At 70.4% G+C, this 51,510-nt stretch carries 45 protein-coding genes, 1 tRNA gene and 2 pseudogenes; 9 read left to right on the top strand and 39 right to left on the bottom strand.

Translation table 11 applies throughout. The features are described from left to right. From C3488_RS41760 to C3488_RS24020, 14 genes are all read right to left on the bottom strand, one after another. Positions 1-180, bottom strand: a 180-nt coding sequence (locus C3488_RS41760) for a Pro-rich N-terminal domain-containing protein (protein ID WP_258053620.1), incomplete at its 3' end; no start/stop codon positions are given. A gap of 228 nt (positions 181-408) precedes the next feature. Next, the gene (gene aroB / locus C3488_RS24085) at positions 409-1,500 is read right to left on the bottom strand and encodes a 3-dehydroquinate synthase (RefSeq protein ID WP_103842683.1); all 1,092 of its coding nucleotides are present in this window, start codon (positions 1,498-1,500) and stop codon (positions 409-411) included. Further along, entirely contained in the window at positions 1,497-2,015 is a 519-nt protein-coding gene (locus C3488_RS24080) for a shikimate kinase (protein ID WP_103842681.1), read from the bottom strand. Before C3488_RS24080 ends, aroB begins: the two co-directional genes overlap by 4 nt. Further along, positions 2,012-3,196, bottom strand: coding sequence for a chorismate synthase (aroC, locus tag C3488_RS24075; protein WP_103842679.1), 1,185 nt, complete (start codon positions 3,194-3,196; stop codon positions 2,012-2,014). The genes C3488_RS24080 and aroC overlap by 4 nt, the downstream gene beginning before the upstream one ends. A gap of 214 nt (positions 3,197-3,410) precedes the next feature. Further along, on the bottom strand, positions 3,411-3,866 hold the full coding sequence (locus C3488_RS24070) for an acetyltransferase (RefSeq protein ID WP_103842677.1): 456 nt from the start codon (positions 3,864-3,866) through the stop codon (positions 3,411-3,413). Between the two features lie 164 nt (positions 3,867-4,030). Further along, on the bottom strand, positions 4,031-4,870 hold the full coding sequence (locus C3488_RS24065) for a shikimate dehydrogenase (RefSeq protein ID WP_103842675.1): 840 nt from the start codon (positions 4,868-4,870) through the stop codon (positions 4,031-4,033). Continuing rightward, positions 4,851-6,602 (bottom strand): endolytic transglycosylase MltG, encoded by a 1,752-nt coding sequence (mltG, locus tag C3488_RS24060; protein ID WP_103842673.1) that lies wholly within the window; start codon positions 6,600-6,602, stop codon positions 4,851-4,853. Before mltG ends, C3488_RS24065 begins: the two co-directional genes overlap by 20 nt. A gap of 123 nt (positions 6,603-6,725) precedes the next feature. After that, a complete protein-coding gene (gene ruvX, locus C3488_RS24050) occupies positions 6,726-7,190 on the bottom strand; it encodes a Holliday junction resolvase RuvX (protein WP_103842687.1) in 465 nt (154 codons plus the stop codon). A 27-nt stretch (positions 7,191-7,217) separates the two neighbouring features. Next, a complete protein-coding gene (gene alaS / locus C3488_RS24045; RefSeq protein ID WP_103842671.1) occupies positions 7,218-9,890 on the bottom strand; it encodes an alanine--tRNA ligase in 2,673 nt (890 codons plus the stop codon). Continuing rightward, positions 9,890-10,240, bottom strand: coding sequence for a hypothetical protein (locus C3488_RS24040; protein ID WP_103842669.1), 351 nt, complete (start codon positions 10,238-10,240; stop codon positions 9,890-9,892). Before C3488_RS24040 ends, alaS begins: the two co-directional genes overlap by 1 nt. 3 nt (positions 10,241-10,243) lie before the next feature. Further along, complete coding sequence (locus C3488_RS24035; protein WP_103842667.1) at positions 10,244-10,714, bottom strand: DUF948 domain-containing protein; 471 nt, start codon at positions 10,712-10,714, stop codon at positions 10,244-10,246. A gap of 178 nt (positions 10,715-10,892) precedes the next feature. Continuing rightward, positions 10,893-11,507 (bottom strand): 30S ribosomal protein S4, encoded by a 615-nt coding sequence (gene rpsD, locus C3488_RS24030; RefSeq protein ID WP_103842665.1) that lies wholly within the window; start codon positions 11,505-11,507, stop codon positions 10,893-10,895. A 305-nt stretch (positions 11,508-11,812) separates the two neighbouring features. After that, on the bottom strand, positions 11,813-13,168 hold the full coding sequence (locus tag C3488_RS24025; RefSeq protein WP_103842663.1) for a replication-associated recombination protein A: 1,356 nt from the start codon (positions 13,166-13,168) through the stop codon (positions 11,813-11,815). Between the two features lie 46 nt (positions 13,169-13,214). Continuing rightward, positions 13,215-13,871: a vitamin K epoxide reductase family protein gene (locus C3488_RS24020; RefSeq protein WP_103842685.1), complete on the bottom strand. Its 657-nt coding sequence runs from the start codon at positions 13,869-13,871 to the stop codon at positions 13,215-13,217. 141 nt (positions 13,872-14,012) lie between these two features. Between C3488_RS24020 and C3488_RS24015 the strand changes: the two genes are divergently transcribed. From C3488_RS24015 to C3488_RS24000, 4 genes are read left to right on the top strand one after another with little or no spacing between them, the layout of a single operon-like run. Beyond that, positions 14,013-14,879 carry an ABC transporter ATP-binding protein gene (locus C3488_RS24015; protein ID WP_103842661.1) on the top strand — a complete coding sequence of 289 codons (867 nt, stop codon included), beginning with the start codon at positions 14,013-14,015 and terminating at the stop codon, positions 14,877-14,879. Beyond that, positions 14,876-15,721, top strand: coding sequence for an ABC transporter permease (locus tag C3488_RS24010; protein ID WP_103842659.1), 846 nt, complete (start codon positions 14,876-14,878; stop codon positions 15,719-15,721). Before C3488_RS24015 ends, C3488_RS24010 begins: the two co-directional genes overlap by 4 nt. Further along, positions 15,718-16,929, top strand: a complete 1,212-nt coding sequence (locus C3488_RS24005; RefSeq protein WP_103842657.1) for a sensor histidine kinase — start codon at positions 15,718-15,720, stop codon at positions 16,927-16,929. The genes C3488_RS24010 and C3488_RS24005 overlap by 4 nt, the downstream gene beginning before the upstream one ends. Next, positions 16,926-17,546 carry a response regulator transcription factor gene (locus tag C3488_RS24000; protein WP_103842655.1) on the top strand — a complete coding sequence of 207 codons (621 nt, stop codon included), beginning with the start codon at positions 16,926-16,928 and terminating at the stop codon, positions 17,544-17,546. Before C3488_RS24005 ends, C3488_RS24000 begins: the two co-directional genes overlap by 4 nt. Positions 17,547-17,788: 242 nt before the next feature. On the opposite strand, the gene hisS is transcribed toward C3488_RS24000, so the two are convergent. Continuing rightward, a complete protein-coding gene (gene hisS / locus C3488_RS23995) occupies positions 17,789-19,051 on the bottom strand; it encodes a histidine--tRNA ligase (protein WP_103842653.1) in 1,263 nt (420 codons plus the stop codon). Between the two features lie 13 nt (positions 19,052-19,064). Continuing rightward, a complete protein-coding gene (locus C3488_RS23990; protein ID WP_103842651.1) occupies positions 19,065-19,772 on the bottom strand; it encodes an MBL fold metallo-hydrolase in 708 nt (235 codons plus the stop codon). A 167-nt stretch (positions 19,773-19,939) separates the two neighbouring features. Here C3488_RS23990 and C3488_RS23985 point away from each other — a divergent pair, with 167 nt between their 5' ends. Together C3488_RS23985 and C3488_RS23980 are read left to right on the top strand one after the other, a co-directional pair. Continuing rightward, a complete protein-coding gene (locus C3488_RS23985; RefSeq protein WP_103842649.1) occupies positions 19,940-20,761 on the top strand; it encodes a peptidylprolyl isomerase in 822 nt (273 codons plus the stop codon). Between the two features lie 135 nt (positions 20,762-20,896). Continuing rightward, positions 20,897-22,126 carry a DUF349 domain-containing protein gene (locus C3488_RS23980; protein WP_103842647.1) on the top strand — a complete coding sequence of 410 codons (1,230 nt, stop codon included), beginning with the start codon at positions 20,897-20,899 and terminating at the stop codon, positions 22,124-22,126. A gap of 65 nt (positions 22,127-22,191) precedes the next feature. Here C3488_RS23980 and C3488_RS23975 read toward each other — a convergent pair whose 3' ends face one another. The 15 genes and pseudogenes from C3488_RS23975 to pgsA all read right to left on the bottom strand — a co-directional run bounded on the left by C3488_RS23975 (position 22,192) and on the right by pgsA (position 37,679). Further along, complete coding sequence (locus C3488_RS23975; protein WP_103842645.1) at positions 22,192-24,708, bottom strand: bifunctional (p)ppGpp synthetase/guanosine-3',5'-bis(diphosphate) 3'-pyrophosphohydrolase; 2,517 nt, start codon at positions 24,706-24,708, stop codon at positions 22,192-22,194. A 205-nt stretch (positions 24,709-24,913) separates the two neighbouring features. Next, entirely contained in the window at positions 24,914-25,462 is a 549-nt protein-coding gene (locus C3488_RS23970) for an adenine phosphoribosyltransferase (protein ID WP_103842643.1), read from the bottom strand. Further along, positions 25,459-26,571, bottom strand: a complete 1,113-nt coding sequence (gene secF / locus C3488_RS23965; RefSeq protein ID WP_103842641.1) for a protein translocase subunit SecF — start codon at positions 26,569-26,571, stop codon at positions 25,459-25,461. The genes C3488_RS23970 and secF overlap by 4 nt, the downstream gene beginning before the upstream one ends. A 3-nt stretch (positions 26,572-26,574) precedes the next feature. Then, positions 26,575-28,362, bottom strand: coding sequence for a protein translocase subunit SecD (gene secD / locus C3488_RS23960; protein ID WP_103842639.1), 1,788 nt, complete (start codon positions 28,360-28,362; stop codon positions 26,575-26,577). Between the two features lie 136 nt (positions 28,363-28,498). Beyond that, positions 28,499-28,978 carry a preprotein translocase subunit YajC gene (gene yajC, locus C3488_RS23955; RefSeq protein WP_103842637.1) on the bottom strand — a complete coding sequence of 160 codons (480 nt, stop codon included), beginning with the start codon at positions 28,976-28,978 and terminating at the stop codon, positions 28,499-28,501. A 165-nt stretch (positions 28,979-29,143) separates the two neighbouring features. Further along, the gene (gene ruvB, locus C3488_RS23950) at positions 29,144-30,214 is read right to left on the bottom strand and encodes a Holliday junction branch migration DNA helicase RuvB (RefSeq protein ID WP_103842635.1); all 1,071 of its coding nucleotides are present in this window, start codon (positions 30,212-30,214) and stop codon (positions 29,144-29,146) included. A gap of 16 nt (positions 30,215-30,230) precedes the next feature. Further along, entirely contained in the window at positions 30,231-30,836 is a 606-nt protein-coding gene (gene ruvA / locus C3488_RS23945) for a Holliday junction branch migration protein RuvA (RefSeq protein ID WP_103842633.1), read from the bottom strand. Continuing rightward, on the bottom strand, positions 30,833-31,375 hold the full coding sequence (gene ruvC / locus C3488_RS23940) for a crossover junction endodeoxyribonuclease RuvC (protein ID WP_103842631.1): 543 nt from the start codon (positions 31,373-31,375) through the stop codon (positions 30,833-30,835). Before ruvC ends, ruvA begins: the two co-directional genes overlap by 4 nt. A 206-nt stretch (positions 31,376-31,581) precedes the next feature. Further along, positions 31,582-32,334 carry a YebC/PmpR family DNA-binding transcriptional regulator gene (locus C3488_RS23935; protein WP_103842629.1) on the bottom strand — a complete coding sequence of 251 codons (753 nt, stop codon included), beginning with the start codon at positions 32,332-32,334 and terminating at the stop codon, positions 31,582-31,584. 77 nt (positions 32,335-32,411) lie between these two features. Then, positions 32,412-33,020: a pyridoxal 5'-phosphate synthase glutaminase subunit PdxT gene (pdxT, locus tag C3488_RS23930; RefSeq protein ID WP_103842627.1), complete on the bottom strand. Its 609-nt coding sequence runs from the start codon at positions 33,018-33,020 to the stop codon at positions 32,412-32,414. 36 nt (positions 33,021-33,056) lie between these two features. Next, on the bottom strand, positions 33,057-33,968 hold the full coding sequence (gene pdxS, locus C3488_RS23925) for a pyridoxal 5'-phosphate synthase lyase subunit PdxS (protein WP_103842625.1): 912 nt from the start codon (positions 33,966-33,968) through the stop codon (positions 33,057-33,059). Positions 33,969-34,201: 233 nt separating this feature from the next. Continuing rightward, positions 34,202-34,747, bottom strand: coding sequence for a hypothetical protein (locus C3488_RS23920; protein ID WP_103842623.1), 546 nt, complete (start codon positions 34,745-34,747; stop codon positions 34,202-34,204). Positions 34,748-34,827: 80 nt separating this feature from the next. Next, positions 34,828-35,988 carry a glycosyltransferase family 4 protein gene (locus tag C3488_RS23915; RefSeq protein ID WP_103842621.1) on the bottom strand — a complete coding sequence of 387 codons (1,161 nt, stop codon included), beginning with the start codon at positions 35,986-35,988 and terminating at the stop codon, positions 34,828-34,830. Further along, positions 35,985-36,908, bottom strand: coding sequence for a phosphatidylinositol mannoside acyltransferase (locus C3488_RS23910; protein WP_103842619.1), 924 nt, complete (start codon positions 36,906-36,908; stop codon positions 35,985-35,987). Before C3488_RS23910 ends, C3488_RS23915 begins: the two co-directional genes overlap by 4 nt. Before the next feature lie 28 nt (positions 36,909-36,936). Continuing rightward, positions 36,937-37,679 (bottom strand): annotated as a pseudogene (gene pgsA / locus C3488_RS23905) (phosphatidylinositol phosphate synthase). Between the two features lie 251 nt (positions 37,680-37,930). On the opposite strand from pgsA, the gene C3488_RS23900 reads away from it, so the two are divergent. Next, on the top strand, positions 37,931-40,129 hold the full coding sequence (locus C3488_RS23900; RefSeq protein ID WP_103842615.1) for an elongation factor G-like protein EF-G2: 2,199 nt from the start codon (positions 37,931-37,933) through the stop codon (positions 40,127-40,129). Positions 40,130-40,322: 193 nt separating this feature from the next. Continuing rightward, complete coding sequence (locus C3488_RS23895) at positions 40,323-41,981, top strand: hypothetical protein (protein WP_103842613.1); 1,659 nt, start codon at positions 40,323-40,325, stop codon at positions 41,979-41,981. Positions 41,982-42,134: 153 nt separating this feature from the next. Here the strand turns inward: C3488_RS23895 and C3488_RS23890 are convergent, their stop codons facing one another. The 4 genes from C3488_RS23890 to C3488_RS23875 form a co-directional block, all read right to left on the bottom strand. Next, the gene (locus tag C3488_RS23890; RefSeq protein ID WP_103842611.1) at positions 42,135-42,701 is read right to left on the bottom strand and encodes an HIT domain-containing protein; all 567 of its coding nucleotides are present in this window, start codon (positions 42,699-42,701) and stop codon (positions 42,135-42,137) included. A 91-nt stretch (positions 42,702-42,792) separates the two neighbouring features. Continuing rightward, on the bottom strand, positions 42,793-44,769 hold the full coding sequence (gene thrS / locus C3488_RS23885; RefSeq protein ID WP_103842609.1) for a threonine--tRNA ligase: 1,977 nt from the start codon (positions 44,767-44,769) through the stop codon (positions 42,793-42,795). A gap of 115 nt (positions 44,770-44,884) precedes the next feature. After that, positions 44,885-46,111: a hypothetical protein gene (locus C3488_RS23880; protein ID WP_103842607.1), complete on the bottom strand. Its 1,227-nt coding sequence runs from the start codon at positions 46,109-46,111 to the stop codon at positions 44,885-44,887. Further along, positions 46,108-46,674 carry a DUF4365 domain-containing protein gene (locus tag C3488_RS23875; RefSeq protein ID WP_103842605.1) on the bottom strand — a complete coding sequence of 189 codons (567 nt, stop codon included), beginning with the start codon at positions 46,672-46,674 and terminating at the stop codon, positions 46,108-46,110. The genes C3488_RS23880 and C3488_RS23875 overlap by 4 nt, the downstream gene beginning before the upstream one ends. Before the next feature lie 169 nt (positions 46,675-46,843). Between C3488_RS23875 and C3488_RS23870 the strand changes: the two genes are divergently transcribed. Continuing rightward, positions 46,844-47,569 (top strand): 3'-5' exonuclease, encoded by a 726-nt coding sequence (locus tag C3488_RS23870; protein ID WP_103842603.1) that lies wholly within the window; start codon positions 46,844-46,846, stop codon positions 47,567-47,569. Positions 47,570-47,616: 47 nt separating this feature from the next. Here C3488_RS23870 and C3488_RS23865 read toward each other — a convergent pair. From C3488_RS23865 to C3488_RS23850, 4 genes and pseudogenes are all read right to left on the bottom strand, one after another. After that, positions 47,617-47,688 (bottom strand) — tRNA-Val (locus C3488_RS23865). Positions 47,689-47,727: 39 nt separating this feature from the next. Next, positions 47,728-48,174, bottom strand: a complete 447-nt coding sequence (locus tag C3488_RS23860; protein WP_103842601.1) for an SRPBCC family protein — start codon at positions 48,172-48,174, stop codon at positions 47,728-47,730. 127 nt (positions 48,175-48,301) lie between these two features. Then, positions 48,302-51,040 (bottom strand): Tat pathway signal sequence domain protein, encoded by a 2,739-nt coding sequence (locus C3488_RS23855; RefSeq protein ID WP_103842599.1) that lies wholly within the window; start codon positions 51,038-51,040, stop codon positions 48,302-48,304. Positions 51,041-51,146: 106 nt separating this feature from the next. Next, positions 51,147-51,510 (bottom strand): annotated as a pseudogene (locus tag C3488_RS23850) (hypothetical protein); the annotation flags it as partial.

Genomic DNA, 51,510 nt, shown 5'->3' with positions numbered 1-51,510 from the left:
GGGAGGTGCTCCCGGGGGTACCGGTGGCTCCGCGAAGCCGGGCGTGGGCGTGGTCCGCGGTGCGGGGCCCGGGTGGGCGCCCGGCTGTCCCGGGTGGTGTGCGGCCGGTGACCAGGTGGTCGCCGGGCCGTGCCCCGGCTGGTGGGGCGGCGGCAGCGGAGCTCCCACTGCGTGCTGCATCCGGTGGCCACTCCGTCTCGTGTTGGGGCTCGCAGGCGTTCGACACTGGCAGCGGGGGTGCCCCGCTCCCTACCGAACGGTACCGTCCCCGGCCGCCGTTGTGTGAACGGCCGGGAGCGGCCCGAAGTGCCCATCCCCGCACGCGAGTCGGGGCAACGGGTCCCGAGGGGAACGAGTCGCCCGCCGCCCCCGACCGGACGAGCTACCACCCGACTTCGCCGTACCCGGCTACTGCCCGACCTCGCCGTACGCGGCGAGCAGAACGGCCGGGTCGGGGCCTTCCAGCACGGTGGGCTTGGCCAGGCCGTCCAGCACGATGAAGCGCAACAGGTCGCCGCGGGACTTCTTGTCGACCTTCATCGTCTCCAGCAGCTTGGGCCACTGGTCGTAGCGGTAGTGCAGCGGCAGCCCCACCGCCTCGAGGATCGTGCGGTGCCGGTCGGCGGTCGCGTCGTCCAACCGGCCCGCCAGACGCCCGAGTTCGGCCGCGAAGTGCATGCCGACGGCGACGGCGGCGCCGTGACGCCACTTGTACCGCTCGTTCTTCTCGATGGCGTGGCCGAGCGTGTGCCCGTAGTTGAGGATCTCCCTCAGGCCCGACTCCTTCAGGTCGGAGGAGACGACCTCCGCCTTGACCCTGATGGACCGCTCGATCAGCTCCGCGGTGTGCGGGCCGGCGGGGGTGCGGGCGGCCTGCGGGTCCGCCTCGATCAGCTCCAGGATCACCGGGTCGGCGATGAAACCGGCCTTGATGACCTCGGCGAGCCCGGAGACGTAGTCGTTGACCGGCAGGGAGTCCAGCGCCGCGAGGTCGCACAGCACGCCGGCGGGCGGGTGGAAGGCGCCGACCAGGTTCTTGCCCTCGGCGGTGTTGATGCCGGTCTTCCCGCCGACCGCCGCATCCACCATCGCCAGTACCGTGGTCGGGATCGCGATCCAGCGCACACCGCGCAGCCAGGTCGCGGCCACGAACCCGGCCAGGTCGGTGGTCGCTCCGCCGCCGACCCCGACGATGACGTCGGTGCGGGTGAAACCGGACTGGCCCAGGGCCTTCCAGCAGTAGGCGGCGACCTCTGCGGTCTTCGCCTCCTCCGCGTTGGGCACCTGGACGGCCACGGTCTCATAGCCCTGCTCGGCCAGGTCGGCGCGCAGCGCCTCGCCCGTCTCGGCCAGCGCCTCGGGGTGGATCACCGCGACCCGCTTGGCCTTGTGCCCGATCAACCCGGCGAGTTCGCCCAGGAGTTGGCGTCCGACCAGGACCTCGTAGGGGTCGGTGCCCGCGGTACCGGCGACCTGGATCCGCGTCACTGCCTCGCTCATGCTTCTTTCCACTCCAGTGCGTCAAGGACCGCTTGGGCGACCTCTTCGGGGCTGCGGCCGTCGGTGGCCACGACGGCCGTCGCGACCTCCTCGTACAGGTGACGGCGGGCCTCCATCAGCTCCCGCCACTGCCGGCGCGGGTTGACCGCCAGCAGCGGACGGGCCGTGTTCAGCCCGGTGCGCTTGACCGCCTCCTCGACGTCCATCGAGAGGTAGACGACACGGTGCGAGGCGAGCAGCGCGCGGATCTCGTCGTCGAGGATCGCTCCGCCACCCAGGGCGAGGACGCCGTCGTGCTCGGACAGGGCCTTGTGGACCGCCGCCTTCTCCAGAGCGCGGAAGGCCGGCTCACCCTCGTCCACGAAGATGTCGGCGATGGACCGTCCCTGCTCGGCCACGATGTCCTGGTCCGTGTCCCGGTAACCGACACCCAGCCGCTCGGCCAGCAACTGCCCCACCGTCGACTTGCCGACCCCCATCGGGCCGACCAGCACGACCACGGGCATCGCGCTCACCGGATCGCCAGGCTGTCGAGGTAGCCCCGTACGTTGCGGCGGGTCTCGGTCACGCTGTCACCGCCGAACTTCTCCGCCACCGCGTCCGCCAGGACCAGGGCGACCATCGCCTCGGCGACGATCCCGGCCGCCGGCACCGCGCACACGTCCGAGCGCTGGTGGTGGGCCTGCGCCGGCTCACCGGTTGCGACGTCCACCGTCTGCAGCGCCCGCGGCACCGTCGCGATCGGCTTCATCGCGGCGCGGACCCGCAGCAGCTCACCCGTGGACAGACCACCCTCGGTCCCGCCGGAGCGGCCAGTGGCCCGCTTGATGCCCTCGGGGGTGGTGACGATCTCGTCGTGCGCCTTCGAGCCAGGCACGCGCGCCAGCTCGAACCCGTCACCGACCTCGACGCCCTTGATCGCCTGGATGCCCATCAGCGCGGCCGCGAGGCGCGCGTCCAGCCGCCGGTCCCAGTGCACGTGAGACCCGAGCCCCACCGGGACGCCGTACGCGAGCACCTCGACCACGCCACCCAGCGTGTCGCCGTCCTTGTGCGCCTGGTCGATCTCCGCGACCATCGCCTTCGACGTGTCCGCGTCCAGGCACCGCACCGGATCCGCGTCCAGCCTCTCGACGTCGGCGGGGGTCGGGTAGACGCCGTAGGGGGCCTTGGCGGAGGCCAGCTCCACCACATGGGAGACGATCTCGATCCCGGCCGTCTCCTTCAGGTACGACCGCGCCACCGCACCCAGCGCCACACGCGCCGCCGTCTCCCGCGCCGAGGCCCGCTCCAGCACCGGGCGCGCCTCGTCGAACCCGTACTTCTGCATCCCCGCCAGGTCCGCGTGCCCCGGACGCGGCCGGGTCAGCGGCGCATTGCGGGCCAGCCCCTCAAGCACCTCGGGGTCGACCGGGTCGGCCGACATGACCTGTTCCCACTTGGGCCACTCCGTGTTGCCGACCATGATCGCCACCGGGGAGCCCAGGGTGAGACCGTGCCGGACACCGCCCAGGAACGTGACCTCGTCGCGCTCGAATTTCATCCGCGCGCCGCGTCCATAGCCCAGCCGCCGCCTCGCCAGGTGGTCCGCCACCGTCTCGGTGGTGATCGGCACGCCGGCGGGAAGGCCCTCCAGCGTCGCGACAAGTGCGGGACCGTGGGACTCCCCCGCGGTCAGCCAGCGCAACCTGCTCAACGATGCTCCTCATGCTCGCGCCTGGAACTGCGTTCTGCGACGGCGCGACCGGGTGCGCGGCCCTGGCCCGCCACTCCCGATCCTCCCATGTCCCGGCCCTGGACCCGGCCGGCGGTCCAGCTATCGGACGCGCACACCGCCAGGTGTCGCCGCTCGTCGGCCGAGTGCGGAACTCCCGGCGGCCGCACCCGGCAGCCGGGAACCCACCGGCGCGTCAGCCACAGTGACCGAAGCCGCTCGTGTAGCTGTCCCAGAAGATCCCGTTGTCGACGTACTCGATGCCGCCCGTGTACTTCACACACTTGTTCGCCGCGTACGCATAGACAGGGCCGGCGTAGTAGCTGTACACCGCCTTGTCCCGCTTCCAGCTTCCACCTTCGACGAGAATTCCGGCCTCAGTCGTGGCCCCATAGCCGACATATCCATTGATATGCATGGTCACGACGCAGTTGTAGCCGCTGGAAGCGTTGTAGAGGAGAGACACTCGCGCCGCGGGCTTGTCCGTGCTCTTGTCATAACCGACCGTGTGGGACTCCAGGACGTAGTAGCCCGAGCCGCACGCAGCCTCGGGTGTCGACGCGGCCGCTGCGGCCGGCGTGGCCCCGGCCAGCCCGACGATGCCCGCTATTCCCAGTGCAGATCCGACCGACAGGACGCGCTTTCCTATCACAATTCCTCTTCCGTGATCGCTACGAGACACCGCACGTTACCCGTCCCTCACGTCAAGATCACCCGGAATGGAGAATTCCGGATCAGCCGTTCATGGGCAACGCCAAGCCGATGTCCGGGCACCATCACTCGAAAGAAATCGATGCGCCCCGCCGACCCGGACGATCACGCGCGCGTAAGACCCCGTTCACCCGCCGCCCGCATCGCCGCGAGCGGCGCCGGCGCATGCCCGGTCATCTGCTCGACCTGGAGCACCGCCTGGTGCACCAGCAGGTCGAGGCCGCCGACGACCGCTCCCCCGTACGCCGACCAGCGGGCCGCGAGGTTCGTGGGCCACGGCTCGTACAGGACGTCGAAGAGCGTGGCCGGCCGCTCGGGGACGGCGGACGCGAGGGCATCCGTGGTGCCTGCGGGGGTCGTGGCGATCACCAGTGGCGCGCGCAGAGCCTGTGCGGCGTCGTCCCAGTCCTCGGTGCGCACCTCGACATCCAGCCGCTTACCCCACTCCCTCATCTCTGCCGCACGCGCCGCGCTGCGGACGTAGACGACGACCTCGCCCTCGCAGATCCGCGACAGCGCGGCCAGCGCGGACGAGGCGGTGGCTCCCGCACCGAGGATGGCCGCGGATTCGACACGGTCGATCCCGTGCTCGCTGAGCGCCTCGACCATGCCCGGGACATCGGTGTTGTCACCGAGGCGCCGCCCGTCCTCGGTGAACACGACCGTGTTGACCGCCTCGACGGAGGCCGCGGTGTCGCTGATCTCGTCAAGCAGCGGGATCACCGCGCGCTTGAGCGGCATGGTCAGCGAGAGCCCGGCCCACTCCGGCCCGAGCTTCTCGATGAATCCGGGCAGCGCCGCCTCGTCGACCTCGAACCGGTCGTACGTCCAGTCGGCCAGACCCAATTCCTCGTAAGCGGCGCGGTGCAGCACCGGAGAGAGGGAGTGGGCGATCGGCGAGCCGAGGACTGCGGCGCGCCGTGCCTCACCTTCCCGCACTGTCATTGAATTCGTCCCTGAGCTTCAGAAATTCCGCGTGAGTCTTCGCGAATTCCGTCTTTTCCATGCCGTCGGTCGCCACGAAATAGATCCAGCCATCACTGGTGGGGTTGAGCGCCGCCTCCAGCGCACTGTCGCCCGGATTGTCGATCGGCCCCGGCGGGAGACCCTTATGGGTGTAGGTGTTGTACGGGTCCTGATTGCTGTTGATCTCGGACGCGCTGATGCGGATCTTACTCTGACCCTTCAGGTAGTTGAAGGTCGAGTCGAACTGGAGCAGCTGGTTCGTCTCCGTGTTGGTCGGCTTGAGGCGGTTGTAGATCACCTCCGCCATCTTCCGGTAGTCGTCGTGCGTCTTTCCCTCCGCCTGGACGAGGCTCGCGACCGTCAGGAGCTGCAGCGGAGTCTGCAGGTCGAGGCCCTTGGCCTTGGCCTGGAGGCCGAACTCGGCGTACTTCTCCTTTGCCATGTCGACCATCTGTTTCAGGACGTCCTCGGGCTTCATGCCCTTGGCGACCGGATAGGCGGAGGGATAGAGGAAGCCCTCCAGCGGGTCCTTGATCTCCTTGCTGCTGTTGGCCCAGTCGGGCAGACCGAAGGTCGACCACTCCTTCTTGGCGACGTCCCGGGTGGTTCCCGGCTTGAGCTGCAGCCGCTGGTCGATCGCCGCGTAGATCTTGGTGTTGCGCCACCCCTCGGCGATGATCAGGTTGTTCTTGCTCTTCGGGCTGAGCATCAGCTGCACGGCGGCGGCCGCGGACATGTGCTTGTTCAGCGTGTACGTGCCCGCCTGGATGCTCTTGCCGTCGGGGTTCTGCTCCTGTGCCGCGACGAACGCGTCGACGCTCTTGACGACACCGGCCTGTTTCAGCACCCGGCCGATGGTGTAACCGCCGGCGCCCTTCGGAATGGTGACCGTGACCTGTTCGCCGTCGCCCTCACCCACGTAGTCGGGCGCCGCGCCGAAACGATTTTGGTAGAACTGGTATCCGAAATATCCGACTGTGCCGATACCGCCGCCGAAGACCAGTACGACCACCAGGCAGGCGCATCCGTTGCGGCGCTTCTTGCCCTTGACGGTCTTGCCGCCCCGGCCCCGCCGGTCACCGCGGCCCCGCCGACCGTCCGGCTCGTCGGCGTCTTCCTCGTCGTCGCCGTCCGCGAAAACGGCGTGCTCTCCCTCCTGGGGGTCGGGGTCCCAGTCGGTCTTCGGTTCCGGCTCGGCGTGCCGCCGGTTCGGCGGCTCCGGCGGCGGATACGCGTCGGGCGTCTGGTAGAAGTCGGGCTGCTCGCCGCCGTACGCACCGGGCTGGGCGCCGTAGGGGTCGGCCGGGTCGGGGGCGTACGGCACATGGGCCTGCCCGCCGCCGTCCCATCCGCCATTGCCGTAGTCCTGCTGCCCCTGACCGGGGTACCGCTGCTCGTACTCTCCCTGCCGGCCCGGGTACTGCTGCTCGTACTGCGCCTGCGCGTCGTAGGACTGTCCGTCCGGATACTGTCCCGGCTGCTGGTACTGCTGGTCCGCGTACTGCTGGTAGCCCTGGTGCCCCTGGTCGTGCGTGCCCTGGCGGCCGCCTCCCCAGTCGCCGTAGTGCTGCTGCGGCTGCTCCGGGTGGTGCTGGCCGCCGTGCGGGGACTGGGCGGCGTGGCCCTCGTGTCCTGCCCATCCGTCGTCCCCGTACAACGGGTCCTCCGGATGCCACGGTGTGGAGCCTGGGCCCCGGCCATACTCAGTCATCGATCCCCTAGAGCCGCGAGGCTTCAGGTTGCGCGGCGCTGTGACCCGGCTCCCGTCCCGCCTCTCTCTGTGCGGTGGCTGTTCGAACACCATCGCATCGCGCGGAACGTTACCGTATCGCGATCAGATGACCACTTCGACGCCTTCGCCAGGAGATTTCCCTGACACCCGTTCGGATTCCAGCGCCTGCTGCAGGATGATGACGGCGGCCGCCTGGTCGATCACCGAGCGGCCCTTCTTCGATTTCACGCCGGAGGCCCGCAGCCCCTGACCGGCCGTCACCGTGGTCATGCGCTCGTCCACCAGCCTGACCGGAACCGGTGCGATCATGCGCGCCAACTCCTGCGCGAAACCACGGACCTTGACCGCCGCCGGGCCCTCGCCCCCCTTGAGGGAGCGAGGGAGTCCGACGACGACCTCGATCGGCTCGTACTCCTCGACGAGCTGCTTCAGTCGCCGCTGGGCGGCCGGGACGTCCCGCCCCGGTACCGTTTCCACCGGGGTGGCGAGGATCCCGTCGGGGTCGCAGGAGGCGACCCCGATCCGGGCGTCGCCGACGTCGATCGCGAGTCGGCGTCCTCTTCTCATCGTCACGACCGTTTCTTGACCGATTCTTTACTTGGCGGTCTCGGCGACCAGACGCTCCACGGCGTCGACGGCCTCGCCGACCGCGGCCGGGTTCTGACCGCCGCCCTGGGCGACGTCCGGCTTGCCGCCACCGCCGCCGCCGAGGGTCTTGGCGGCGGTGCGGACCAGGTCACCGGCCTTCAGGCCGCGCTCGCGGGCGGCCTCGTTGGTGGCGATGACCGTCAGCGGCTTGCCGCCCGTGACGGTGAACAGGGCGACCACGGCGGCCCGGCCGCCCTGGATGCGGCCACGCACGTCGAGGACCAGCTTGCGCAGGTCGTCGGGCGTGGTGCCGTCCGGGACCTGACCGGTGACGACGGCGACGCCGTGGACGTCCTTGGCGGACTCGGCGAGCCCGGCGGCGGCCTGGAGCACCTTCTCGGCGCGGAACTTCTCGATCTCCTTCTCGGCGTCCTTCAGCCGGGCGAGCATGCCGGAGATCTTCTCGGGCAGCTCCTCCGGGCGGCCCTTGAGCAGCTCGGTGAGCTGGTTGACGACCGTGTGTTCGCGGGCGAGGAAGTTGTAGGCGTCCACACCGACCAGGGCCTCGATACGGCGCACACCGGAGCCGATGGAGGACTCGCCGAGCAGCTTCACCAGACCCAGCTGGGCGGTGTTGTGCACGTGGGTCCCGCCGCACAGCTCCTTGGAGAAGTCGCCGATGGTCACGACGCGGACGCGCTCGCCGTACTTCTCGCCGAACTCGGCGATGGCGCCCTGCTTCTTGGCGTCGTCGATGCCCATGATCTCGGCGTGCACGTCGAGGTCGCGGGCCAGCACCTCGTTGATCTTCTGCTCGACATCGGTCATCACGGCCGTCGGTACGGCCGCCGGGGAGCCGAAGTCGAAGCGGAAGCGGCCCGGCTGGTTCTCGGAACCGGCCTGGGCGGCCGTCGGGCCGAGGGCGTCGCGCAGGGCCTGGTGGGTGAGGTGGGTGGCCGAGTGGGCGCGGGCGATGGCCTTGCGGCGACGGGCGTCGATGGTGGCGTGGGCCTTGGCCCCGACGGTCACCTCACCGACCTGGACGACGCCCTTGTGGACGTAGACGCCCGGGACCGGCTTCTGGCAGTCGCGGACCTCGATGACGGCACCGGAGTCGGCCTTGATGCGGCCGGTGTCACCGATCTGGCCACCGCCCTCGGCGTAGAACGGGGTGCGGTCGAGGACGATCTCGACCTCGTCGCCCTCGGTGGCGGCCGGGGAGGACACGCCGTCGACCAGGATGCCGACGATCGTGGACTCGCCCTCGGTGTCGGTGTATCCGATGAAGTCGGTCGCACCGGCGGTGTCGGCGATCTCGCGGTAGGCCCCGAGGTCGGCGTGACCGGTCTTCTTGGCCTGGGCGTCGGCCTTGGCGCGCTCCCGCTGCTCCTTCATCAGGCGGCGGAAGCCGTCCTCGTCCACGGACAGGCCCTGCTCGGCGGCCATCTCCAGGGTGAGGTCGATCGGGAAGCCCCAGGTGTCGTGGAGCAGGAAGGCCTTGTCGCCGGGCAGGACTGCGGAACCGGCGGCCTTGGTCTCGGCGACGGCGGTGTCCAGGACGTTCGTGCCGGCGTTGAGCGTCTTGAGGAAGCGGGACTCCTCGGCGAGGGCGACCTTCTCGATGCGCTCGCGGTCGGTGACGAGCTCGGGGTACTGCTTGCCCATCATCTCGATCACGGTGTCGAGGAGCTCCTTGACGACCGGACCGGTGGCGCCGAGCAGGCGCATGTTGCGGATGGCGCGGCGCATGATGCGGCGCAGGACATAGCCGCGGCCCTCGTTGCCGGGGGTGACGCCGTCGCCGATGAGCATGGTGGCGGTGCGCATGTGGTCGGTGACCACACGCAGCGAGACGTCCGAGTCGTGGGCGTCGCCGTAGCGGACGCCCGTCAGCTCGGTGGCCTTGTCGATCACGGCCATGGAGGTGTCGATCTCGTACATGTTCTGCACGCCCTGCAGAATCATGGCGAGCCGCTCGAGGCCGAGGCCGGTGTCGATGTTCTTGCTCGGCAGGTCCCCGAGGATCTCGAAGTTGTCCTTGCCGGTGCCCTCGCCGCGCTCGTACTGCATGAAGACGAGGTTCCAGATCTCCACGTACCGCTCGTCGTTGACGGCGGGACCGCCCTCGACGCCGAACTCGGGGCCGCGGTCGTAGTTGATCTCGGAGCAGGGACCGCAGGGGCCGGGGACGCCCATGGACCAGAAGTTGTCCTTCATGCCGAGGCGCTGGATGCGCTCGGCGGGGACGCCGACGACGTCACGCCAGATCTGCTCGGCCTCGTCGTCGTCCTTGTAGACGGTGATCCACAGCCGGTCGGGCTCGAGGCCGTAACCGCCCTTGTCCTGGGGTGTGGTGAGCAGCTCCCAGGCGAGCTTGATGGCGCCTTCCTTGAAGTAGTCGCCGAAGGAGAAGTTGCCGCACATCTGGAAGAACGTGCCGTGCCGCGTGGTCTTGCCGACCTCTTCGATGTCGGGCGTGCGCACGCACTTCTGCACGCTGGTGGCGCGCGGGTAGGGCGGCTTGACCTCGCCCAGGAAGTAGGGCTTGAAGGGCACCATGCCGGCCGGGACGAGCAGCAGAGTCGGGTCGTCCGCGATGAGCGACGCCGAAGGGACGACGGTGTGACCGCGCTCCTCGAAGAAGCTCAACCAGCGGCGGCGGATCTCAGCCGACTCCATCAGTGGTCCTCATTCCGGTTGTACGAGTACGTCGTGGTCTCGACGTACTTCGGGCTGTTGCGGTTCTCGATGGCGGCGTACCGCCGGGGTCCGGGGAGTTCGGGCTCGACGGCGGCGTTCAGACCGAGCGCGTCGCCGAGTTCGGCCTCCCGCCGGTTCATGTTGTCGCGGACGTCGAGGGCGAATTCCACCGCGCGGTCCTTGAGCCGGTGGCCGGCCTCGATCGCCTTGTTCGCCGCTGTCGCGGCCAGGCTCTCGGGGCTCAGCTGCTTCAGCTTGCGATTGACCTTGGTGGTGGCCCACACACCGGCGGCGACGCCTGTGGTGAACCAGAACGTACGGCGGAACATTCGCTAGTCCTTCTTCCGCTTCGCCCGTCGCGGGGACGGGACGGTGCGGCCCACGATCACGGTACGTCGGGGGGCCTTGGCGGGCACGTTCTCCCGGCGGCCGGCGATCGCCCGGCGTACGCCGTAGCCGAAGGCCGCGACCTTGACCAGGGGGCCGCCGAAGGTCGAGGCGACGGTCGTCGACAGCGCGGACGCGTTGGAGGTGACCTCCTGGACGTCCGACGCGATGGCGTCGACGCGGTCGATCTGGGTCTGCGCGGAGCGCACCGCGGCGGAGGCGTCGGCCAGCAGCGGGACGGCCTGGTCGGTCACGTCCGCCACCAGCTTGGTGGTCGCCTTGAGCGTCTGGGCCAGCCTCGCCAGCGCCACGGCGAGGAAGGAGACCAGGATCGCCCAGAAGACGGCCACCAGGATCCCGGCCACTTCTCCACCGGACACTGTTGTGCACCCGCTCCCTGGAACGTGCCTGAACATCGAAAAGTCGGTTCCCCGAGCCTATCGCGCCCGGGCGGCCGCTCCGTACCGGATTAGGGCTGCGGCCGACGGGCTCGAGGGGAGCCGATGTGCGAAAGCCCGCCGTCCGCCCGCCCTCAAGGGGCGGGAAGACGACGGGCTCTGCCGGGGTGGGAGTGCTACGTCCGCCGGAAAGTGATCAGCGGGCGTAGTACTCGACGACGAGCTGCTCGTCGCAGATCACCGGGATCTCCTTGCGGTTCGGCTCGCGGTCCAGGCGGAACGCCAGGGCCTTGAGGTTCACCTGGAGGTAGCGCGGGGTCTCGCCGTCGGGGGCGAAGCCACCCTCGCGGGCGACCTGGAAGAGCGCCTTCTCGCGGCTGCGCTCGCGGACCATCACGACGTCGTCGGGACGCACGCGGTACGACGGCTTGTCGACCTTGTGGCCGTTGACCTCGATGTGGCCGTGGACGACCATCTGGCGGGCCTGGTAGATGGTGCGGGCGATGCCCGAACGCAGGACCAGGGCGTCGAGACGGCGCTCGAGCTCGATGATCAGGGCCTCACCGGTCTTGCCCTGGACCTTGGAGGCACGCTCGTAGGCGCGGACGAGCTGGCGCTCGGACACGTCGTACTGCGCGCGCAGACGCTGCTTCTCCAGCAGACGGACCTTGTAGTCCGAGTTCTGCTTGCGGCCGCGACCGTGCTCACCCGGCGGGTAGGGGCGGGCCTCGAAGTACTTGACGGCCTTCGGGGTCAGCGCGATACCGAGGGCACGCGACTTCTTGACCTTGGGGCGGGACTGGTTCGCCACTGTCTTTGTCTCTTTCCTAGTTTTCCGGCCTGTCAGGGTTGAGGGAGGTCGCATCCGCAGCCGGGGAATCCCGCCGGGTCCGCATGGGACCTGCCGGGCAGCCGCTCCCCTGGTCTGGGCACATACGTGCAGCACGCGAGTGGCCCACCTACCTCTCCCAGGGCTTTGGGCGGTGGTGGGCTGCCCGCGACACCGTTCGACGGTGCGCGACGCTCCTGGAGTCCGTCCCCAAGGACTGGATCTCCGGCTGGGTGTCCCGCTCTGACTGCGCGGAACTCAGCACTTCGGGTCAGTCTACAGGCCGCCTAGGACTGCCTGCGACCGAGGTGCTTACGCGTCCACTCCACGGCGTCCGCGTACCGCGCCTCGGCGCCGTGGCGGGTCGGCGTGTAGTACTCGCGGTCCTTGAGGGCGTCCGGGGCGTACTGCTGGGCGGCGATGCCCTCCGGCAGATCGTGCGGGTAGACGTACCCCTGGGCGTGGCCGAGCTTGGCCGCGCCCTTGTAGTGGCCGTCGCGCAGATGCGGGGGCACGGGTCCGGCCAGCCCCTTGCGGACGTCCTCCAGGGCCGCGCCTATCGCCATGGTCGCCGCGTTGGACTTCGGAGCCAGGGCGAGGGCGATGGTGGCGTGGCTGAGGGTCAGCGCGGCCTCCGGGAAGCCGATCATGGCGACGGCCTGGGCGGCGGCGACGGCGATCGGCAGCGCGTTCGGATCGGCGAGGCCGATGTCCTCACTGGCCGAGATCATCAGGCGGCGGGCGATGAAGCGGGGATCCTCCCCGGCCTCGATCATCCGGGCCAGGTAGTGCAGGGCCGCGTCGACGTCGGAGCCGCGGATGGACTTGATGAGGGCGCTGGCCACGTCGTAGTGCTGGTCGCCGTCGCGGTCGTACTTGACGGCGGCCCGGTCGACGGTCTCCTCCAGCGTCGTGAGGCCGATCTCCGTCTCACCCTTGTCCAGGGCGGCTCCGGCGGCGGCCTCCAGGGCGGTCAGGGCGCGCCGGGCGTCGCCGCCGGCGATCCGCAGCAGGTGGTCCTCTGCGTCCTCGGGGAGCGTGACGGCGTCCTTGAGGCCGCGCTCGTCGGTCAGGGCCCGGCGGATCAGTCCGCGGACGTCGTCGTCCGTGAGCGGTTCGAGGGTGAGCAGGAGCGAGCGGGACAGCAACGGGGAGATCACCGAGAAGTACGGGTTCTCGGTGGTCGCCGCGATCAGGGTCACCCAGCGGTTCTCGACGGCGGGGAGGAGGGAGTCCTGCTGGGCCTTGCTGAAGCGGTGGATCTCGTCCAGGAACAGGACGGTCTCCTTGCCGAAGCCTCCGCTCGCCCGACGGGCGCCGTCGATGACCGCGCGGACCTCCTTCACGCCCGCGGTGATCGCCGACAGCTCCACGAACCGCTTGTTGGTGGCCTTGGAGACGACATACGCCAGTGTCGTCTTGCCGGTCCCGGGCGGGCCCCACAGGATCACCGAGGAGGGGCCGGCGGGGCCGCCGTTGCCCTCACCGACCAGTCTGCGCAGCGGGGATCCGGGCTTGAGCAGGTGCTGCTGGCCCACCACCTCGTCGAGGGTGCGCGGGCGCATGCGGACGGCCAGGGGACTGGCGCTCGGGTCCTTCTCCTGGCGTTCTTCTGCTGCGGCGGTGAACAGGTCGGGCTCCACGAGGAAAACCCTAAGTCACCGCACTGACAACGCTCCCGGAGCGGGCTCACGCCCAGAGCTGGCTGCCCCACCGGGTCAGGATCAGCATGGCGATGACACCGCAGTGCGTGACCGGCAGCACCCAGGTGAACTCGCCGAGGAAGTTCTTCACCGGGCGCGGGGCGGGCAGGAAGTCGTTGCGGACGTTGAACGAGGTGACGTACCAGAACATGGTGATCGTGGCGACCCAGGCCAGCGAGCACCACAGGCACAGCGCGTTGATCCGGTACAGCGACTCGAACTGCAGCCAGGTGACGAAGCCCACGCCGAACAGCGTGCCGAAGTTGAAGGTCAGCCAGTACCAGCGGGGGAAGCGGGCACGGGCGAGCAGGCTCATGCCGACGCAGATGACGATGCCGTAGCAGACGAGGCCGAGCATCGGGTTGGGGAAGCCGAAGGCGGCGGCCTGCTTGCTCTCCATCACGCTGCCGCAGGACACGATCGGGTTGATGCTGCAGCTGGGGGTGAACGTCTTGCCGCTCACCTTGCCCTCGAGGATCTTGAACTTGTCGATCGTGATGACCCACGCGGCGAGCAGACCGGCCGCACCGGTGATCACCAGCAGCAGGCCGAACGCGCGGCTGCCGCCCACTGTGCCGGGCGTGTGCGTGCTTGCCGGCTCGGTGGATCCGGTGGGGACGTCCTTGACTGTCGTCTTGCTCATCACGCCGCTTCCGATGCTCGAGAGGTGGACCTGCGGGTTGGGCTCATTGTGCCGCACGCGCGCGTGTGTCCACCGTTCGATGGACATAAGGAAGTACGCGCGGTCGTCCCGGAGCGTTCGGTTCCGGCCGAGGCTCGTCGTATGACCACACAGGCGAACGGACTCGCGGTGGACGTACGGGGGCTGCGCAAGCAGTACGGGGACGTGACCGCGGTCGACGGAATCGATCTGGGAATCCGGCGCGGCGAGGTTTTCGGCCTGCTCGGGCCCAACGGCGCGGGCAAGACCACCACCGTGGAGATCCTCCAGGGCAACCGCGACCGGGACTCGGGTGAGGTGTCCGTCCTCGGGGTGGACCCGGCGGGGGGCACGCGCGCGTGGCGCTCGAAAGTGGGAATCGTCTGGCAGGACGAATCGGCGCCCGCGGAGTTGACGGTCCGCGAGACGGTGCGGCACTTCGCGCGCTACTACCCGCGTCCGCGCGACCCGGAGCAGGTCATCGCCCTGGTGGGCCTCGAGGCGAAGGCGAACAGCCGGATCAAGGCGCTCTCCGGCGGCCAGCGCCGTCGCCTCGACGTGGCCCTCGGTGTGATCGGTGACCCCGAGCTGCTGCTCCTGGACGAGCCGACGACCGGTTTCGACCCGGCGGCCCGGCGCCAGTTCTGGGAGCTGATCCGTCTGCTCGCCGACGAGGGCACGACGATCCTGCTCACCACGCACTACCTGGAGGAGGCGGAGGCCCTGGCGCACCGGCTGGCGGTCGTCGCCCGGGGCCGGGTGGTCGCCGAGGGCACCCCGACCGCGCTGCGGGACCGATTCGGCAGCGAGGCCGTCGTCGAGTGGACCGAGGCGGACGGCAGCCGGCGCCACGAGCACACCGGCACACCGACCCGGACGGTCGCCGAGCTGGCCCGGCGCTTCGACGGAGAGATCCCGGGTCTGCGGGTCGGCCGTCCCACCCTGGAGGACGTGTATCTGCGCCTGACCGGACAGGAGGACGCGCGATGACCACGACGGCCCTGCGGCCCCGGGCCCAGGCCGTTGCCGAACGGCTGCCCGGGGCCTGGACGCTCGGCCTGCACCGGGGTGTGCTGGAGATCAGGCAGTTCTTCCGGCAGCGCGACCAGGTGGTGTTCACCTTCGCGTTCCCGGTCGTCTTCCTGTTCCTGTTCGCGTCGATCTTCCACGACGCCGTGGGCGTCAAGGGGGTCACCGCATCGCAGCTGTACGTGCCCGCGATGATGGCCTCGGGGATCATGTCGACCAGCTTCCAGTCCCTGGGGATCTCGATCGCGGTCGAGCGCGACGAGAAGGTGCTGCGCAGACTGCGCGGCACGCCGATGCCGCCGGCTGCCTACTTCCTGGGGAAGATCTGGCTGGTGCTGTTCACCGGCGTCCTGGAGACGGCGATCCTGCTGCTGGTCGGCACCACGCTGTACGGCGTGGACCTGCCGTCGGACGCCGGGAGGTGGCTCGACTTCGGCTGGATCTTCGTGCTCGGGCTGACGGCGTGCGCGCTGCTCGGCATCGCTGTCAGCTCGGTGCCCAAGTCGGGCAAGAGCGCCAGCTCGGTGGTCGTTCTCCCGTTCCTGGTGCTGCAGTTCGTCTCCGGTGTGTACATCTCCGTCGCCACCATCCCGCGCTGGATGCTGAACATCGGTGCCCTGTTCCCGCTGAAGTGGCTGTGCCAGGGGTTGCGGGGGGTGTTCCTGCCCGATTCGGCGCGGGTCCTGGAAGAGGCGGGGAGCTGGGAGTTCGGGCGGATCGCCCTGGTGCTCGGGGCCTGGTGCGTCGGAGGATTGGCGCTGTGTCTGCTGACCTTCCGGTGGAAGAGCCGGCGCGACGGATGACGGAACCGCGCCAGGCGCTGGACGCGCACGCGTGGGACCGTTCGATCGGGCTGTGGGACGCGTACTTCGCGGTCGCCTGGGTGGCCACCCTGGCGTTCGTGGGTGCCGCCGACCGGCCGGGGTGGCCCGCGCGTGCCGTGGCGGCCGGGCTGCTGGTGGCACTCGTGCCCTGGTACGTGGTGCTGGGGCGCGGGCTGCTCCGGGAGGATCCGCCCGATGAGCGCCGGGCCCTTGTGTACCTCGGCGGGGCGATGGCGCTGTTCCTGCCGTCGGCGATCCTGGCCGACGGAATGCGGCTGGTGTCGTTCGCGCTGATCCCGCAGTGCTTCATGACGCTGCGGACGCGCTGGGCGCTGACCGCGGTGACGGTGATCAATCTGGTGCCGCTGGTGGGCTGGGCGTTGCTGTGGCACCCCCGTGGCAGGGACCTCTTCTCCAGTTCCCTCTTCACCGCGGTCACCCTGGTGTTCTCGGTGGTCATCGGTGGCTGGATCATCCGCATCATCGAGCAGAGCTGGGGGCGGGCCGAGCTGATCGCGGAGCTGGAGGCCAGTCGGCACGAGATCTCGCGGCTCTCGGCGGCGCACGGGGCGCTCGCCGAGCGGGAGCGGCTCTCCCGGGAGATCCACGACACGCTCGCGCAGGGCTTCACCAGCCTGCTGATGCTGGTGCAGGCGGTGGAGGCCGAGCTGGAGCACGACGTACCGCAGGCCCGGCGTCATCTGGCGCTGATGGCCGAGACGGCCCGGCAGAACCTGGCGGAGGCGCGGGCGCTGGTGGCCGGGGGCGCGCCGGCCGACCTGGAGGGGGCCTCGCTGCCGGACGCGTTGCGGCGGCTGGCGGCACGGCACGACGCGGAGGTGGAGGTCGCGGGGCCGGTGCGGGCGCTGCCGGCCGGGCCGGAGGTGGTGGTGCTGCGGTCGTGCCAGGAGGCGCTGGCCAACGCCCGTAAGCATGCGGGCGGTTCCGCCTCGGTGGCGATAGCGCTGACGTACTCCGACGAGACGCTGACGGTGTCCGTCCGGGACGACGGCTGCGGTTTCGACCCGGAAGCGCCCACCGGGGGCTACGGTCTGAGCGGGCTGCGTGCGCGGGCCGCCGAGGCGGGTGGCACGGCGGAGGTCCGCAGCGCGCCTGGCGAGGGCACCGTCGTGACCGTGCGGCTGCCTGTCCTGCCCGTTCTGCCTGTTCTCGGGGGTGCTTCATGATCCGGATCGTCCTCGCCGACGACCATCCCGTCGTACGGGAGGGGCTGCGCGCGATGCTCAGCGCCGAGCCCGATCTGGAGGTCGTCGCGGACGCGTCGAGCGGACCGCAGGCGGAGGCGCTGGCGGCGGAACTCCGTCCGGACATCGTGCTGATGGACCTGCGGATGCCGGGTGAGGGGGCTGGACTCGATCGAGCGGATGACGGAGCCGGGTTGCCCTGCCGGGTGATCGTGCTGACGACGTACGAGACGGACCGGGACATCCTGCGGGCGGTGGAGGCGGGAGCGGCGGGTTACCTGCTGAAGGACCTGCCGCGGGGTGAGCTGGCGGAGGCGGTCCGTGCGGCGGCGCGCGGCGAGACGGTTCTGGCGCCGTCGGTCGCGGCCCGCCTGGTGGACCGGCTTCGGGCCCGGCCGGAACGGCCGCGGCTGTCGGAACGGGAGACGGCGGTGTTGCGGCTGGTGGCGGAGGGGTGCACGAATGCGGAGATCGGACGGCGATTGTTCATCGGTGAGTCGACCGTGAAGACGCACCTGCTGCGGGTGTTCGGGAAGCTGGGGGTGGATGATCGGACGGCGGCGGTCACGAGTGCGATGCGGTACGGCTTGCTCGACTGAGGGGTTCCGCCCCCGGCGCCCCCACCCGTCCCGTCCTCCGGGGCTCCGCCCCGTCGACGCCACAGGGGCTCCGCCCCGGCCCCGGCACGGACCGCGTTCCCTGCGCCGGTCGCCATGATCAGCCCGTCCGGCGTTCGAGGACGAGGCCGCAAGGCCGAAAGGGGGCTGGGGGCGGTAGCCCCCAGGGACGGGAAGGGTAGGGGGGCGGGGCGAGACCCGCGCGGCCTCCGCCCCCGGCGGGGTCAGCCCAGGCGGGACTCCAGTTCCGCCACGATCTCGTTGACGCCGACCGCCACCTGCTCCCCGGACTCCATGTCCTTCAGCTGCACCACGCCCTCCGCGAGATCACGCTCACCGGCGACGATCGTGAAGCGGGCACCACTGCGGTTGGCGTTCTTCATCGCGCCCTTCAGCCCCTTGCCGCCGTACGCGAAGTCCGCCGCGACACCGAGCTTGCGCAGCTCCGTGACCTTGGCGAACAGCACGCGGCGGGCCTCCTCGCCCAGCGGGACCGCGAACACGCTGGTGCTGGCCGGGAGTTGCAGCTCGATCCCCTCGGCCTCCAGCGCCAGTACCGTACGGTCGACGCCCAGCGCCCAGCCCACCGACGGCAGCGCGGGGCCGCCGATCATCTCGGAAAGGCCGTCGTAGCGGCCGCCGCCGCCCACCGCGGACTGCGAGCCCAGGCCGTCGTGGACGAACTCGAACGTCGTCCGCGTGTAATAGTCCAGGCCGCGCACCAGCTTGGGGTCGTCCTCGAAGGCGACGCCCGCCGCGGTGATCAGCTCGCGTACCTCCTCGTGGTACGCCTTGCAGGCGTCGCAGAGGTAGTCACGCAGCAGCGGCGCGCCGTCCAGCTGCTTCTGGACCGACTCCCGCTTGTCGTCCAGCACGCGCAGCGGGTTGATGTCGATGCGGTGCCGCGTGTCCTCGTCCAGGTCCAGGCCGCGCAGGAAGTCCTGGAGCGCGGAGCGGTACACCGGGCGGCACTCCTTGTCGCCCAGCGAGTTGAGCAGGATGCGGAAGTTCCGCAGGCCCAGGGAGCGGTACGCCTGGTCCGCCAGGATGATCAGTTCGGCGTCGAGGGCCGGGTCCTCGGCGCCGATCGCCTCCGCGCCGACCTGCGAGAAGTGGCGGTAGCGGCCCTTCTGCGGGCGCTCGTAGCGGTAGTACGAGCCCGAGTACCAGAGCTTGACCGGCAGGTTGCCCGCCTTGTGCAGGTTGGCCTCGAGGGCGGCGCGCAGCACGGACGCCGTGCCCTCGGGGCGCAGGGCCAGCTTGTCGCCGCCCTTCGTCTCGAAGGCGTACATCTCCTTCGTCACGATGTCCGTGGACTCGCCCACGCCGCGCGCGAACAGTTCCACGTTCTCGAAGCCCGGCGTCTCGATGTAGCCGTAGCCGGAGTTGCGCAGCGGCGCCGCGATCGCCTCGCGGACGGCCAGGTACTTGGCCGAGTCCGGCGGGATCAGGTCGTACGTGCCCTTGGGGGCCTTGAAGGTGCTCACGGAAGGTCTCTCGTCACATTCCTCGTCGGGGAGCCTCCTGGGCTCCCTGGCCGGCGGCCACCTGCCGCAGATAGGGGTTGGTGGCACGTTCGCGGCCGATGGTCGTCTGGGGGCCGTGGCCGGACAGCACCACGGTCGAGTCGTCGAGCGGCAGGCACACGCGGGCCAGCGAGTCGAGCATCTCGGCCATGTCACCGCCGGGCAGGTCGGTGCGTCCGATGGAGCCGGCGAACAGCAGGTCGCCCGAGAAGAGGATCGGCGGGATGTCCGCCGCCTCGGGCAGGCCGAAGGTCACCGACCCCTTGGTATGGCCGGGCGCGTGCGCGACGGACAGCTCCAGACCGGCCAGCCGCAGGGTCGTGCCGTCGGTCAGCTCCTTGACGTCGTCCGGCTCCCCCACGGTCAGCTCGCCCATCAGAGGCATACCGATGGAACGCCCGAGGGCCTTCTCCGGGTCGCTCATCATGTACCGGTCGTCGGGGTGGATCCACGCCGGCACGTCGTGCGCGCCGCACACCGGGACGACCGAGGCCACGTGATCGATGTGGCCGTGGGTGAGGACGACCGCGACGGGCTTGAGCCGATGCTTCTCGAGCGCGTCCTCGACTCCCCGGGCGGCCTGGTGGCCGGGGTCGATGATCACGCACTCCTCACCCGCGGCGGGGGCGACCAGGTAACAGTTGGTCCCCCAGGCCCCGGCGGGGAACCCGGCAATCAGCACGATCGTCCTTCGTTGTGTCGTACGGGCGTCACTGGCTGTGGGTCAGAGCCTACCGGCGCTGCCGATTCCTCAGCGAACCCATATACGGTACGGGGCACACGCATGCGGTCGGCACACCAGACGCACGCGTACCGGTCGGCGGACGAGACGCATGAGGAGAAAACCCCGTGGTCAGCCAGGAACAGCGGCGGCGACAGCTCGCCCGGGAGAAGTTCTTGCGGCAGCAGCAGCGGCGTACGGAGGCGCGGCGCAAGGCACGGATGCGCAATTCCGTGATCGCGTCGGTCCTCGGCGTGTTGCTTGTGGGCAGCGTGGTGTCGTACACGGCCGGGGTCTTCAAGAACGACGGCAAGAAGGCCAACGCGGGCGCCGAGGTGTCCCCGAGCGCCGCCCCGACCAGCAAGGCGCCGGACCCCTGTGCGAAGCCCGCCCCGGGCAAGGTCAAGTCGCTGAGCTGGAAGAAGGAGCCGGCGATGACCATCGACACGTCGGCGGAGTACACGATGAAGCTGGCGACCACGTGCGGTGACATCGGCGTCGCGATGAAGACGGCCGCGGCCCCGCACACGGTGAACTCGTTCAACTTCCTCGCCGCGCAGGGCTTCTTCGACCACACCAAGTGCCACCGGCTCACCACCAACGGCATCTACGTGCTGCAGTGCGGCGACCCCAAGGGCACCGGCATGGGCGGCCCCGGTTACACGCTCCCGGACGAGAACCTGAAGGACAAGAGCCTGAAGGGGAACGTGTATCCGGCGGGCACCGTCGCCATGGCGAACACCGGGCAGAAGCACACCGGCGGCAGCCAGTTCTTCCTCGTCTACCAGGACAGTCAGTTGCCGCCCAGCTACACCCCGTTCGGCACCATCGACGCCGCCGGCATGAAGGTGCTGAAGAAAATCGCCGCCGCCGGCGAGAGCACCGGCCAGGGCGACGGGGCGCCGAACGCGACCGTCGTGATCAACAAGGCGACGGTGACGAAATCCTGAACGTCAACAGCTGAATTTCGGTCGCGCGGGATGCGGACAGCCGCCCCGCCGGTCGCCTATGTTGGCCGTGACGAAACTGTGGACGATGCCCGGGGGCGCTGAGGCTCCTCGCAGGCATCATGTGGAGGAGGCGCTGTGAGCAGCGACCCGTGGGGCCGCGTCGACGAGACGGGGACCGTGTACGTGCGGACGGCCGATGGCGAGAAGGTCGTCGGTTCCTGGCAGGCCGGCTCCCCCGAGGAGGCGCTGGCCTACTTCGAGCGCAAGTACGAGGGCCTGGTGGTCGAGATCGGCCTCCTCGAGAAGCGAGTGCAGACCACCGACCTGTCGGCGAAGGACGCCATGGCCGCCATCGACCACCTGCGCGAGCAGGTGGACGCCCATCACGCGGTCGGCGACCTGGACGCGCTGCGCGCCCGCCTGGACAAGCTCGTGGAGATCGTCGAGGCGCGCCGTGAGGAGCGCAAGGCACAGCGGGCCCGGCAGTCCGACGAGGCCCGCCACGCCAAGGAGGCGCTGGTCGCGGAGGCGGAGCAGCTGGCGCAGTCCGACCAGTGGCGGGCGGCCGGTGAGCGGCTGCGGTCGCTGGTGGACACCTGGAAGGGGCTGCCGCGGCTCGACCGGAAGTCGGACGACGAGCTGTGGCACCGCTTCTCGCACGCGCGGTCGGCGTTCTCCAAGCGTCGCAAGGCGCACTTCGCGCAGCTGGACGCACAGCGCGAGGAGGCCCGCAAGACCAAGGAGAGGCTGGTCGCCGAGGCCGAGGCGCTGTCGGGTTCGACGGACTGGGGGCCGACGGCAGCGCGCTACCGCGAGCTGATGGCCGAGTGGAAGGCCGCCGGCCGCGCGCAGCGGGAGCACGAGGACGACCTGTGGAACCGGTTCCGCGGTGCGCAGGACGTGTTCTTCGCCGCGCGCAGCTCGGTCTTCGCGGAGCGGGACGCCGAGCAGGCCGAGAACCTCAAGCTGAAGGAGGAGCTGGCCGAGGAGGCGGAGAAGCTGCTGCCGATCACCGACCTGAAGGCCGCCCGGGCCGCCTTCCGCTCGATCAACGAGCGCTGGGAGGCCATCGGGCATGTGCCGCGGGACGCCCGGGCGCGGGTCGAGGGCCGGATGCACGCCGTCGACCGGGCCATCCAGGAGGCCGAGGAGGCCGAGTGGCGGCGTACGAACCCGGAGGCGCGGGCGCGTGCGGAGGGCCTGACCGGTCAGTTGCAGGCGGCCGTGGACAAGCTGCGGACGCAGATCGAGCAGGCCCGGTCGGCGGGCAACACCGCGAAGGCCGAGAAGCTGGAGAAGGAGCTGGAGGGCCGCCAGGCGCTCCTGGACCAGGCCCTGAAGGGGCTCCAGGAGTTCGGCGGCTGACGGCCGACTGAAAAGGGGCTCCCGCACCTCGGTACGGGAGCCCCTTCGTGTGCTGTGGCGTCCGGTTACGGCCGGCGCGCCGAGGTGACGCGGTAGACGTCGTAGACGCCCTCCACGCCCCGTACCGCCTTCAGGACGTGGCCCAGGTGCTTCGGGTCGCCCATCTCGAAGGTGAAGCGGGAGGTGGCGACGCGGTCGCGGGACGTCTGGACGGCCGCGGAGAGGATGTTCACGTGCTGGTCGGACAGGACCCGGGTGACGTCCGAGAGCAGCCGCGAGCGGTCCAGCGCCTCCACCTGGATGGCGACCAGGAAGACGGAGGACTGGGTGGGCGCCCACTCCACGTCGAGGATGCGCTCCGGCTCGCGCGACAGTGACTCCACGTTGACGCAGTCGCTGCGGTGAACCGATACGCCATTACCACGTGTGACGAAGCCGATGATCGGGTCGCCGGGAACGGGCGTACAACAGCGGGCCAGTTTGACCCAGACGTCCTCGACGCCCTTGACGACCACACCCGGATCGCTGCTGGCGCGCCGCTTGCGGCCACGGCCCCGCGACGGCGGAACGGCCTCGTCGATCTCCTCGGTGGCCGCCTCCTCGCCGCCGAGCGCCTGCACCAGCTTCTGCACGACGTTCTGGGCCGCGACATGGCCCTCGCCGATCGCCGCGTACAGGGACGAGATGTCCGGGTAGCGCATCTCGTGAGCGAGGGTGACCAGCGAGTCGCCGGTGAGGATGCGCTGGATCGGCAGGTTCTGCTTGCGCATCGCCCGCGCGATCGACTCCTTGCCCTGCTCGATCGCCTCGTCACGCCGCTCCTTGGAGAACCACGCCCGGATCTTGTTGCGGGCACGCGGCGACTTCACGAAGCCGAGCCAGTCGCGGGAGGGGCCCGCGCCGGGCGCCTTGGAGGTGAAGACCTCCACCAAGTCGCCGTTGTCCAGCGTGGATTCCAGCGGCACGAGCCGTCCGTTGACCCGGGCTCCTATCGTCCGGTGGCCGACCTCCGTGTGGACGGCGTAGGCGAAGTCGACCGGGGTGGCGCCGGCCGGCAGCGCTATCACATCGCCCTTCGGGGTGAAGACGAAGACCTCGTTGCGGGACAGGTCGAAGCGCAGGGACTCCAGGAACTCGCTGGGGTCCTCGGTCTCCTTCTGCCAGTCCAGCAACTGCCGCAGCCACGCCATGTCGTTGATGGCGTCCTTGTCCTTGGCGCTCGAACGCGGCGTGTCCGTACGCACCTTGGAGGCGCCGGCGACGGCCTCCTGCTTGTACTTCCAGTGCGCGGCGATGCCGTACTCGGCGCGGCGGTGCATGTCGAACGTGCGGATCTGCAGTTCGACCGGTTTGCCGTTGGGCCCGATGACCGTCGTGTGCAGCGACTGGTACATGTTGAACTTGGGCATCGCGATGTAGTCCTTGAACCGCCCCGGAACCGGGTTCCAGCGGGCGTGGACCGTGCCCAGTGCCGCGTAGCAGTCGCGGACCGTGTCGACGAGGACGCGGATGCCCACCAGGTCGTAGATCTCCGCGAAGTCACGGCCGCGGACGATCATCTTCTGGTAGACGCTGTAGTAGTGCTTGGGGCGGCCGGTGACGGTCGCCTTGATACGGGCCGCGCGCAGGTCGGCCTGGACCTCGTCGGTGACGATCGCGAGGTATTCGTCGCGCTTGGGGGCACGCTCGGCGACCAGGCGCACGATCTCGTCGTACATCTTGGGGTAGAGGATCGCGAACGCGAGGTCCTCCAGCTCCCACTTGATGGTGTTCATGCCCAGCCGGTGGGCGAGCGGCGCGTAGATCTCCAGGGTCTCGCGCGCCTTCTTCTCCTGCTTCTCGCGCTTGAGGTAGCGCATGGTGCGCATGTTGTGCAGCCGGTCGGCGAGCTTGATGACCAGGACGCGCGGGTCCTTGGCCATGGCGACGACCATCTTGCGCACGGTCTCGGCCTGCGCGGCCTCGCCGAACTTGACCTTGTCCAGCTTGGTGACGCCGTCGACGAGGAGGGCGACGGTGTCGCCGAAGTCACGGCGCAGCTGGTCCAGGCCGTACTCGGTGTCCTCCACCGTGTCGTGCAGCAGACCCGCCATCAAGGTGGCCGGGTCCATGCCGAGCTCGGCGAGGATGGTGGTGACGGCGAGGGGGTGCGTGATGTACGGGTCGCCGCTCTTGCGCTTCTGGCCGCGGTGCCAGCGCTCGGCGACCTGGTAGGCGCGCTCGATCTGGCGCAGCGTCGAGTTCTCGATCTTCGGGTCGTTGCTGCGCACTATCCGCAGCAGCGGCTCCAGGACCGGGTTGTACGGGTTGGCGCGCTGCACGCCGAGCCGGGCCAGGCGGGCGCGCACGCGGTTGGAGGAGCCGGTGCGGGCGGGCGGGGACGGCGTCGCGCGGACGGCCGGAGTGCGCTCGGGAGGAGCCGGCTTGGGGCGCGGCTGCTCGGCCGCCTGGTCCGCGGGCGCCGACTGTGCGTGCTCCACCGACCCGTGCGGGGCGTTCTTCGCGCTGCGCGCGGGGGTGGCCGCGGCCTTCGACGCGGGGTCGGGCTTTGCGGCGGTCAGTGGCTGGGCCTCGTCTGGCAAGAGGGCTCCTCGTGCGCGATCCGGGTCCCCCGGTCAGGCTCCGGAGCACCCATGGTAGCGATCCCGGGCTCCGGGCTCGCCCCCAGGCCGCAGGACGGCCTGCAATGGGAGAAACGCGTGAGGCGGGCCCCGGATTCCTCCGGAGCCCGCCTCCCGGTGTCCTGCGGCCCGACGGGGCCTTGAGCAGGGGTGTACGGCGCGGAACTCAGACCTGGAGCAGTGCCTCCAGCGGGGCACCGCCCAGGGCCGGTTCCAGTCGGGCGCGGCCGCCGAGGAAGCCCAGTTCCATGAGGACCGAGACGCCCGCGACCTCGGCGCCCGCCCGGCGGATGAGCCGCAGCGAGGCCTCCGCGGTGCCGCCGGTGGCGAGGACGTCGTCGACGACCATCACGCGGTCGGACGCCGACAGGTCCTCTGCGTGCACCTCGATCTCCGCGGAGCCGTACTCCAGGTCGTACGCCTGCCGCAGGGTCGCTCCGGGCAGCTTGCCCGCCTTGCGTACGGGGACGAAGCCGACGCCCGCCCGGACGGCGACCGGGGCGCCCAGGATGAATCCGCGCGCCTCCAGGCCGACGATCTTCGTCGCGCCGTGCCGCACGGTCAGCTCCGCCAGCGCGTCGGTGAGCGCGGTGAAGGCCGCCGGGTCCGCGAGCAGCGGGGTGATGTCCTTGAACATCACCCCCGGCTCCGGGTGGTCCGGCACGTCCCGGATGCGGCTGAGCAGCAGTGCCTGTATGTCGGTCGTCTCGGTCATCGGCGCTTTCCGGAGGGTCGGCCGCGACCGCGGTTACGGGACGCGGGCTGGCTGCGCTGGCCGACGACCGCCGGTGCGGCGTCCTGCGGCTCTTCGGCGTCGGAGCCGTCCTCGGCCGTCTCTCCGACGGGCCCCGCCTCGGCGACCTGCGCGCGCTTGGCGAGGACGCGCCGCTTGAGGGCCTTCATCTGCGGCTCGCGCTCCTTGAGGTCGGCGACGAGCGGAGTGGCGATGAAGATCGAGGAGTACGCACCGGCCGCGAGGCCGACGAACAGCGACAGCGAGATGTCGTTGAGCATGCCGGCGCCGAGGAAGCCGCCGCCGATGAACAGCAGGCCCGCCACCGGCAGCAGCGCGACCACGGTGGTGTTGATGGAGCGGACCAGGGTGCTGTTGATCGACCGGTTGGCGACGTCGCTGAACGTCCAGCGGGTCTGCTTGGTGATGTCCTTCGTCTGCTCCTTGAGGCTGTCGAAGACGACGACCGTGTCGTAGAGCGAGTAACCGAGGATCGTCAGCAGACCGATCACGGTGCCGGGCGTGACCTCGAAACCGACGAGGGCGTAGATACCGGTGGTGATCGTGATGTCGTGGATCAGCGCGACGAGGGCCGCGACGGCCATGCGCCACTCGAAGGCGATCGCCAGGTAGATCACGACCAGCACCATGAAGATCGCCAGGCCCTCCCAGGCCTTGTTGGCGATCTGCTCGCCCCAGCTGGGGCCGACCAGGTCGGCGTTGATCTGCTCCGAGGGGACGTTCAGGTCCTTGGCGAGCTCATCCTTGATCTGGTCGGACTTGCCGGTGTCGATTCCGGCGATCTGGATGCGCAGGCCGCCCGTGCCGAGCTTCTGCACGACGGCGGTGTGGCCGGAGGCCTCCTGGCCGTAGGTCTCTGCCTGGGCCACCGAGACGCTCGTCTTCGGCGTGGTGAAGACGGCCCCGCCCTGGAACTCGATGCCCATGTTCAGGCCGCGCACCACCAGGCCGACGATGGCCGTGATGGTGATCAGGATCGAGACGCCGTACCAGATCTTGCGCTTGCCGACGAAGTCGTAACCGACCTCGCCTCGGTGGAGCCGGGCGCCGAGGTTGCCGAGCTTCGACATCTCTCACGCCTCCTTCGGGTCGACGGGGGCGGAGGGACGACGGGTGCGCCGCAGGGGCGGCTTGGCGCCCAGGCGCTTGGGGTCGAGGCCGGACCAGCTGTGGCCGCTCGCGAAGAACTGGCGGCGGGCCAGGATCGTCAGCAGCGGCTTGGTGAACAGGAACACCACCACGACGTCGAGGAGGGTCGTCAGGCCGAGTGTGAACGCGAAGCCCTGGACCTTGCCGACGGTCACGATGAAGAGCACCGCGGCGGCGAGGAAGGACACGAAGTCGGAGACCAGGATGGTGCGCCGGGCGCGCGGCCAGCCGCGTTCGACGGCGGGGCGCAGGGAGCGGCCTTCGCGGATCTCGTCCCGGACGCGTTCGAAGTACACGATGAACGAGTCCGCGGTGATGCCGATCGCGACGATGGCACCGCACACGGCGGGCAGGTTCAGCGCGAAGCCGATGGTCGGACCGAGCAACGCCATGATCACGTAGGTGAGGACCGCGGACACCACCAGGGACGCGACGGCGATGGCCGCGAGACCTCGGTAGTAGACGACCAGGTAGATCACGACCAGGGCCAGGCCGATGGCGCCCGCGATCAGACCGGCGTGCAGCTGCTCACCGCCGAGCGCGGCGGTCACCGTGGTGACGCTCGACTCCTTGAAGGAGAGGGGCAGCGCGCCGTACGACAGCATGTTGGAGAGGCTCTGGGCGTCCTCCTGGGTGAAGCTGCCGGAGATCTCCGCGTTGCCGCCGGTGATGGCGGTCTGGACGTACGGGTGGGAGACGACCTCGTCGTCCAGGACGATCGCGAACTCGTTCTGCGGGGTCGTCTTCTGCGAGAGCTGACCGGTGATGTCGGCGAACTTCTTCGCACCGCTGTTGTTGAAGGTCATCTGGACCTGCCAGCCGGCGGCGCCCTGCGTGTCGTAGACGGCCTGGGCCTTCTTGATCTCCGTGCCGTCGACCGCGACCGGGCCGAGCAGGAACTTGTTCCACACGTTGCCGTCCTTGCCGCAGGCGACGGTGGGATCTTCCTTCTTGGCGCCCTTGCCGGCCGTGGCGCGCTGCTCGGGCTTGGTGCAGTCGAGGGCTGCGTACTGGGCCTGGAGCTTCGCCGTGTCACCGGAGGCGGAGCCGGCGCTGGAGGACGGCAGGGCGCTCGCGGAGGGCTTGGTGGAGGCGGCGGCGGACGCGGAGCTCTTGGCGGACGGCGTGGAGGTCGCCTTCAGCGCGTCGGTGACGGGGCGGCCCTGCGAGGTGGCGGAGGACGACGGGCTCGCGGAGCCGGACGTCGCCTTGCTCTTGCTCGCCGAGCTCGACGGGCTGGGCGAGGCGCTGCCGCCCGCGCTGGAGCTGGGGCTCGGGCTCGGGCTCGCCGAGGCGCCGGTGCCGGAGGCATCGCGCTGGAGGACCGGACGGAAGTACAGCTTGGCGGTGGTACCGACCTGTTCCCGGGCCTCCTTGGAGTTCGTGCCCCGGGGGATGTTGACGATGATGTTGCGGTCGCCCTGGGTCTGGACCTCCGCCTCGGACACGCCCAGACCGTTGACCCGTCGGTTCATGATCTCGACCGCGGTGTCCATGTTGGTCTTGTTGATCGCGTTGGGCTGACCGGGCTCGTTGACCGCCGTCAGCGTGATGCTGGTGCCGCCGGCGAGGTCGATGCCGAGACGCGGAGTGGTGTGCCCGGAGGCGAACATTCCCCCGGTGAGCGCCGCGATGGCGATCAGGATGAGGGCCAGTGAGCGCCCTGGCTTGCTCTGGGCGCTCGCGCTCCGGCCCTTCTTCGGTGCTGCCACCTTCTCGTACTCCCTCTCGAGCCGCCGCGCGCGGGGTCAGCGCACGGGCGGCCATGCCATTGTGTCGGGATTCCACGCGAAAACCGCACAGCCCGGGCCGGGACGCGCCGATGGCGCGCCCTTGCCCGGTGTGCGGTCACTTCGCGTCGGCCTCGCCGTCGGTCTTCTTCGGCTCTGCTTCGTCGGCCTTCGCGTCGGTCGCGGCGTCCGCGTCCTTCTTGCCGAGGTCGACCTTGTCGTCGGAAGGGCCCGAAGAGGCGGCGGGCTCGTCGGTCTCGGTGAGGGAGGACGCGTCGTCCGGCACGACGGCGCCGTCGGCCTTCAGGTCGTGCTCGATGCCGTGGACGATGCGGTTGTACTCGTCGTCGGTCAGGACGGCGCCGATCGCGTTCTTCGCGAAGAGCAGCTCCACGCCCGGGCCTGCGTCAAGGAGGACCGTGTCGTCGTTGACCTCCTTGACCGTCGCGTACATGCCCCCGATCGTGCGGACGCCGCTGCCGGGCTGCATGTCGTTGCGCATTTGCGCGGCCTGCTGCTGCTTGCGCTTGGCCGAGCGGGTCATCAGGAACATGGCCCCGATGAGCACGATGAACGGGAGGAGGGTCACGATATTCACGGGACGGAATTTCCTTCGCACGACCGCTCGATCGGCGGCCTGGTGGATGGGGGTGTGATGGGCGCCGCCCGCGAGGGCGGCATCGGCGGAGTCTAAGCGAGTCCGCACGCAAGGAACAACGCTCAGCATGGCACCCGGGTTCCTGCTGGTGCGAGTCCCGCGCCGTCACGCCCCGAACAGGTCCTGTTGTCCGTTTCCCCCGGTCGCTCCGCGTGGTGCGGTCAGCCCGAGGTGCGCCCATGCGGCCGGTGTCGCCACCCGTCCGCGCGGGGTGCGGGCGAGCAGGCCCTCCCTGACCAGGAACGGTTCGGCGACCTCCTCCACGGTTTCGCGCTCCTCCCCCACGGCGACGGCGAGCGTGGACAGGCCGACGGGGCCGCCGCCGAACAGCTTCAGCAGGGCCTCGAGGACGGCCCGGTCGAGGCGGTCGAGGCCGCGCGCGTCGACCTCGTAGACGGCGAGGGCCGCCGCCGCGATCTCACGGGTGATCACTCCGTCGGCCTTGACCTGGGCGTAGTCCCGAACGCGGCGCAGCAGCCGGTTGGCGATACGGGGGGTGCCACGGGAGCGTCCGGCGATCTCCGCGGCGCCCTGGGGGTCGATCTCCACGTCGAGCAGGCCCGCCGAGCGGTGGATGACGCGCTCCAGCTCGGCGGGCTCGTAGAACTCCATGTGCGCGGTGAAGCCGAAGCGGTCGCGCAGCGGGGGCGGCAGCAGGCCCGCGCGCGTGGTGGCGCCGACCAGCGTGAACGGTGGCAGTTCCAGCGGGATGGCGGTGGCGCCGGGGCCCTTGCCGACGATCACGTCGACGCGGAAGTCCTCCATCGCCATGTACAGCATCTCCTCCGCGGGCCTCGACATGCGGTGGATCTCGTCGAGGAAGAGGACCTCGCCCTCCTGCAGGGAGGAGAGGATCGCGGCCAGGTCGCCGGCGTGCTGGATGGCGGGGCCGCTGGTGATGCGGATGGGGGCGCCCATCTCGGCCGCGATGATCATCGACAGGGTCGTCTTGCCGAGGCCCGGGGCGCCGGACAGGAGTACGTGGTCGGCGGTGGCGCCGCGCGCGCGTGCCGCGCGCAACACCAGGTCGAGCTGCTCCCGGACCTTCTCCTGGCCGATGAACTCCTCCAGGTCCTTGGGGCGCAGGGCGGCCTCGACGGCCTGGTCCTCACGGTCGGCGACTGAGCCCACCAGCCGCTCGGGGGCGGGGGTGTCGGTCGTGTCGTCCCGGTTCACTCACGTACTCCCTGGCTCAGCGGGCTCGGTTCAGGGTCTGCAGGGCCGCCTTGAGGAGGGCCCCCACTTGGGGCGTGCCCCCGGCGGCCTCGGCCTGCGGGGCGACCGCGGCGACCGCCTCCTCGGCCTCCCGGGTCGCGTACCCGAGGCCGACCAGGGCGGCGTGCAGCTGGTCGCGCCAGCCGGAAGCGGCGGGTGCGGCGGCCGCGGGGGCGCCGACCGGCTCGCCCAGGCGGTCCTTCAGCTCCAGGAGCAGCTTCTGGGCGCCCTTCTTGCCGATGCCCGGGACGGCGGTGAGCGCCTTCTCGTCACCGGTCGCCACGGCGCGGCGCAGCGCGTCCGGGGAGTGCACCGCCAGCATGGACTGCGCCAGGCGCGGGCCGACACCGCTCGCGGTCTGCAGCAGTTCGAAGATCTGGCGCTCGTCGTCGTCCGCGAAGCCGTACAGGGTCAGCGAGTCCTCCCGGACCACCAGGGAGGTCGCGAGCTTCGTCTGCTGGCCGAGCCGGAGCCCGGAGAGCGTGTTCGGCGTGCACTGGACGGCGATGCCGATGCCGCCCACCTCCACCACCGCGGAGTCCGGGGCGAGGGCGGCGACCGGGCCGCTGACGAAGGCGATCATGCGGTACGGCCTTTCGTTACGTGCTTCGATGCGTGCAGGGCGACGGCCTGCTGGAGCCGGTTCTGCGCGGGGGCGCGCCAGATGTGGCAGATGGCGAGGGCGAGGGCGTCGGCGGCGTCGGCGGGCTTGGGCGGCGCGTCCAGCCGGAGCAGCCGCGTGACCATCGCGCCGACCTGTGCCTTGTCGGCACGTCCGGTCCCGGTGACGGCCGCCTTGACCTCGCTCGGGGTGTGCAGGGCGACGGGGATGCCGCGGCGGGCCGCGCACAGCATGGCGACGGCGCTGGCCTGGGCTGTGCCCATCACCGTCCGCACATTGTGCTGGCTGAAGACACGCTCGACGGCGACGAACTCGGGGCGGTGCTCGTCCAGCCACTGCTCGATGCCCTGTTCGACGGCGACGAGGCGGTGGCCGAGGTCGGCGTCCACGGGCGTCCGGACGACGCCGACGCCGAGCATGGTGAGCGTGCGCCCGGGCACCCCCTCGACCACCCCGACACCGCACCGCGTCAACCCAGGGTCCACCCCCAGCACGCGCACGCCTGTCCCCTCCCCTTCTTTGCGGCCGAACCGCCGCCGCTCTCGCGGACCTGGCTGAACACCGTCGGGGTTCCCCAATCGATGGGTGCCGTCCGTGGACGGTGATCTCTGTTCGACGCCAGGCTATCCGGCGGCACCGACAACGACCCGCAAAGCGACGGGCCGACGGGAGTGTCCCGTCGGCCCGTGAGCCTCCAGCGGCAGCGTTACGCGCCGACCTTCTCCATGACCTCGTCGGTGACGTCGAAGTTCGCGAAGACGTTCTGCACGTCGTCGCTGTCCTCGAGCGCGTCGATCAGCTTGAAGATCTTCTTGGCGCCCTCCTCGTCCAGCTGGACCTGCATGGTCGGGACGAAGTTGGCCTCGGCGGAGTCGTAGTCGATCCCGGCGTCCTGCAGGGCCTTGCGGACCGCGACCAGGTCGGTGGCCTCGCTGATGACCTCGAAGGACTCGCCCAGGTCGTTGACCTCCTCGGCGCCCGCGTCGAGCACGGCGCCCAGGACGTCGTCCTCGGTCAGCTCACCCTTGGGGACGATCACGACGCCCTTGCGGTTGAACAGGTACGAGACCGAGCCCGGGTCGGCCATGGAGCCGCCGTTGCGGGTCATGGCGACGCGCACGTCGGAGGCGGCACGGTTGCGGTTGTCGGTGAGGCACTCGATGAGCACCGCGACACCGTTCGGACCGTAGCCCTCGTACATGATCGTCTCGTAGTCGGCACCGCCGGCCTCGAGCCCCGCGCCACGCTTGACGGCGGAGTCGATGTTCTTGTTCGGGACCGACGACTTCTTCGCCTTCTGGATGGCGTCGTAGAGAGTCGGGTTGCCGTCGGGGTCCGCGCCGCCCGTCCGGGCCGCCACCTCGATGTTCTTGATCAGCTTCGCGAAGAGCTTGCCGCGCTTGGCGTCGATCACGGCCTTCTTGTGCTTCGTCGTGGCCCATTTAGAGTGGCCGGACATCTGCCTGTCTCCTTCGCGTAACCCATCTCTGCAACGAACTCCCCCAGACCTTAACGGCTGGGGGACCCCCAGAGATCCTACAAGGACTCCGGTACCCGATTGGCGCGCACCATGTCGACGAACAGGGCGTGCACACGGTGGTCGCCGGTCAGCTCCGGGTGGAACGACGTGGCGAGCGCGTTGCCCTGGCGTACCGCGACGATGTGGCCGCCGTGCTCGGCGAGCACCTCGGCGCCCGCTCCGACGGACTCGACCCAGGGGGCGCGGATGAAGACGCCCTCTACAGGATCGCCCTCGACGCCCTTGACGTCGACGGCCGCCTCGAAGGACTCGTTCTGCCGTCCGAAGGCGTTGCGGCGCACGATCATGTCGATGCCGCCGACGGTCTCCTGACCGGAGCGCGGGTCGAGGATCTTGTCCGCGAGCATGATCATGCCCGCGCAGGTGCCGTAGACGGGCATGCCGTCACGCACGCGCGCGCGGAGGGGTTCCATCACTCCGAAGAGGATGGCCAGCTTGGAGATGGTGGTGGACTCGCCGCCGGGGAGGACGAGGCCGTCGACCTCGGCGAGCTCTTCGGGGCGCCGCACCGGCCTGGCCACGGCGTCGGCCGCGGCCAGGGCGATGAGATGCTCCCGTACGTCGCCCTGGAGGGCCAGGACGCCTATGACGGGTGCGTCAGTCATGTGTTCGTGCAGTCCTCGTGCTGTTCCTGCGGTGACTTACCAGCCGCGGTTGGCGTAGCGCTCGGTCTCGGGGAGGGTGTCGCAGTTGATGCCGACCATGGCCTCACCGAGGTTGCGGGACGCGTCCGCGATGATCTTGGGGTCGTCGTAGAAGGTGGTGGCCTTCACGATGGCGGCGGCGCGCTTGGCCGGGTCGCCGGACTTGAAGATGCCGGAGCCGACGAAGACGCCCTCGGCGCCGAGCTGACGCATCAGGGCGGCGTCGGCCGGGGTGGCCACGCCACCGGCGGAGAACAGCACGACCGGGAGCTTGCCCAGCTCGGCGACCTCCTTGACCAGCTCGTACGGGGCGCGCAGCTCCTTGGCGGCGGCGTACAGCTCGTGGTTGTCGAAGCCGCGCAGGCGGGCGATCTCGTTCTTGATCTGGCGCAGGTGGCGGACGGCCTCGACGACGTTGCCGGTGCCGGCCTCGCCCTTGGAGCGGATCATCGCGGCGCCCTCGGCGATACGGCGCAGGGCCTCGCCGAGGTTGGTGGCGCCACAGACGAAGGGGGTGGTGAAGGCCCACTTGTCGGAGTGGTTGACCTCGTCGGCGGGGGTGAGGACCTCCGACTCGTCGATGTAGTCGACGCCGAGGGACTGCAGGACCTGGGCCTCGACGAAGTGGCCGATGCGGGACTTGGCCATGACCGGGATGGAGACGGCGTCGATGATGCCCTCGATCATGTCCGGGTCGGACATGCGGGCCACGCCGCCGTCCTTGCGGATGTCTGCCGGGACCCGCTCCAGAGCCATGACGGCGACGGCGCCCGCGTCCTCGGCGATCTTCGCCTGCTCCGGCGTGACGACGTCCATGATCACGCCGCCCTTGAGCTGCTCGGCCATGCCGCGCTTGACGCGGGCGGTGCCGGTCTCGGGGGTCTGGGGGGTGGAGAGCTCGCTGGACACGGGTTTCGACCTCACTCGGAAAAAGAGGGATTTCTGCTGGACCGAGGAAACGGGACGGGTACAGGCCACTGCAAGGGCCAATGGGCAGCCGGTGGATCGTTTTGCGCCGTGGCGCGAAACGACACCCGTGACCCGCGGCCTGTGTGTCACCTGTCCCGGTACCCGCGTCCCGTGGCCGGTGTCCCCTGGTTCCGGGCCCCGTGGCCCCGCGCCCCGGTCGCTGTCCCGTGGTGTCAGGTCGCCGAGCGGTCCGTCAGTGCCGCCGGGGGCTCGTCGTCCATTTCGAACGCCATGGGGAACGGGGCGTGCCCGGCGAGGCGGAACCAGCGCACCTTGCGGTGCCGGCGCAGGGCCCGCGCGGCGCGCACGGCGTCGTTGTGGAAACGGCGGGCCATCGGCACCCGGCGCACCGCCTCGGTCAGCTCCCGCGCGGCTGCCTCCCCGCCGGGCGCCTCGCGCACCGCCTCGACCTGCTGCGCCTCCGCGAAGACGGCCCGGAGCGCCTGGCTCAGCTCGCTCTCGGCGACCTCCCGCTGCTCCTCCTCGGCCTGCCGGGCCGCGTGCGCGGCCTCGTACAGGACGATCGACGCCGCCGGGTCGAGCACACCGGAGGTGGCCAGCTCCTGGGCGACCGAGGCCCGCCGCAGCAGCTGCGCGTCGAGCGCGGCGCGCGCCGCGTCGATCCGGGAGTGCAGCCGGTCGAGCCGCCCCGCCGTCCAGCTCAGATAGAGGCCGATCGCCACGAGGCCGACAAGGATCCAGATGAGGGTTGCGGTCACGGGCGAAGGTTATCGGCCCGCGCTCAGCGCTCCCTCGGCTGCCTCAGGCCCACCGAAACGCCGGACCCGGCGGACGGAGCTCAGTCCCGCACCAGACCCAACCGCGCCCGCAGCCCCGTGCGCTCGTCCGCCGCCACCGCCGCCGCGCCCGCCGTCACCGTCTCGTAGACCGACAGGATGTCCGCGCCGACCGTCGACCAGTCGAAGCGCCGTACGTGGGCGCTTCCCCGGGCCCGGAGTTCGGCGCGGCGGTCCGCGTCGTTCAGCAGGCGTACCGCGGCGTCGGCCAGGGCGTCCGCGTCCTCGTTCGCGAACAGCTCGCCGGCCGCTCCCTGGTCCAGGACCTGCGCGAAGGCGTCCAGGTCGGAGGCGAGGACCGGGGCTCCCGCCGACATGGCCTCGACGAGGATGATGCCGAAGCTCTCGCCGCCGGTGTTGGGCGCCACATACAGGTCGACGCTGCGCAGCAGGCGCGCCTTGTCCTCGTCGCTGATCATGCCGAGGAACTGCACGCGCGAGCGCAGCTTCGCGGGGAGCGTCTCGACCGCCTCCTCCTCGTCACCCCGGCCCGCGACCAGCAGCCGCGTCCGCGGCCGGGCGGCGAGGATCTTCGGCATGGCCTTCATGAGCACCGGCAGGCCTTTGCGCGGTTCGTCGATGCGCCCGATGAAGCCGATCGTGTCCCCCTGCCACTCGGGCCTGGGTTCGGCCTTCGCGAAGAAGTCGACGTCCACACCGTTCGGGATCACCACCGCGTCGCCGCCCAGATGTTCGACGAGCGTGCGCCGCGCGTACTCGCTCACCGCGATCCGGGCGCTGATCTTCTCCAGGGCCGCCTGGAGGATCGCGTAGGCGGCGATCATGGCCCGGGAGCGCGGGTTCGACGTGTGGAAGGTCGCCACGATCGGGCCCTGTGCCGCCCAGCAGGCCAGCAGGCCCAGGGACGGCGAGGCGGGCTCGTGGATGTGGATCACGTCGAACGCGCCGTCGTGCAGCCAGCGCCGCACCCGCGCGGCGCTCAGGAAGCCGAAGTTCAGACGCGCCACCGAGCCGTTGTACGGCACGGGGACGGCACGCCCGGCCGAGACGACGTACGGCGGCAGCGGCGTGTCGTCGTCCGCGGGGGCGAGGACGGACACCTCGTGTCCGAGTCGGATGAAGTACTCGGCCAGATCACGGATGTGGAACTGGACGCCGCCCGGCACGTCCCAGGAGTACGGGCAGACGATGCCGATCCTCACGGCGTGCCCTTCCCGGGGTCCCTGGTCGGGTCCAGGTCGGCGAGCCACAACCGCTGCAGCATGTGCCAGTCCTCCGGATGCTCGGCGATCCCCGTGGCGAAGGCGTCGGCCAGCGCCTGTGTCATGACAGACGTCTTCTCCGCCCGGCTACCTGACTGGGGTACCTCGATCGGGGGATGCACGCGGCCCTGCATGACGGGCGAGTCGTCGTACCAGAGCGTCACCGGCAGCAGCAGCGCGCCGGTCTGCTGGGCGAGCAGCGCCGGTCCCGCCGGCATCCGGGCCTTCTCGCCGAAGAAGGTGACCTCCACGCCGGAGGCGGACAGGTCCCGGTCGGCGACCAGGCAGACCAGTCCCCCGTCGCGCAGTCGCCGGGCCAGGGTGCCGAACGCGGAGCCCCCGCTGTGCGGCAGCACCTCCATGCCGAGGCCCTCGCGGTAGGCGACGAACCGGTCGTAGAGCGTCTCCGGCTTGAGCCGCTCGGCGACCGTCGTGAACGGCGTGCGCAGCTCGGTGGTGACCCAGGCTCCTGCCAGGTCCCAGTTGGCCAGGTGCGGCAGCGCGAGAACGACGCCCTTGCCGGTGGCGAGCCCGTCGGTGAGGAAGTGCAGGTCCTTGGGGTCGAAGCCGCGCCTTATGCGCTCCGGGCTCCACACGGGCAGCCGGAACGACTCCATCCAGTAGCGCAGGTACGACCGCATGCCCGCCCGCGTCAGCTCGGCGAGCCGCTCCGGGGTCGCGTCGGGCAGCACGCGCGCGTAGTTGCTCTCGAGCCGTCGTACGCCCTTGCCGCGCTGTTTCCAGGCGAGATCGGCGATGGTGCGGCCGAGCCGGGTGGCGACGGGTTCGGGCAGCGTCTTCACCGTGCCCCAGCCGAGGCCGTAGAGCCCGTCCGTGAGCCGTTCCTGGAGGCTGGTCATGCCGCCGCCCCGTTCCTCTTCCCGCCGCTCACTTGGCCGCCTCACTGCCGTGCGAGGCGCTCCGGTCGTTCTGCGCGGCCGCGGCGGCATCCGCCTCGGCGGACTCCCTGCGCACGGTGACGACCCGCTGGATCAGGGTGACCAGGCTGCCGACGGCGACGATCCACAGCGCGATCGGCAGCAGGTACTGGATGCCGGGCACGCCGAACTTGTGCAGGCCCGCGAACCCGGCGGCGACCAGGGAGATCACCAGGCGTTCGGCGCGCTCCACGAGCCCGTTGACCGCCACGGGCAGCCCGATCGACTCGCCGCGGGCCTTGGTGTACGACACCACCTGGCCGCTGGCCAGACAGAAGATCGACACCGCGCACAGGACGTCGTCGTTGCCCTTGCCCGCGTACCACAGGGCGAAGCCGCCGAAGATCGCACCGTCGGCGACCCGGTCGAGCGTGGAGTCCAGGAAGGCTCCCCAGCGGCTGGAGCGGCCCAGCTGGCGGGCCATGTTGCCGTCGACGAGGTCCGAGAAGACGAACAGCGTGATGACGACCGTGCCCCAGAAGAACTCGCCCCTGGGGTAGAAGACCAGTGCGCCCGCGATCACGCCGGCGGTGCCGATCAGCGTGACCGTGTCGGGGCTGACGCCCCGCCGGATCAGAAACGCGGCGAACGGTGTGAGAACACGCGTGAAGAAAGCACGCGCGTACTTGTTCAGCATGGCCTTCCCGACGGTCGGTGAGCCGCGCGGCCCCTGCTGGCCACCGGCGCGCCCAATCGTAGCCACGCGCGCGTGGGCGCGACGGCCGGGCACCCAAGGCCCTCTGTCACGGCCTGGTGGCGCCCGGGTAACGGCGCGATCGCGCCGGGCGGAGCACGGCGCGCAAACGGGATCACGTCCCTCGTATGGACGCATTGTGACGCGAGTGCAAAGCTCGAAAGAACCGCGGGCGTCACCGGAGCCGCCTCGCACGCGGGTCCGCATGTCCGCGCCCACAGTGACCTCACCGTGCACGGGAGGCAAGGCCATGGGCGACAAGGCGAACGTACACCCCGGAGCCGCCGGCAGGGCTACGGCGGCCGACCGGCCCGCGTCCGTACGGAATGTGGTGCTGGTCGGCCACAGCGGATCGGGCAAGACGACTCTGGTGGAGGCTCTCGCGCTGACGGCGGGAGCGCTGAACCGGGCGGGCCGTGTGGAGGACGGCGGCACCGTCTCCGACTACGACGAGATCGAGCACCGGCAGCAGCGCTCGGTGCAGCTCTCCCTGGTTCCCGTCGAATGGGACGGGTTCAAGATCAACCTGCTGGACACTCCTGGATACGCCGACTTCGTCGGGGAGCTCCGGGCCGGTCTGCGCGCCGCGGACGCGGCCCTTTTCGTCGTCTCGGCCTCGGACGGTGTGGACGGCTCGACCCGCATGGTGTGGGAGGAGTGCGCGGCCGTCGGCATGCCGCGCGCCATCGTGATCACACACCTGGAGGCGGCCCGCGCCGACTTCGAGGAGATGACCCGCCGTTGCGCCGAGGCGTTCGGCGGGGACGACCCCGACGCCGTCCTGCCGCTGTACCTGCCGCTGCACGGCCCGCAGGGGCCCGACGGGCACGCGCCCGTGTCCGGCCTGATCGGGCTGCTCACGCAGAAACTCTTCGACTACTCGACCGGTGAGCGCAAGGAGTCCGAGCCGGGCGAGGACCAGCTGCCGGGGATCGAGGAGGCCCGCAACCGGCTCATCGAGGGGATCATCGCCGAGAGCGAGGACGAGACCCTCATGGACCGCTACCTCGGCGGTGAGCAGGTCGACATCAAGACGCTGATCCAGGACCTGGAGCGGGCCGTGGCGCGCGGCAGTTTCTTCCCCGTCCTGGCCGCCGCCCCCGCTGCCGAGGGCGCCAAGCAGGGCCTCGGCACGGTCGAGCTGCTGGAGCTGATCACGGGCGGGTTCCCGACCCCGTTCGAGCACCCGATGCCGGGGGTCACCACCATCGACGGCGAGCCGCGCGAGCTGAAGCCCTGCGACACCGAGGGGCCGCTGGTCGCCGAGGTCGTCAAGACCTCCTCCGACCCCTACGTCGGCCGCATCTCGCTGGTCCGGGTCTTCTCCGGCACCCTGCGCCCCGACCAGACGGTGCACGTCTCCGGACACGGCCTGGCCGACCGCGGTCACGAGGACCACGACGTCGACGAGAAGATCGGCGCCCTGTCCACGCCCTTCGGCAAGCAGCAGCGCCCGGTCACGCACGCCGTCGCGGGCGACCTGGTGTGCGTGGCCAAGCTCGGCCGTGCCGAGACCGGGGACACCCTCTCGGCCAAGGACGACCCGCTCCTGATGGAGCCCTGGCAGATGCCCGACCCGCTGCTGCCGCTCGCCATCCAGGCGCACAGCAAGGCGGACGAGGACAAGCTCAGCCAGGGCCTGGCCCGGCTGGTCGCCGAGGACCCGACCATGCGCCTGGAGCAGAACCAGGACACCCACCAGGTGGTGCTGTGGTGCCTGGGCGAGGCGCACGCGGACGTCGCCCTGGAGCGGCTGCGCAGCCGGTACGGCGTCCAGGTCGACGTGGTCCCGCACAGGGTGTCCCTCCGGGAGACCTTCGCGGGCAGGTCCGCCGGCCGGGGCCGTCATGTGAAGCAGTCCGGCGGGCACGGCCAGTACGCGATCTGCGAGATCGAGGTCGAACCGCTGCCGGGCGGCTCCGGCATCGAGTTCGTGGACAAGGTGGTCGGCGGAGCGGTGCCCCGGCAGTTCATCCCGTCCGTCGAGAAGGGGGTGCGCGCGCAGGCCGCCAAGGGTGTGGCCGCCGGCTACCCGCTGGTCGACATCCGGGTCACGCTGCTCGACGGCAAGGCGCACTCCGTGGACTCCTCGGACGCCGCCTTCCAGACGGCGGGCGCGCTCGCCCTGCGCGAGGCGGCGGCCGACGCCACGATCCATCTGCTGGAACCGGTCGCCGAGGTGTCGGTGCTGGTGGGTGACGAGTACGTGGGCGCCGTGATGAGCGACCTGTCCGCGCGGCGCGGCCGGCTGCTGGGCACCGAGCAGGTCAGCGGCGGCCGGACTCTGGTACGGGCCGAGGTGCCGGAGATCGAGATCGGGCGGTACGCGATCGACCTGCGCTCCCTCTCCCACGGCACCGCACGCTTCAGCCGCTCCTACGCGCGGCACGAGCCGATGCCGCCACAACTCGGGCAGAAGATCCGTCAAGAGGCCCAGAAGTCGCAGTAGTTGAACCCTTGTTCCCCTCTCCATGCGGGAGCGGACCTCTTCCGGTCGTCCGCTCCCGTATGTCAGTGCCTGCGGATACGCTGATGTCCTGATCAAGTCGACATGGATCAGCACGCCGACCTGTTCAACAGGTGTGCGGGGCAAGGAAGTCGGGAAAGGCCGCAGGAGCGGGTTCGGCGGCGAGGGGGCGGCAGTGACGGACGGATTCGATTTCAGCCCCGGGGCGCAGGTGCCCCTTTCGGGCTCCGCGGGCCAGACGGCGGCGACCTATGCCCTGGCCTCGGCGGCGTACCGGGAGGACGACGAGGTCACCAAGATCCTCGAGGCCGACAACGAGTGGCACCAGTCGACCGTCAAGGCTCCGCGTCCGGGGGCGAGGATATTCCGGCCCAAGCTCGGTGAGGCCTACTCCCGCGCCGTGATCGACCGCATGCTGGGCGCCGGGCGCAAGCCGCTCATCCAGTCGTTCGGCACCGAGCCGCAGGTCGTCGTGGAGCACTGCCTGGCGGCCCACCGCATCCGCAGGGAACGCGACAACTGGCTGACGGCCGTGACGGTCCTGTGCGGGGTGCTGTTCCTGCCGGGATTCCTGGTGTGGCTGCTGGTGTTCCAGATCCGCACCACCCTCGGCAGGCGGACGGACAGGAGCGCCGGTGCGCTCGCCACGACCCTTCTGGTCGCCGTCGGCGCCCTCGCCGTGATCTTCCTGATCCGTATGCCGTTCTCCGGCTTCTGGGCTTGGTACGCGCGCGCGACGGTCGTCATGCCCGTCGTCGGCTGGTTCTGGGCCAAGCAGATCTGCGAGCGCACGGCGAAGGACCTGCGCGAGCGCTGGGACAGTCTGCTCGCGGGCGGCGGCCTGGGCGCGAAGATCCCCGAGGCGGTGCCCGGCCACCCCGGCGACGCGGCCGAGCAGCTGCGCAAGGAGCTCACCCGGCTGAGCGCCGAGCAGCGGTCCAACTCCGTCTTCTACGCCGGCCCCAAGGGCATCCTCGGCATGGGCACACGCTGGGGCAGCTGGCAGCTGGCCGAGGACCTGGTCTCCGCCGAGCCGGGGAAGGACTTCCACCCCTTCCGCAGCTGGGACGTGATCACCGCGATCCAGGGCGACCTGGCGATGCTGGAGCGGACCTCCATCAACACCGGCGGTTTCCCGAAGCCCTCCATAACGCACTGGATCGTCACACCGATCGGTGAGAAGGCGAAGGAGGTCTCCCGGCCCAGCGGCACCGACGTGGACGCGTACACGATCAAGACGCACGCGATACAGGACATCTGCAACAAGCAGCAGTTCGGCAGCGGCGACCGGCACTACCTCGGCGTCCAGTGGACGCTGTGGGACGGCCAGTTGATCATCACCATGCTCATCACGGTGACGGTGCTGCACGACACCCTGCGCATCGAGGTCACCGGGCACGCCCTGGGGCCCGTCAACTCCCTGTTCACCACGAAGCCCGAGCCCAAGGAGAAGGAGGTGGCGAAGACCGTCAAGTTCTGGGAGACCCGCAAGGTGAGGCTACCGCTGGTCGACGCCGACGAGGTGGTGCGGCTCGCCGCGCGTGCCCCGCTCACCTGGTATCCGCCGTTCCTGAACTGGCTCGGCGGCTCGCTGACCCTCCCGGAGCCGTTCGGTCTGCGCCACGCCTGGGCGGACCAGCCGTGGCGTCACCGTTTCATGGCCGACGACGCCCTGCGCGCCGCCACGCCGGTGCTCCGGGTGGTGCACGCGGCGGCGATCCGGGTCCTCAGGGACCACGGGGTGGACGTCGAGGCGTTCGGGACGCGGTCTGCGTTTCTCAGCACGCAGGTGCAGGATCCGACGCCGAAGAAGGCGGACGTTTACGACGCGTAGCCCTCCGGCTGTGCTGCCGGTGCCGCTCGGTGCGGCGGTCGTTCTGGGGGCGGCAGCCCCCAGACCCCGCCATCGGCCTGAACGGCCTCGTCCTCGAACTCCCCCAAGCCCTACGAGCAGGGGGTACCCCGGACGGGCTGAAAGGCGCCGCGGCTACGCCGAGCCCGTGGGCCAGGCCTCCGCCAGCATCTTCCGCGTGTCCGCCAGCAGCTGCGGCAGTACCTTCGTGTGCCCGACCACCGGCATGAAGTTGGTGTCGCCGCCCCACCGCGGCACGACGTGCTGGTGCAGGTGGGCGGCGATGCCCGCACCGGCGACCGAGCCCTGGTTCATGCCGATGTTGAACCCATGGGCCCCGGAGGCCGTGCGCAGCGCGGTCATCGCCTGCTTGGTCAGCTCGGCGAGCTCCGCGGTCTCCGGCTCCGTGAGGTCGGTGTAGTCGGCGACATGGCGGTAGGGCACGACCATCAGATGGCCGCCGTTGTACGGGTACAGGTTCAGCACCGCGTACACCTGCTCCCCCCGCTTGACGATCAGCCCGTCCTCGTCCGACTTGGCCGGGATGGAGCAGAACGGACAGCCGTCGTCGGCCCCCGGACCGGTCGGCTTGTTCTCGCCCTGGATGTAGGCCATCCGGTGGGGCGTCCACAGGCGCTGGAACGCGTCCTGCGTCCCCACTCCGATCTGCTGCTCCGGCTCACTCGTCATGAGGTGCAGCATATGGCGTCTTCGCCGGGGCAGGGCAAAGGCCCCCGGGATCGCCCGGGGGCCTTGCCGCCTGTCTTCACCAGGGTCGCGACCCCGACGGCCGTCAGACCTGCGCCCGCTCCTCGACGACCTTCATGATCTTGGCGATGGCCTCGTCGAACGGGATCCCGTTCTCCTGGGAGCCGTCCCGGAAGCGGAACGACACCGATCCGTGGGACATGTCCTCGTCGCCCGCGATGACCATGAAGGGCACCTTCTGCTTCTGGGCGTTGCGGATCTTCTTCTGCATGCGGTCCGAGGAGGAGTCGACCTCGACGCGCAGGCCCTTCTTCTTCGCTGCCGCGGCGAACTTCTCCAGATACTCGACGTGCGCGTCGCCGATCGGGATGCCGATCGCCTGCACTGGTGCCAGCCAGGCCGGGAAAGCGCCCGCGTAGTGCTCCAGGAGCACGGCGAAGAACCGCTCGATCGAGCCGAACAGCGCACGATGGATCATGACGGGGCGCTGCTTGGAACCGTCTGCGGCTGTGTACTCGAGGTCGAAGCGCTCCGGCAGGTTGAAGTCCAGCTGGACGGTCGACATCTGCCAGGTCCGGCCGATGGCGTCCTTGGCCTGGACGGAGATCTTAGGGCCGTAGAAGGCGGCGCCGCCCGGGTCCGGGACCAGAGGCAGGCCCTGCTTCTCGGCAACCTGCCGCAGGGTTTCGGTGGCCTCCTCCCAGGCCTCGTCCGAGCCGACGAACTTCTCCGGGTCCTTGGTGGACAACTCGAGGTAGAAGTCCGTGAGGCCGTAGTCGCGCAGCAGGTTCAGCACGAAGGTGAGCGTCTTGTCGAGTTCCTCGGCCATCTGCTCACGCGTGCAGTAGATGTGCGCGTCGTCCTGGGTGAAGCCGCGGGCGCGGGTCAGGCCGTGCACGACGCCCGACTTCTCGTACCGGTACACGGTCCCGAACTCGAACAGGCGCAGCGGCAGTTCGCGGTAGGAACGGCCGCGCGCGTCGAAGACCAGGTTGTGCATCGGGCAGTTCATGGGCTTGAGGTAGTAGTCCACTCCCTCGTCGAGCTGCATGGGCGGGTACATGCCGTCGGCGTACCAGTCCAGGTGGCCCGAGGTCTCGAAGAGCTTCCCCTTGGTCGCGTGGGGGGTGTAGACGAACTCGTAGCCCTCCTCCTCGTGGCGGCGCCGCGAGTAGTCCTCCATCACACGGCGGATGATGCCGCCCTTGGGGTGGAAGACGGCGAGGCCGGAGCCGATCTGCTCGGGGATCGAGAACAGGTCGAGCTCGCTGCCCAGCTTGCGGTGGTCGCGCTTCTCGGCCTCGGCGAGGAAGTCCAGGTAGGCCTTGAGCTCGTCCTTGGACGGCCAGGCGGTCCCGTAGATGCGCTGGAGCATGGGGTTCTTCTCGCTGCCGCGCCAGTAGGCGGCCGCGTTGCGCATCAGCTTGAACGCCGGAATGTGGCGGGTCGAGGGCAGGTGGGGACCGCGGCAGAGGTCCTTCCAGCACAGCTCACCGGTCTTGGCGTCCAGGTTGTCGTAGATCGTCAGCTCACCGGCGCCGACCTCGACGTCCGCTCCGTCCTCGGAGGAGGCCGAGCCCTTGAGCCCGATCAGTTCCAGCTTGTACGGCTCGTCCGCCAGCTCCTCGCGGGCCGCCTCGTCGGTGACGACGCGGCGGGAGAAGCGCTGGCCGCGCTTCTGGATCTCCTGCATCTTCTTCTCGATGGCCTTGAGATCCTCGGGGGTGAACGGCTTCTCCACGTCGAAGTCGTAGTAGAAACCGTCCCGGACCGGCGGGCCGATGCCCAGCTTCGCCTCGGGGAAGATCTCCTGCACGGCCTGGGCCATCACGTGTGCGGTGGAGTGACGCAGGATGTTCAGGCCGTCGTCGGAGGAGATCTCGACGCCCTCGACGGTCTCGCCGTCCCTCACCTCGTAGGCGAGGTCCTTCAGCTCGCCGCCCACGCGCGCGGCGACGATCGAGCGCTCGCCGGCGAAGAGGTCGGCGGCCGTAGTGCCCGTCGTCACCACGCGCTCTTCCCGCTCGGAATCGCGTTGGATGATCACACGGACGTCTGACACCGGACTCTCCTGACTGCTGGTGGATGCGGCGCCATACCTGGAGCGCGCGCATGACTGGGATCGTACCGACCCATGCCCGTCCACCGCGAAACAGTTCCGGTGCCACCGGGGGGGCTCAGTCCCCGCCGCACGCCTCCTCGAAGAAGCTCGTGATCTCCGCGGTCTCCTGGAGCGACTTCATCAGCCGGTCCCGCTCGGCCTCGTCGACCTGCACCGGTGCCACCCCTGACGCGGCCGCGAGGCGCCGGAAGCCGCCCCGGCTCTCCAGCCGTCCGTGCACTTTGATCGGCAGTCCCACGAGGTGGGCGTGGCCCGCGATGCGGTACGACTCCTCGTCCAGGGTCATCCGTACGTGCGGCACCTCGGCCCCGGCGAGGACCCGCAGCCGTACGGTGCCCTCGCCACGCGGTCCCGAACGGCGCAGGCGGACGACGGCGCCGGTGATCCGCACCGGGACGGACGGCTCCTTGCGCAGATAGCGCGCTCCGGCCTCGCGCAGGGCGGGCAGGTCTCCCGGGGAGAACTCGACCGGTTCGGCGGGTGTCGCACCGCCCTCGGGAACGCCGGCGGCGGGCGCCCACGCGACAGCGATCCGGGCGCCCTCGGCCCCGCGGACGAGGGCGACCAGAGCCTCGGTCAGCTCATGGCTGACGCCGGCCTCGACGGCGGTGTCGAAGGCTTCCATGCCACCGGTGGCCCGCTGGTAGTCGATGGCCTCGCGGGCCGCGTACAGCGCCTGGTGCAGGCGTACGGCGAGCGGCCGGCCCGTGGCGACGGGCACGAAGGCGGTGAGTTCGCGGCCGCCGGTGGCCGCGCCGATCAGGACGTGCTCGAGCAACGCGGCGGCGGGCCTTCGGTGCCGGGCGCCGTGGTAGCCGGCCCGGGCGCGGGTGGCGAGGGCGGCCGCCAGCAGCATGCGGCGGGCGGCGGTGCGCAGCCGGTCCTCGACGTCCCAGGGAGCGGCGCCCACGGGTCCCGTCGGCACGTCACGCCACCAGTGGATCTCGTCGCTGGGCACGGTGAGCCCGACCAGCACGTCACGGGCGGAGGGTGAGCCGCTGCGGGTCAGAGCCAGGAGAGCCTCGCCGATCAGGTCGTCGCAGTCGGGGAAGGCGCGACTCTCCGGCACCAGCAGGCTCGTACCGCTCGCACCGGGGCCCGGTGGGGTCCAGCGGCCGTAGCGCCCGGGGGCCCCGCCGCGGCGCTGCCAGCCGTGGCGGTGCAGCAGGGCGCCGAGCACGGCGGGGTCGACCTGGTCGGGTGCGGGCGGCCGGTTCCACAGTGGCTCGGCGGGGTGCGGCCGGACGGTGCGGAACTGCTCGTCGAGGGGGCGGTGTGTCACGGTCTGCCTCCCGTTCCGACCCGGGTCATGATCTCGCACAGGGCTCGGTCGTCGAAGATGCGCGAGGTCGGGACGCGCACGGTGGTGCGGTGCCGGCCCGTGATCGGGTGTCCGGCGAGGTTGGTCCAGTAGCAGCAGTGCCGCAGGTCCAGGCGGTCGTGACCGGCCCGCAGCCACTGGTCCTGGGTCCGGGGGACGATCATCACGACGAGGATCTTGTGCACGGAGACGGGTGTACGGGCGAGCTTCCGCAGGTGCTCGTTGTCGAGCGTGAAGGAGAAGAAGCGGCCCGGGGGGTTCGGCGGTATCTGGTACGTGCACTTCAGCTGCACTTTGATGGTGACCTCGTCGTCGACCGTGTGGCCGGGCGCGCTGTGGCTGACGTGCCAGTCGATGCCGTTGTCCGGGAAGGGCTGGGACAGCGAGCAGCCGGCCGCCGCGGCGACCGCGTGCAGATAGCCCACCTGCAGTGTCTCCATGCAGGCGGTGGTCGCGAGTGTGCCGCGATGGGGTGCCGTCCGCTCGGGCAGCAGCCCGCCCCGCTCGGGCTGCGCTATCGCCATGACCAACAGCCTTCCCTGCGCAGTGAATCCCCGCCCGAGCCCCCCTGAACTGCAAAGACCCGTACTCCTGTTGTCTCCTTCCCGCGTACGGCGCAAACAGCCCGGGTATCACCAAACGGGCAGAAGACGGTACGTCAGCTGCCATGGGTGAACGAGGAGTTGGGTAGGCATGACGTTCTGGTACGAGGGCCCGCTCGCCGCGTTCGACACGGAGACCACCGGCGTGGACGTCGAGACCGACCGCATCGTGTCGGCCGCCGTCGTCGTCCAGGACGCTCCGGGGACCCGGCCGCGGGTGAGCCGCTGGCTGGTGAACCCGGGAGTGCCGGTGCCCGCGGAGGCGACGGCCGTGCACGGGCTGACGGAGGAGCACCTGCAGCACAACGGCCGCTGGCCGTCGCCGGTGATGGAGGAGATAGCCCGGGAGCTGGGCGAGCAGGCGATGCGGGGCCGACCGCTGGTGGTGATGAACGCACCGTTCGATCTCACGCTGCTGGACCGGGAGTTGCGGCGCCACCGGGCGTCCTCGCTGGAGCGCTGGTTCGCGTCCGCGCCGCTGCGCGTGCTCGACCCGCGGGTGCTCGACAAGCACCTGGACCGCTACCGCAAGGGCCGCCGCACGCTCACCGATCTGTGCGCGCACTACGGTGTGGCGTTGGAGGGGGCGCACGACGCGGCGGCGGACGCGCTGGCCGCGATGGAGGTCGTACGGGCGCTGGGGCGTCGCTTCGCGACCCGGCTGGAGCGCCTCTCCCCCGCGGAGCTGCACACGCTGCAGGCGACCTGGCACGCGGCACAGGCCCGCGGGCTGCAGGCCTGGTTCGCCCGCAACGGCGCGGAGGAGCCGGTGGACACAGCCTGGCCCCTGCGCCCGGAGCTGCCGGCAGCGGCCTGAGCACACGAAAAAACCGGTCCGTCATGGACGGACCGGCCTTCTCCGGGTGGGCGATACTGGGTTCGAACCAGTGACCTCTTCGGTGTGAACGAAGCGCTCTCCCACTGAGCTAATCGCCCGGGAACGCACTGAACAATACAGGTCCCGGACGGGTTCCTTCAAACCGCTTGGAGGTGCGCGACGAGTCCCCGTCGCCCGGAGCGCATCATCAGCCGATGGTTCGCCCGGAAGATCGGCCGCCCCGGCACCGCGAACCTCCTGAGCAGCTTTTTGTTCACGTCGACCGTCTGGTCGTAGCGGGCCAGGGTGCCGGACGCGGCCGCGGTGACCGTCCAGCGTGCCCAGCCGTCGACGTCACCGGACAGCGCGACCTGCAGAATCCCGGCCGCCGGGTCGCGCCGCACCTCACGCACGGTGAAGGTCAGGTCGTACGGCAGCAGGGAGCGCACCCGGACGACGCCGGTCGCGTCGTCGAGCCGGGTCACCTCCCGCACCTGGCGCCACCACCGCGGGTACTCCTCGGGCCGCTCCAGCACCGCGTACACGGCGGCAGGGGGCGCGGGCAGGGCCCACAGGCTGCGGAAGCGGTAATGGCTCCGGTCCATGGGCACAGTCTTCCCGGGTCCGCCCCCGATATCTGAGTACGTGTACTCATGCCGTAGCACGTGACGGGCGCCACACTTACGGGTGCGAGCGCCGCCGCCCGTGCGGCGGCGCTCCCCCGCCGGCCCCCTAGGACGGCATCCTGTCCCCGAGCAGCGCCAGGTTCTCGATGGCGGCGAGGCCGTAGAGCGCGGTGTCGTTGGTGGACACCCAGGCCGCCTCGCTGCCCGCGACGAGCGTGGCCGGGCCGCTCAGCGGTTGCGTCTTCCACGGCGAGGACTCGGTGTAGCCGTCGGAGTTGTAGAACTTGCTCCACGCCCGCTTGGCGAGCGTCGCGTCGCCGGTCTGGACGGCGGCGTACGCGTCGAGGCGCGAGTGGCCCTGGAAGAGCAGCAGGCTGCCGAAGTCGGAGCCGTAGCGTGCCTTCTGCTCGGCCTTGGTGGCGTTGAAGTAGCGGCAGTAGTCCAGGTACGCCTCCTTGAACTTCGGCATGTCGACCAGGTGGTTGAGCTCGGCGCACAGCTCGTTGAGGCCGAAGACGGCCGAGAGGTGGGAGACGGACACCACCGGCTTGTCGGCGACGGCGAACCTGCCGGTGTCGAGGTCGTACAGCCCGCTGCCCTGGACGAAGCCGTTGGGCTGGGCGGCGATGCCCTCCATCGTGGACAGGACGCGCGCCTTGGCCTTCTCCCACTTGGGGCCCTTGCGTTCCCACTCGGTCAGCCAGGCCGACACCAGGCCGCTCCAGTCCGTGCCGAAACCGATCGACAGGGCGTGCCGGTCGGGGGTGTAGGGATCGGTGCGTACCTTGCGCTGCGGGTCGAGGACGAGGAACGTCTCGTCGGAGTCGACATTGGCCCGCATGAGGTCGCCGACCCGCTCGTCGGCGGTGAGGAAGTAGTAGAAGCGCCGGTAGGTCGTGTTGGCGATGCGCTGCTGTTTGGCGCTGTCGGCGAAGTGCTGCACGCCGTGCCGGGTGCCGAGGCCGGCCCACGTGCCGAGGTGGTAGACGTCGACCTCGCCGGTGTGCCGGGTCATCGCCTCGGCGAAGCGGAAGATGTCCGCGCGGCCGCTGCGCAGGTAGGCGTACCAGAGCCACAGGTCGGGCGACAGCTCCGAGTTGTCCCAGGCGTAGCCGCCGATGTCGTAGCGCCACACGTGCCGGACGGTGTCGTAGGTGTGCATGATGTCGCCGTAGTCCCAGAAGCCGTACCAGCGGCGCTGCTCCACCTGGTCCTTGTAGTAGGTGAAGAGGAAGTCGAGGTGGTCCTCGATCTTCGCCTTGGCCGGTGTGGAGCGGTCGGGCTCGGAGTACAGGCCGGGACCGAACACCTTGGCCTTGATGAGCTGCTTTGGCGGGGCGGCGAGCTGCGGCAGGGTCCGTACGGCCCTGACCTGGTCGGCGAGCTGGTCGGGGGCCGGCGTGGCGGCGTTGGCCCAGAAGAGGAGTTCGGAGGTGCGGGCGATGCCGTAGGGGGTGCCGAACTCCGGTTCGTAGTCCTCATAGGTGATGTTGAGGCCTTCGAGCTGCTTGGCGTAGGTGTCCTGGCCCATGCCGTCGTGGTAGAAGCGCAGGTCCATGGGCTGCGCCTCGGGCGACCAGAGCCAGAGGGTGACCTCGGCCTCGTCGGTGTGGGCGTCGCGGATGTCGAGCTGGGCGGGGAACTTCTCCCAGAAGTCCCTCAGGCCGAAGGAGAATCCGCCGCTCGGCCCGCCGACGTAGCCGAGGCCGGAGGCCCGCCTGCCGCCGCCCGCGCCGATCCACCCGTAGCCCTTCTTGGTGCGCTTGCGCAGGGCGAAGCCGTCGGCGGAGAGCTGGGCGAGGGTGTAGTCGCCCCAGTGCGGGATGTACGGGAGCCGGGTCGTCACCCGTTGGTCCCACGTCGAGGGGTCGGGCAGCTTCTGGCCCGCGTACTGCGCCGCCTGCACGGCCGCGCCCGGGTCGCGGCGCAGCCCGGTGATGCCCTGCACGGCCTCGCGCAGCAGACCGGTGCCCTCGCCGCCGATCCGGATGTGCCGGTCGTAGGCGGCGTCGCGCATCGGCACGGTGAAGCGCACCCCGAGCCCGCGGATGAAGTCGCCGCTCGCCTTGCCGGGTTCCTGGGTCCCGTCGTAGGTGATGGTGTGCACCATGCGGAAGGAGTCGGCGCCCGCGTAGAAGTAGAGGCGGATCGAGAACGGCAGCCAACTGCGGTCGCCCTTGCGGTGCTTGCCGTCGATGCGGACGACGGCCCGGACGGGCCCCTCCTGTTCGACGGTGACCTCGGAGACGGCGCCTTCGAAGCGCTCGGTCTTCACCGATCCCTGGTCCTCGTCCTCGATCTCCGGCTGCCGGATGAGGACGAGCCGGCCGTTCTTCGCGATCTCGGTGGAGCCGCGGATGACGGACTTGATCAGTGTGGAGCCGGACTTGCCGATCCTCGCGGTGATGACGCCGGTCGATATGTCGATGGTGCCGCCGCTCTTGTCGACGGTGACCTTCTTGTCGGGGGCGGTGGGGGCGCCGGCGGTGAGGGTGAGCTTGCCGCTGCCCGAACTGACCGCGTGGGCCGTCCACTTGAGGGAGCCGTCCGGCCAGTACGCGAGCGGCCAGGACTGGACGGGCACGGCCCTGCCGTTCTGGTCCGTCAGGGCGAACGTCTGGTCCTCCTGGTAGGCGCCCTTCGGCCAGGGCACGCCGACGGTGGAGCCGGGCGCGGCGCCGAGACCGCCGTCCTCGAGCCAGTCGAGGGTCACGGGATCGGCGTCGGCCGCCTCGGCTCTGGGCGCCGCCTGCGCGTCGCCGGCCCATGGCGCCCAGCTGAACTGGGCGGCGGCTCCGGCGACGGCGGCGGCCTTGAGGAGGGACCTGCGGGGGATGGGAGACATGAGGGATGCAGCCTTCCTTTCCTGGCGGTGATGCAGGGAGGTCAGGGGCATGACAGAGCAAGGTCCGGCGCCGGGGCGCCGGCCCGAGGGGAGGTGCCGGCCGGCGTCAGCGGCGCCGGTGGCGCTCCTCGACGGCGACGGCGGCCGCCGCCACGGCCCCGAGGACGGGGACCGCGAGCGGCGCGACGAACCAGGCCGAGCAGACCACCAGGGCCGCTCCGCCGACGAGGAGGAAGGACCCGGCCGGGTCGAGGACGGTGCGGCGCCCGGCCGCCGCGAGCAGGGCCCGCCAGGAGGCGCCCGGCGCCCAGGCCGCCGCCGCCCGCAGCCCGGCGACGGCCGCGCCGATCAGGGCGAGGACGCCGACCGCGCCGACGAGCGGCCCGCCGGGCAGCCCGGCGCGCACGGCCTGGACGTCCACCCAGACCGCGGCGGCCGCCGCCCAGCCGGCGAGCCCGACGATCCAGCCC

Source organism: Streptomyces sp. Ru72, from assembly GCF_002920635.1.
Taxonomy (GTDB): domain Bacteria; phylum Actinomycetota; class Actinomycetes; order Streptomycetales; family Streptomycetaceae; genus Streptomyces.
Note: the sequence above shows the minus strand (reverse complement) of the source record. Positions and strands in the feature narration are given on the sequence as shown.

Bases quoted from the DNA above. Each gene is read 5' to 3' on its own strand.
- C3488_RS24065 (WP_103842675.1), bottom strand. From the start codon at position 4,870: ATGACAGTGCGGGAAGGTGAGGCACGGCGCGCCGCAGTCCTCGGCTCG.
- C3488_RS23855 (WP_103842599.1), bottom strand. From the start codon at position 51,040: ATGTCTCCCATCCCCCGCAGGTCCCTCCTCAAGGCCGCCGCCGTCGCC.
- C3488_RS24000 (WP_103842655.1), top strand. From the start codon at position 16,926: ATGATCCGGATCGTCCTCGCCGACGACCATCCCGTCGTACGGGAGGGG.
- pdxT (WP_103842627.1), bottom strand. From the start codon at position 33,020: ATGACTGACGCACCCGTCATAGGCGTCCTGGCCCTCCAGGGCGACGTA.
- C3488_RS23900 (WP_103842615.1), top strand. From the start codon at position 37,931: ATGGGCGACAAGGCGAACGTACACCCCGGAGCCGCCGGCAGGGCTACG.
- C3488_RS24040 (WP_103842669.1), bottom strand. From the start codon at position 10,240: ATGTTCCGCCGTACGTTCTGGTTCACCACAGGCGTCGCCGCCGGTGTG.
- C3488_RS24005 (WP_103842657.1), top strand. From the start codon at position 15,718: ATGACGGAACCGCGCCAGGCGCTGGACGCGCACGCGTGGGACCGTTCG.
- C3488_RS23910 (WP_103842619.1), bottom strand. From the start codon at position 36,908: ATGACCAGCCTCCAGGAACGGCTCACGGACGGGCTCTACGGCCTCGGC.
- C3488_RS23870 (WP_103842603.1), top strand. From the start codon at position 46,844: ATGACGTTCTGGTACGAGGGCCCGCTCGCCGCGTTCGACACGGAGACC.
- C3488_RS23890 (WP_103842611.1), bottom strand. From the start codon at position 42,701: ATGCTGCACCTCATGACGAGTGAGCCGGAGCAGCAGATCGGAGTGGGG.
- C3488_RS23970 (WP_103842643.1), bottom strand. From the start codon at position 25,462: ATGACCGAGACGACCGACATACAGGCACTGCTGCTCAGCCGCATCCGG.
- ruvX (WP_103842687.1), bottom strand. From the start codon at position 7,190: ATGAGAAGAGGACGCCGACTCGCGATCGACGTCGGCGACGCCCGGATC.
- C3488_RS24010 (WP_103842659.1), top strand. From the start codon at position 14,876: ATGACCACGACGGCCCTGCGGCCCCGGGCCCAGGCCGTTGCCGAACGG.
- C3488_RS23875 (WP_103842605.1), bottom strand. From the start codon at position 46,674: ATGGCGATAGCGCAGCCCGAGCGGGGCGGGCTGCTGCCCGAGCGGACG.
- C3488_RS24035 (WP_103842667.1), bottom strand. From the start codon at position 10,714: ATGTTCAGGCACGTTCCAGGGAGCGGGTGCACAACAGTGTCCGGTGGA.
- C3488_RS24020 (WP_103842685.1), bottom strand. From the start codon at position 13,871: ATGAGCAAGACGACAGTCAAGGACGTCCCCACCGGATCCACCGAGCCG.
- C3488_RS24015 (WP_103842661.1), top strand. From the start codon at position 14,013: ATGACCACACAGGCGAACGGACTCGCGGTGGACGTACGGGGGCTGCGC.
- C3488_RS23860 (WP_103842601.1), bottom strand. From the start codon at position 48,174: ATGGACCGGAGCCATTACCGCTTCCGCAGCCTGTGGGCCCTGCCCGCG.
- ruvA (WP_103842633.1), bottom strand. From the start codon at position 30,836: ATGATCGCCTTCGTCAGCGGCCCGGTCGCCGCCCTCGCCCCGGACTCC.
- mltG (WP_103842673.1), bottom strand. From the start codon at position 6,602: ATGACTGAGTATGGCCGGGGCCCAGGCTCCACACCGTGGCATCCGGAG.
- C3488_RS23935 (WP_103842629.1), bottom strand. From the start codon at position 32,334: ATGTCCGGCCACTCTAAATGGGCCACGACGAAGCACAAGAAGGCCGTG.
- alaS (WP_103842671.1), bottom strand. From the start codon at position 9,890: ATGGAGTCGGCTGAGATCCGCCGCCGCTGGTTGAGCTTCTTCGAGGAG.
- aroB (WP_103842683.1), bottom strand. From the start codon at position 1,500: ATGAGCGAGGCAGTGACGCGGATCCAGGTCGCCGGTACCGCGGGCACC.
- secF (WP_103842641.1), bottom strand. From the start codon at position 26,571: ATGTCGAAGCTCGGCAACCTCGGCGCCCGGCTCCACCGAGGCGAGGTC.